A 57,671-nucleotide genomic window follows, 5' to 3' on the forward strand; every position below is an offset into this window, starting at 1 on the left:
CATCCCGAACTCAGCAGTGAAACGATGCATCGCCGATGGTAGTGTGGGGTTTCCCCATGTGAGAGTAGGTCATCGTCAAGATTAAATTCCGAAACCCCAATTGCGAAAGCAGTTGGGGTTTTGTTTTAGTAGAAGTATCTGTTTTTGCTGGCTTGTTACCGTGTTGACGGGCCAGATAAAGAATTTCTTGACGACCATAGAGCGTTGGAACCACCTGATCCCATCCCGAACTCAGTAGTGAAACGATGCATCGCCGATGGTAGTGTGGGGTTTCCCCATGTGAGAGTAGGTCATCGTCAAGATTAAATTCCGAAACCCCTGTCTGCTAACGCAGACAGGGGTTTTGTCATTACAGGGTCTGCACAATCCAGTGATCAAACCGCTTTACGTGCCTTGCTGATACGTCGAGCCTGCCATTTGCGCCACCAGATGTAGACGCCAGTCCCTGACAACCCCGCAATCAAAACACCTAACACCGCGATCATTACTTGCCCCGTCACACCAATGATCCGTCCACCGTGTATCGGTAACTGCAACCGGTAGAATTGTTCCCCTAACGTCCCCTGTCCGGCAATTTCCTGCCCTAACAATCGCCCATCGGTACCGTGCAAGAACAGCCAGGATTTACCATGTGCTTCAGTGTCATGCTGCCCGAATCCTGCGCCGTAGAAGTTGTACTCAAAGCTGTAATACAACTCCCCAATCGCCGCTGTCAGCCCCAACCTTTTTCCCTCCTCTAATGCCCTCTCATACGCCTGTTGATAACTCAATCGAGTCACCCCCAACTCTGAGGAAGGCATTCGTCCTCGCGCCTCGTAGATGCTCGGCTCAATCGGTGAAAACAGCGACACCGCAGGCTTGAACACCTGACTCGGCAAGTTCATGGCTACGCTACTCACCGCGATCGGCAGCAACAACAGCCACAGCCATAATCCACCCGCGCGATGCAGATCGAAGTTAAGCCGATAGGCATGCCCGCCCTTGACCTTCCAGGCCGTCGACCACTTCTTCCAGAACGGCTTGCCACGCGGCAACGTCAGCGACAGCGCCACAAAGCAATCGATGACCCACGCGATTGCCACCAAGCCCATCAACCACAGTCCCCAGTTTTCCGGTAGCGTCAGGTTGTAGTGGAATTCGAGAATGAACGGGACGAAATTCTCCCGTTGAAAACAGCACTCGCCCCAATAACGCTGACCCTTTTGTTCAGCATTCACCGGATCCAGATAGAACACCTGATTGCGCTCATCGAACGGCTTGCCCGTCGCCGGATCGTTACGTGGCACCGCCGCCAATAGCGCGGTATGCCCGGCCTCATGCGGATACTCCATGTACCAGACCTGAAGCTTCGGATGCGCAGACTGCACCGCATCAACCAGCTCGCCCGGCGGCAATCGCGAACCCTCGGCAGACGCCGAATAAAACTGCGGGTTCAACCACTCATCCAGCTCATGGTTGAACGCCAGAATGCTTCCGGTAATCCCGGCCAGCAACAGGAACACTGCTGTGGCCAAACCGATATAGCGATGCAACAAAACCAGAAACGCACGCATGAAAATTTTCCCCACTGAAACGACAAAGCCAGCCCCTGAATTTCAGGGGCTGGCTTTTTTATGCACGAGACAAATGACTTAGAACTGGTAGCTGACCGTCGCCGCGACGTTGCGCTCTTCGCCCATGTAGCAGAAGTTCAGACTGGCGCAGGAAGCGACGTAGGACTCGTTGGTCAGATTGTTCGCGTTCAGGCGTACGTCGACGCCCTTCAAGCCAACCTTGCCCAAGTCATAACCGATCGAGGCGTCGAAGAGTGTGTAGGACGGCACCTTCAAGGTGTTTTCCGCATCCGCCCAGCTGTAACCGACATAACGCACACCACCGCCCAGACGCAGGCCATCGAGCGCTGCGCTGTCGAACTTGTAGTCAGCCCACAACGACGCCATGTGTCGCGGCGCCTGTGTTGGCGAGTTGCCTTTGTTCTCGATCACATCGGTCGGCGTGCTCAAGGTGCTGACCATCGACTTCGAATATTCGATGTCGGTGAAGGTGTAGCTGCCGAGCACTTTAAGGTTATCGGTCAGTTGCATGTGCGCTTCCAACTCCAGACCTTGCGAGCGGACAGCGCCTACAGCGCGGTAGAAGTTTTCCTGCGGCAGTTTGGTCGCCAGGTTCTCCTGGTCGATACGGAACAGCGACGCGGTGAACAGGTTGTCAGTGCCCGACGGTTGGTACTTCAAACCGACTTCCCACTGCGTGCCATCGGTAGGCGCCAACGGATTGCCGGCGCTGTCGGCATAGGAGTTCGGGTTGAACGATTCCGAGTAGCTGACGTAAGGCGCCAGACCGTTATCGAACAGGTACAACGCACCCGCGCGGCCGGTCAGTTTGGTGCGTCGGTCGTTGATCTCTGTACCTTCCGGACGCCCCGCTTCAGCGATGCGGTTCTCATCGGAAGTCTCGACCCAGTCCTGTCGCAGGCCCAGCGAGAAGCGCCATTTATCCATCTCGATCAGGTCTTGCAGATACACACCGGTCTGCTCCAGACGACGCAGATAGCTGGTCTCGCCGTACATATCGATCGCCGAGTTGCCGTACACCGGGTTGAACGCATTGATCGGCGCGAGTCCGCCGCTGGTCCAGTCGACCACGGTTTTTCGTCGCTGGTAATCCGCACCCATCAACACGGTGTGCTTGGTCGCGCCGGTGAAAAATTCGGCCTGAAGCATGTTGTCGACGATGAACGCATGCAGACGCTCATCACCGCCGGTGTAGTAGCGGTTCAGCTCGTTGCTGGTCGGCGTAGTCCAGCCATACGCATAGACCTGATCCATGTTCACTTTGGAATCGAGGTAGCGGAAGTTCTGCCGAGCGGTGAAGACATCATTGAAGCGATGTTCGAACTGATAACCGAACGACTGCTGATCACGCGAGTAACCGTCGATACCCGGCTCGCCCTCGAAGAAGTGCGGGGAAATCCGGTTGCCGTTGCGCTGATGGATCGTGCCGTCCGCCGGCACGCCGCCGTGGTAGCCGCCATCCGGATCGTGTTGCAGATACGCCTGCAAAGTCAGCGACGTATCTTCATTGAAATCGATGCTGACGGTTGGCGACAGCGCAAAGCGTTTTTCCTTGTTGTGGTCGAATTGCGTGTCGGACTGATCCGTTAACCCGATCAGACGATAGGCAATGCGCTTGTCGTCATCGACCGGGCCGCTGAAGTCAAAACCGACCCCGCGCTGACCTTGCGTACCGACGGTGGCTTGCACCTGATGGTAAGCCTCGTAAAGCGGCTTTTTACTGGTCAGTGCCACCAGGCCGCCCGGCGAACTGCGGCCGTACAGAACCGACGACGGCCCCTTGAGAATGTCCACGCGCTCAAGGAAATACGGGTCGACCTGCATGGTGCTGTAAGTGCCGCTGTCGCCCATCGACTTGAGGCCGTCGAGGTAAATGTTATCCACCGAGCCGTCGTTGAAGCCGCGCATCGCCACGTAGTCATAGCGATGGGTCGCGCCATACGGATTGGTCAGCACACCCGGGGTGTAGCGCATGGTTTGCGAGACGGTTTGCGAACCTTGGTCGTCCATTTGCTCGCGAGTGACTACCGACACGCTCTGCGAGGTTTCCAGCAATGCGGTACTGGTTTTGGTGGCGATCTGGCTGTGCGTGGCGTTGTAGCCGTCCATGCTGCCCAGCGCGTTGCCGAGGGCGAAGCCTTTGATGTCGGTGGTCGGCAGGGCCAGCGCTTCGGTTTCGGCGGTCGGGCGCAGGACGTAGCTGCTGCCATCCTGACTGACCGCTTCCAGACCGGATCCGCCAAGCAAATGGCTCAGCGCCTGATCGGTCGAATATTCACCCTGTACACCCGGCGATTGCCGGCCCTGAGTTTGCTGCGGCGTCATCGACAAGGTGATGCCGGCCTGACGTGCGAACTGATTCAGCGCTTCGCCCAGCGGCCCGGCAGCGATGTTGTAGCGCTGGCCGACTTCACTGTTAACGGTGTCGGCCGCCACGCTGACGCTTGGCAGCACAGCGACGCCCAGCGCGGTGGAAAACAGCGCCGCCCGAATGGCGTGGCGCAACAGGCCCGATTCGCAGGTGAAATTCAGAGGGTTCTTACAGGTGGCGCGGACAGTCATTGTAGGTTTCCGTAGGAAGTCGCAAACGCTTGAATTGAAGTGCTTACTGACTAAGCCGGACTTGCCGCAAAAACCCGCCAAAATAATTTCAGACCACACGTTCCAGAGTTACCCACCAGCGTGTGCGATAGCGCAACTGCACCGGCAAGGTCTGCGGCAGGATGGCCAGCAACTTGTCGGTGTCTTCGAGGCGGAACACGCCGGACAGGCGCAAATCGGAAACCTCTGACGCGCAATTCAGAAAACCCTGACGATAGCGGCCGACTTCCTTGAGGAAATCGCCCAGACGCATGTTGCGGGTAACGATCAAGCCGTCGACCCACGCGCCCGCATCCATATCCAGCGCCGGTGCCGGACGCACTTGATAGGGATCGATCAGATAACTCTGTCCGGCCAGCGCTTCGATAACAGTCCCGGCAGAATGAATGGCCACCTGCCCGTGGGTGACGCTCAGCCGCGTGCAATCGCTGTCCTGACGCAGGATGAACCGCGCATTCTGCGGCTCGTAGGATCCGTGACGACTATGCACGCGCAGCGGCCGTTCAAAATCAGCGCCTTCATCGGCGCCACCACAGGTGACGATGATTTCGCCACGCGTCAGTTTGATCAGCCGTTGTTGCGCGGTGTAATCCAGATCCACCGCGCTGGCGGTATTGAGTTCGATCCGCGTGCCGTCCGGTAACTGGAAACCACGCCGCTCGCCGGTGGCCGTGGCGTAATCGGCGCTCCATTGCTGCCACGCGGCCGTGTCTTTGGCCAACCATGCGGCGGAGCCCATCAACACTGCGCCAGACAACAGCTTCAACGCCTGCCGACGATTCAGTCCCTGCGCGCTGTTCTCCAGGGTATTGAATGCCACTTGTGCGCCCGGCACCGCGCGCAGGTTGTTGCTCAACTCGGCGTGCAGCGACTGCACGCGTTGCCAGGCCAATTCATGTTCATGATGCTCGGCGCGCCACTGTTCGCACTGGCGATTCAGGCGCGCATTGCCATGGTTATTACGCAGACGCAGCAGCCAGTGAATGGCTTGCTTCACCGCTTTTTGCGGCGGATCCGCGCGACGGCCGAGGGACAAGTTATCCACAGCCATCAGCTTTCGTACCGCAGCACGTAGCAGTGATACAGCGCATCGGCGACGTAACGTTCCACCGAGCGCAGCGACAAACCCATCTGCTCGGCAATCTGCTTGTGGGTCAAACCTTCGCACTGCGCCAGGAGAAATGCCTGACGCACTTTCGGCTTCAGTCCTTCAAGCATGCGCGCAATGCTTTCGAGCAATTCGATCACCAGCGCACGGGCTTCGGCACTCGGCGTTTCGGCTTCGGGCAAATGGGCGATGGTTTCCAGGTAGGCGCGTTCGATTTCCTCGCGGCGCCAATGGTCGATCACCAGACCACGGGCGATGGTGCGCAAAAAGGCGCGGGGCGCTTTCAGTTCTAGGCGTTCGGTGCGTTGCAGCAGACGCACGAAGGTGTCCTGCGCCAGATCCGCCGCATCCGCTGCGTTGCCCAGCCGTGCGCGCAGCCAAGCGTTGAGCCAGCCGTGATGACTACTGTAAAGCGCCTGAACGGCGAACTCGGGTGAGGACATGAACGCGGCTGCCAAAACGTCACAAATGATAATTAGTCGCATTGTTATCAAGGGTTACAGGTTTTGCAACCGCCGCTCGAACATCCGTCCTAAAAAATTTTGCTGCGCAGGCTCTAGCACGCCGTTCGGCGGGAATCCGAGGCAAAAGCCGTCCATTTCCCACGCAACCCTAAGATTTCTCCTTCACGTGCCGACAGACTGGTGAGACATGCGTGCACCAAAGTAGAGCGACCGGCAGAACGTTGCCTACCCGTCACTGGAAATCAGAGCGGCTGACCCTCAGCGCTACTGAACATCGGAGCTACATGGAATGTTGCATCTGGAACGCATCCCCACCTTCGGCATAAGAAGTCCCATGAAATGAATCTCAAGTTCAGCCATAAAATTTTGTTGGCCGCCTCGGGCGTCGTGGTCCTGGCTTTCGCGTTATTCACCCTCTACAACGATTATCTGCAGCGAAACACCATTCGCCAGAATCTCCAATCCTCCGTACAGCAGGCCGGCGATCTAACCGCCAGCAGCGTGCAGAACTGGATGAGCGGGCGGATTCTGGTGCTGGAAAACCTCGCGCAGAATGTCGCCCATCAAGGCAAAGACGCCGACTTCCCGGGTCTGGTCGACCAACCGGCCTTCACCCAGAACTTCCAGTTCACCTACGTCGGTCAGGCCAACGGTGTCTTCACCCAGCGCCCTGACGCGAAGATGCCGGACGGTTACGATCCGCGTCAGCGCCCTTGGTACAAACAAGCGGTCGCCGCCGATAAAACCATGCTCACCCCGCCGTACATGGCCGCTGTCGGTGGCCTGGTGGTGACCATCGCCATGCCGGTGAAACACAACGGCGAATTGCTCGGTGTGGTCGGCGGTGACTTGAGCCTGGAAACCCTGGTGAAGATCATCAACTCGGTGGACTTCGGTGGCCTCGGCCATGCGTTTCTGGTCAGCGCTGACGGTCAGGTGATCGTCAGCCCGGACAAAGATCAGGTGATGAAAAACCTCAAGGACATCTACCCGAACAGCAACGTGCGCATCGAAAAGGGCAACCAGAATGTGCTGCTCAACGGCGAGGAACGCATTCTGTCGTTCACCCCGGTCAGCGACCTGCCGAATGCGCAGTGGTACATCGGTCTGTCGATCGATCGCGACAAAGCCTACGCCGCACTCAGCCAATTCCGCACCTCGGCGCTGATCGCGATGTTCGTTGCCGTGGGCGCGATTGCCTTGCTGCTGAGCCTGTTGATCAATGTGTTGATGCGTCCGCTGACCACCATGGGTCGCGCGATGCAGGACATTGCGCAGGGCGAGGGTGATTTGACCCGCCGCCTAGTCGTTGAAAGCAAAGACGAATTCGGTGAGTTGGGCAGCGCCTTCAACCAGTTCGTTGAGCGTATCCACGCGTCGATTTCCGAAGTGTCCTCCGCGACCCGCCAAGTGCATGACTTATCGCAACGAGTGATGGCGTCGTCCAACGCCTCGATCGTCGGTTCCGACGAACAAAGTGCGCGCACCAACAGCGTCGCGGCGGCGATCAACGAATTGGGCGCCGCCACTCAGGAAATCGCGCGCAATGCCGCCGATGCTTCGCAGCACGCCAGCGGCGCGAGCGAGCAGGCTGACGATGGTCGTCAGGTGGTGGAACAAACCATTCTGGCGATGACCGAGTTGTCGCAGAAAATCAGCCTGTCGTGCACGCAGATCGAAACCTTGAATGCGAGTACCGACAACATCGGCCACATTCTCGATGTGATCAAAGGCATCTCGCAGCAGACCAACCTGTTGGCGCTGAACGCGGCGATTGAAGCGGCGCGTGCCGGTGAGGCCGGGCGTGGTTTTGCCGTGGTCGCGGATGAGGTGCGCAACCTGGCCCATCGCACACAAGAGTCGGCGGAAGAGATTCACAAGATGATCACGTCCCTGCAAGTCGGTTCGCGTGAGGCGGTGAGTACGATGAACGCCAGTCAGGCATCCAGCGAGCAGAGCGTCGAAGTGGCCAATCAGGCCGGTTTGCGTCTTGTCAGCGTGACCCAGCGCATCGGTGAAATCGACGGCATGAACCAGTCGGTGGCAGCGGCGACGGAAGAGCAGACAGCGGTGGTGGAAACCCTCAATGTCGACGTTAACCAGATCAACATGCTGAACCAGCAGAGCGTGGCCAACCTCAATGAAACGTTGAAGGATTGCGATGCGTTGTCGCAGCAGGCGAATCGGTTGAAGCAGTTGGTCGACAGTTTCAAAATCTGACCGCGTTATCGTTCTTCGCGAGCAAGCCCGCTCCCACAGTTGGAATGCGTTCCCCTGTGGGAGCGGGCTTGCTCGCGAAAGCGGTGGTTCATTCACCACACATCTATAGCCTTAAACAAACAGCCTCAAAACATTCCCCATCGCCTCATCCGCAAATCCCTGCACAAAATCCTTGAACCCCGGCAGCGCCTCTTCGCCACCGCCGGCAGGCTCGGCAATGATCGTCCACGTCGCGCGGGATTTGCCCGTGCCCAGCGCTTCCACATTCATCGCCGCCCACAGATTCGCCACGCCCAGCGTGTTGTAGATCGTCGTCCAGGTCATGCTCAGCGCCTGGTCGTCGCGGGAGTTGAGTTGCTCGACCACCACGTTGCCATCCTTGAAAAATTTCTTGCGCAGCGAGGACACGCCCTCACCGGTCATTTCGATGTGCGACAGCGCCGGAATGAAACGGTCGAAACCGCCGAAATTACCGACCACCGCCCAGACCTGCGCCGCGTCCACCGGCACTTCCACCGATGAAACAACGTGGCAGCCATGCGGGTTTTTGATCAGGGTGTCGGGTTGCAGAGTGCTCATGGTGTTGCTCCTTGTTGTTGGATCAGATGAAGTTGATTTCTTTCAGGTAAGCGCAGCCGCGACGCAGCAGCGCCGGGGATTTCTGCGGGTAGTGCGCACCCATCTGCTGCACGCCGGCTTCAGCGTTGGCGTGGCCGATCAGGGAGATGTCGCCGATGTCTTCTTCAAAGCCGTTGAGGTAGAAACCGAGCACGCCGAACAGCGCGTTATCGGCGTCGACGCGGCCGAGTTGCTGCTGCCAGTCGGCGACGCTGACCAGTGAAAATTCGCTGCCGGTTTCGCGGAAGGAAGCAACGTAGGCATCCCAGCTCAGCGGCTCTGGGTTATGCAGGTTGAACACCGCGTGATCGGGCGAATATCGGCTGGCATGGAAGGCGATAAATCGCGCGAGAAAGTCCACCGGCATCAGATCGAAATTCAACGCGAAGGCCGGCACCTGGCCGAGCTGAATCGAGCCTTTGAGCATCAGCATCAAACGGTTTTTGTGCGGCTGACACACGCCGCTCAGGCTGTTGAAACTGATGTTGCCGGGTCGATACAGATTGACCCGTACGCCGCGTTCCCGCGCGCGTTCGAGGATGCGTTCGCCGACCCACTTCGACAGGTTGTAGCCGTTGCGAATGTAGATCGGTGGCGTCAGTGCTGCGGGCAATTCCAGCACCTGGCCGGCGTCGTCGACGGTGCTGGACGCCGACAGCGTCGAGACAAAATTGAAGACCTTTTTGCTCTGCCCTTCGCACAGGCGCAGCAGGGCGAAAATCGGCTCGACGTTGTCCGCCGCCAGTGACTCGTAGTCGAGCACGTGATTGACGTTGGCGGCGTTGTGCACCAGCGCGCCGAACTCGCGATCGAGACGCTGATAATCGTCGTCGGCCAAGCCCAATTGCGGGCGAGTGATATCTGCCGCGTAAACCCGCACCCGACTCAGATTCAGATGCTCCAGACGGTTTTCGCGCAGTGACTGCGCAAAGCGCTGCGCCGCCGTTTGCCCGCCGCCGTCACGCACCAGACACGCGACCTCGCTGGCGCCCCAGCCGAGCAGCGCTTCGACGATGTGCACACCGACAAAACTGTTGGCGCCGGTAACGATGACCTTGTGCACATCGCCCATGCGGCTGATCGGCAGCGGCTCGATTTCCAGCACACGTTCGGCGTCGGCCATCGCCTGGGCGCTGAGTACCGCGCTGTCATCGGTGCCGCGCACCAGCGTCGCGAGTTTGATGATGGTCGGCAGTTCGATGAAGCGATTGATCGAGATGCTGCGACCGAACTCCTCCCGCAAGCGCAGCAACATCCGCGACAACAGAATCGAATGGCCGCCGAGATTGAAGAAGCTTTCGTCGGTGGAGATATCGCTGACGGGCAGCTCCAACAACTCGGCCCAGATCTCCAGCAACAACGCTTCATCAGCATTCGCCGGCAGGCATTTCGGGCCGTTGTCCTGCACGCTCACCGGCAATTCCAGCAGCGCTTTGCGGTCGACTTTGCCGTTGCTGGCGAACGGCATGCTCGGCAGTTCAGTCCACGCCACCGGTTGCATGTAGTCCGGTAAAAACTGCTGGGCGTGGGCCTTCAGTGCATCGCGGGAATCATTGGATTGTGGCTGCGCGAGGAACGCCAGAATCCGCCGCTGCGGATCAATCACCACGGCTATTTGTCGATACAGCAGGCTTTCGCGCAGGCAGCGTTCGATCTCTTCCGGCTCGACCCGGAAACCACGAATCTTCACCTGATTATCGCGGCGTCCGCACAGTTCGATGCCGTGCTCGCCCCACCTGGCCATGTCGCCGCTGCGGTAAGCGCGCAGGGTTTCGCCATCGGGCAATTGCAGGTTCAGATAACGCTCGGCAGTCTGCTGCGGATTGTTCAGATAGCCGAGGCAAACGCCGGGGCCGACGATGAACAACTCGCCGACGGTGTGCTCGGGCACCGGTTGCAGATCGTCATCGAGAATCAGCACTTGGCTGTTGGCAATCGGCGCGCCGAGGCTGCGGTTGCTGTCGCCGGGTGTGAGTTGTCGCGCAGTGATCAACACCGTGGCTTCGGTCGGGCCGTAGAGGTTGTGCAGCGTGCCTTGGCGGGTCAGTTGTTCAATGACGAACGGCTCGCAGACATCGCCGCCGGTCATCACTTGCACGCCTTCCAATTGTTCCAGCGGCAGGATGCTCAGCAGCGCGGGTGGCAGGAAGGCGTGAGTCAGTTGCCGACGACGGATCAACGCGACCAGTTGCAGCGGATCGCGGCGTTGCGTGTCGTCCGGCACCACCAGTTCGGCGCCTGTGAGCAGGGTCGGGAAGATGTCGATCAGCGACGAATCGAAACTCAGTGAAGAGAACTGCAACACCCGACTCTCGGCGTGCAATTGCACGTAGTCGGCGTACCACGCGGTGAAGTGCGCGAGGTTGGTCTGACTGAGCAATACGCCTTTCGGATGCCCGGTGGTGCCCGAGGTGTAGAGCGCCATGCAGGGCGCATCGAGTGCGGGGCGCTGGCGCATCAACGCTTGGCTGAGATCTGCTTGGGCGCTGTCGATGCGACTGACGTCCAGCCCTGCCATGGTTGCGCTGAGCGGATGCTCGCCGTCATGCAGCAACAGCAGCGCGCCGGCGTTTTGCAGGATGTATTGCTGGCGCTGCAGCGGATGGCTCGGCTCCAGCGGCAGATACACCGCACCGCTGCCGAGGAGCGCCAGAATCGAAGCGAACAGCGCCGGGCTTTTCGGCAGGCAGATACCGACCACCCACGGCTGTGGATGCTGCTCAAGAATCGGCAGCAAACGCTGTTGAATTGCGCGGCTGTGGGCGTGCAATTGGCGGTAGCTGATGGAGCGTTCGCCGAGGTGCAGCGCCGGACGTTCGGCATGCTCGATCAGGCTCTGTTGCAGCCGCTCGATCAGCGGGATTTGCGCCTGTTTCAGCAGCGCCGGTTTCGCCGTGTGGTTGAGGCGATGGACGTAGGCCAGGCTGTCGAGAAACAGCAGGTTTTCCATCCGCTCGAAATCTGGCGCAGTCACCGTATGGGCTTGCTGCAGATAATCCGCATCGCGGGAGAAGCGGCTGACCAGCAACGCCACTTCGTCCACCACATGCGTGAGCACCCGCTGGCGCAATGTCTGGCCGTTGCCGGATGGCTCATCACCAATCGGCACACGGCTGATCAAAGACGAGCCGAGAAAGCACAGCAAATCGAGTGTCGGCAAACCCGCAGCGCTTTGCGCTCCAATACCTAAGCGCAGATGCAAATGCGGAATCGCGCAGAAATCACCAGCGCCGATAAAACCATCGTCAATGATCAAATCCACCGTCGATTGTGCGGCGCCGTTGCGCGTCAATGTGTGACCGTGTTGTTCCAGTTCCTGCGCCAGGTCGGTCATGGCCTGGCTGGCGCCAATCAGCAAAATGTCGAGACGTTTCATGTCGGCCTCCTCAAACCAGGTAGTCGCGCAGGGCGTGCTGCACGCAAGGCGTGTCGAGCAGCGAACTGTTGTGGAAGAACTTGACGATGTTGCCCACCAGCGGATGGTGGCGATTGATCGGGAAGGCCAGCCCGGCGATTTCGTCCTTGAGTGATCGCCTTGTGATCTGGCTGACCGGCAGGGCATCGATCAGGCGCAGATCAAAGGATTTCTGGATGTCGTTGGTCAGGTAATGGCCGATGAACACCGGCAGAATCTGCGCGATGGTTTCGCGATCAGCGTCGCTCGCGGTGTGCCAATAGATGCGCACCATCCGCGCCCAGAAACTTGAGTGGCGGCCCTCGTCGAGCAAGTGGTCGGCCATCAGGCCCTTGATCGACGGCTTGACCGTGTCGTCCCGGGCGAAGGCGGCAACGTCGCCGGTCACGGTGTTTTCGGCGATGGCCACGCAGATCAATTCCACAGCGCTGCGCAGGTGTTCCGGGGCCAATGCGACGGCGGCGGGAATCGCTCGGCTGAGTTCGATTTCATCGGGCAACTGGATCGGTTCGATGCCGGTCATCGCCACCGTTTGCTGCATGAAATCCATCGCTACCAACGCGTGGTAATCCTCGTCGACCACCACGGTCATCGCGTCATACCGACAAGCAAACGGAAAGGCCACGGCGAAGCGATTTTTGGCGATGCTGCGCGCGGTCTTGTCGACGATTTCCGTCTCGAAAATCACAACGTCGTTGATGAATTTGTACAAGGTCTGCACCAACGCAAAATCGCGTTGCTGCGGGCACTCACGCAGGAAGGTTTCGCTGAGCACCAGCGGCTGGCGACTGAGCGGATAGATCAGACGCTCATCATTTTCCAGCACGCGGCGCGGGCGGGTGCGGATGGTCGCGCGGCTTTCCCAAGTGTCGGCGAACGATTGATAGTCGGCGGCATTCATTGCGCGACCTCCGCCAACGGTTCGCGCATGCTCAGGCGCAGGCCGTCCCACAGGGCGATGCGGCTTTCGACAGCGGCGACGGCGCTGGCGTAGACCTCGACTTCGCGCTGCGGATCGCCATCGACCAGACGCTCGAGCAGTTGTTCTGCGGCGGGGCCGTGGTCTTCGGAGTCGACTTCGATGTGCCGTTCCAGGTAGTAGCGGAAGGTCGGTGCTTGCTCGATGCCGATGCCCCAGTCGTCGAGGATGCGCTGGAACATGGTCGGGATCACGCTTTCGCGACCGTGCAGAAACGCCGCTGCAACGCTGTGCCCCGGCGCATGGAGGGCGGTGCGCAGGGTGTCGCGGACAAACTGCGCGGCGGCCGGATCGACGTCGATGCTTTGCAGCGCAACGTCGTAGCTCACGCCTTCCTGTTGCAGCGCGACGAAGCGCTCCACTGCCGTGGTACTCGCGCCGATTTCGCGCATTGCATCCAGGTACAACTCGAAATGGCTGTAGTGACCGTGGGCCAGACGATCGTCGGATTCTTCGCCAAGGACGATTTCATTGATCAGCCGTGCCGCACGAGGATCACGCGGCGGTAGCCACGGCAAACACGTGCAGGTCAGTTCCTGCTGCAGGCGTTTGGTCAGCGACATGAAATCCCACACGGCAAACACGTGGGTTTCCATAAAGCGGCGCAAGACCGATAACGAGTTGATCTCGGAAAAGATCGGGTGAATGCTAAGTTCGGCTTTCTTCAGGGCGAGTTGGTGCTTAGTGGGCATCATGATGTCCTTTATCATTGATTATGGAATGGCACTTTTGTTTCAACTGCGCAATCAGTGGAGCGAAGGCTTGCTTGTAACTTGTCGACGGGCGACAAAGACTTCCAGACGGAAGTTGTTGTACTGAATGTACTGGCGATTAAAGCCTGCGGGCTGCTGGAGGGCCGCTGTCGTCATGGGTGTGGCATATAGCTTGTGCCGAAGTTTGCAGCGAATTTCAAACTCGGCGAGAGAAAAGTAATACACGGCAAAAGCATTTAACAAGTGTAATTTTAATTATTTTAAGTTGGGTGTTTTTCAAATATGAGTGCCCCCGATAAAACTTACGGGTTAAGTTTTATTTGGGCGTAGTTACTCCTTTCAGCCAATAACAGCCAAAATTGGTCGACAAGAGTGAATGCCTCACTCGAAGCAACTTTCTAATGAAAAAGATTGGTGTGGTTTGAGGGATGAAAGTTGGCCGGGAACGGCGCCATGACTTTCCTTTTCCCGTGACAAGGCTCCTTCCGTAGGTTCCTGTTGCGGGGGCTGCACCACCAGGCGGTGCGCCCCCGTTCTTTATTGGGGTTGGCCGTTCAAGAGTGCGGGTAAATGACCGCGACGGCTATTACCGATTAGTCATTGCCACCGTGGCAATTTCGGACTGGCAGGCGCGAGGAGGTTAGAGCGAAGGGGCCGATCCGCCACTGTGTTCACGCAAGATCGGCAAAGAGGATTTGTAAGCGGGTTATTCACCGGACGGACGTGAAGCCCGCCCAGCGTGCAAAAGGTCAGTAAGCGGCTTTGCGATTTTGCGCGGCAGGACTGGCGAGATAGCGGGTGATCACCTCGACACCACGGTTGAGGTGCTGCTCAAGCAGCATCACCGAGCGTTCAACGTCGCGCTCGATCGCGGCTTGCAACAGGTCGCGGTGATCGTCCTGAGACGTTTTACCCAGGCCCATGGCTTCAAGGTTGAAACGCAGAAAGCGTTCTTCTTCATTGAGACCGTCCTCGACCAGACGCAGCAGGCGCTTGTTCGGCGCCTTGGCGTACAGCGCCATGTGGAACAGGCGATTGAGCCGACCGATTTCGGTGTAGTCGTGTTGGGTTTCGAGTTCGCGGATGTAGCCGGCGGCGAGCTCGTGATCGGCTGCTGTCAGCAACGGGATCGACTGCCGCAGCGCCTCGCCCTCAAGCAGAATGCGCAATTCGTAGGTTTCCGTGGCGTCGCCCTGAATCAGCGCGGCGACCACCGCGCCTTTGTGCGTGGTCACGCTCAGCAGTTCTTGCGCTTCGAGCTGGCGCAACGCTTCGCGCACCGGCATGCGGCTGACCCCGAACAAATCGGCCAAATCCTGCTGGCGCAGGGCGGTGCCGCACGGCAGGCGACCATCGAGAATGGCTGCGCGCAGGGTTTCTTCGATGATCGAGCGGGCCAGGTGTGCAGGAATCGGCCCATCGACTTTAATGCTGTGTAGCGGCTTGGGCTTCTGTGTCACGACTACGCACCCTGTAGGTCGGCTGAATTTGGATCCAAATGACACTAGTGATTGCCCTACAAGTTGTCAAACTGTGTAGAGGAATACTTGGCAAACAGTTTAGCGCGATGCCGATGATCTCATCGTGCCATTGTCTTTTAACGGGCTAAGCTTCACCATCAAACGCTTTCCTTCCTGCCCCCCGGAAACCTGCTGTGGCGGTACGTTTCGCGATCCCTCGGACTCTGCGCTGGCTAGGCTGCGCACTGCTGCTGGCCAGTCTTATGCTGGGCGGTCTGCATGCCGATTGGGATTTTTCCGCGATCAGCCGCAAAGCCACCACCCTGTACGGGCCGCTCGGTGCCGGGCAGCAGCGCATCGATGCCTGGCAGAATCTGTTGGCGACGCAGCAACAGGCCAGCGAAACGGAGAAGCTGAAAGTGGTGAACCTGTTTTTCAACAAACAGGTGCGCTACGTCGAAGACATCGACCTGTGGCACGAGGTCGATTACTGGGAAACGCCGATCGAGGCGCTGTGGAAGGGCGCTGGCGACTGCGAAGACTATGCGATCGCCAAGTATTTCAGCCTGCGCCATCTCGGCGTCTCCAGTGACAAGCTGCGCATCACTTACGTCAAGGCACTGCGCCAGAATCGCGCGCACATGGTGCTGACGTACTATTCCACCCCCGATGCCATGCCGCTGGTGCTCGACAGTCTGATCGATCAGATTCAACCGGCGTCGCAGCGAACCGATTTGCTGCCGGTCTACTCTTTCAATGCTGAAGGGTTGTATTTGCCGGGCGCCAAGGGCAACAAGAAGGTCGGTGATACCAAACGCCTGTCACGCTGGCAGGATGTGTTGAAGAAAATGCAGGCCGAAGGTTTTCCGGTCGAGACGACTAACTAGGAGCACGCGCTCAGATGTCTTTGTTCAAACAGCTGTTGATCGCTATCTGTCTGTTCCTGGTGGTCGCCTTCACCGGCAGCTTCATGGTCAGTCTGGAAAGCTCGCGTACCCAGTACGTCAACCAGTTGCGCTCGCACGCCCAAGACGCCGCGACGGCGCTGGCCTTGTCGCTGACGCCGAACATCGACGACCCGGCGATGGTCGAGTTGCTGGTCAGTTCGATTTTCGACAGCGGCTATTACGCGAGCATTCGTGTGGTTGATGTGAAGACCGACAAAACCATGGTCGAGCGCAGCGGCAGCCCGGCGGTCACCAACGTGCCGGACTGGTTCGTCAAACTGATCGGCCTCGAACCCGCCGGTGGCGATGCGCTGGTCAGCCGTGGCTGGGAGCAGGCGGCGCGGGTCGAGGTGGTCAGCCACCCGATGTTCGCTGTGGCCAAGCTGTGGCAGAGCGCGTTGGGCAGCCTTGGCTGGCTGCTGGTCTGTGGCGCGGTGAGTGCGGTGCTTGGCGCGCTGCTGTTGCGCCGGCAATTGAAACCGCTGGATTACATGGTCAAGCAATCCCACGCCATTGCCCGCCGCGAATTTCTCAGCCTGCCGGACTTGCCGCGCACACCGGAATTGCGCCGCGTGGTACTGGCCATGAACCAGATGGTCGAGAAACTCAAAGCGCTGTTCCAGGAGCAGGCCGAGCGCAGTGAAAAGCTGCGTGCCGAGTCGTATCAGGACAACCTCACCGGGCTGGCCAACCGACGTTATTTCGAGATGCAGCTGAACAACCGCGTGAGTAATGCCGAACAGGCCAGCTCCGGTTATCTGCTGCTGTTGCGGGTCAAGGATCTGGCCGGGCTTAACCAGCGTCTGGGCGGTCAGCGTACTGATGAATTGTTGAAAGCGGTGGGCGAGCAATTGTCCCGCGAGTGCGCCAAATACCCGGAAACCCAGAACCTCGTCACGCGTATTCGTGGTGGTGAATTCGCGGTGTTGGCGCCGGGGCTGGTGCGGGAGGAAGCGCTGCAACTGGCGCAGAATCTCGACACTGCGCTGAGCAGTTTGCACGCCACCGGCGCTACCGATGTTGAGGCCGTGGCATCGATTGGTCTGGCGCCGTTCGCTCACGGTGACTCGCCGCAATCGGTGTTGAGCCTTGGCGATCAGGCGTTGGCGCAAGCCGAAGGGCAGGGCGAGCAGAACTGGGCGTGCCTCGATCAGAGCCTGACCGCCGACGTTGGCGACGATCACCATGCCTGGCACCGCTTGCTCGATCAGGCGCTGACTCAGCAGCGTTTCGAGCTGTATTTCCAACCGGTGGTGGCGGCGCAGGACACGCAACTGGTGCTGCATTACAAAGTACTCTCGCGCTTGCTCGATGAGCACGGCCAGACCATTCCTGCCGGGCGTTTCCTGCCATGGCTGGAGCGCTTCGGCTGGACGGCGCGACTGGATCGCCTGATGCTTGAGCGCGTACTGGAGCAGATGAAAGGGCATGAAGATTCGCTGGCGCTGAACTTGTCGTCAGCGACGCTGGCGGATCCGCAGGCGCTGAATAAAGTCTTTGAGATTCTGCGTACGCATTTCAATCTTGGCCCGCGTTTGACCCTGGAAATCGGCGAGGAACAGTTGCCGGATCAGGCTGTGCTGGAGCAGTTGACCCGTCGTCTGCGTGAGTTGGGCTTCTCGCTGAGCCTGCAGCGCTTTGGTGGGCGCTTCAGCATGATCGGCAACCTGGCGCGGCTTGGGTTGGCGTATCTGAAGATCGATGGCAGCTACATTCGGGCGATCGATCAGGAGAGCGACAAGCGTCTGTTTATCGAGGCGATTCAGCGCGCGGCGCACAGTATTGATTTGCCGCTGATTGCCGAGCGCGTCGAGACCGAAGGGGAATTGTCGGTGATTCGCGAGATGGGTTTGTATGGGGTTCAGGGGCAGTTGCTGGGTGAGCCGAAGCCTTGGCAGTAATCCCTTAACTGATGGCGTCAGTGATGACGCTTTCGCGAGCAAGCCCGCTCCCACAGTGGAATGCATTTTAAATGTGGGACTGGAAAGACAAAAAGATCGCAGCCTTCGGCAGCTCCTACAGGGGAGTGCATTTCATGTAGGAGCTGCCGAAGGCTGCGATCTTTTGCTTTAAATCAGCCCGCTCTCATCTTCATCAATCAGTTGGCTTAACCCGCCCAACGCCTCACGTGCCTGGTTACGATCCAGCAGTTTGGCCTGTGCCGCTGGCGGCAGGTCGGTGACGCGGATCACGCCTTTGCTGGTCAGCACTTGAATCAGGTCGTCGAGTACCCGAATCATTTCAAAGTCGCTCTGCTTGAGCTGTTTGAGGCTGTTTTCCACCGCAGCGTTGGCGAACCACGCCTGGATTTCATGGTTGTCGGCCGGCAGCGTTTCCGTGGCTTCGGCGTAAGCCGCCGCTTCCACGCGCGTCAACACACCTTGCGCATCGCGTTGCACGTAAAACATTGAGCATCCCTCAGAAATGAACCAGCGTCATGCTGTCAGCAGCATAGCCAACTGCGCGCGAGTATGCGGTGCGGCGACGCAATCGTCACCGTGACGATTGGCGTAAACGTGACGGCCGCCCCATCAGGGCGGCCGTTTTGTTCATGCATCAGCTGTTGTTGTGGTCGACCTTGATGGTCGGGTCGCTACCAGCAATCAGGTTATGAATGTTGGCACTCGACCAGTTGTTGCCTTCCAGTTTGATCGTCACGTCCGGCGTGGCCGCAGCCGCATCGCCCGAGTTGAACTTGCCTGCCGAGCTGACTTGCAGCGACGACGTGCCATCGACCGTGGTGATCTTCAGGAAGTTGTCGATGGTGCTCCCGGTTTCGCCCTGCAGCAAATCGCGCAGGTCGATGCGGTCACCGTCGGCGGCCTTGAAGTCCTTGATCACGTCGTTGCCGGTGTCGCCCGATTTCCAGACGAAGGTGTCGGCACCCGAACCACCGATAAGGATGTCGTTGCCCGAGCCGCCGATCAGCGTGTCGTTGCCAGTACCACCGAGCAGGATGTCATTGCCTTTGCCGCCATCGAGCGTGTCGTTACCGCCCGAGCCGAACAGGATGTCATTGCCCGCGCCACCCAACAGCGTGTCGTTGCCGTCATGCGCGCCGGACACATCGAACGCCTGATAGTGCTCGGTGATGTACTGGTGCACGTTGCTGGTGGTGACTTTGCTGACGTCGACCCCGGTTTCCTTGGCCACGAACGCCTGCATCGCCTGATAACCCTCGCCGGCAATGCCGTTGAAGCTCACCAGATCGCCGAACAGGATGTCGTTGCCGTCGCCACCGCTGAGCGCGTCGTTGCCCGGCAGGGTCGCTTCGGTGTGACCGATGATCGAGTTGGCGAGATCCTTCGGATCGATGTTGGTTTGTGGCGTTTTGTCCGAGTCGTAAGGTTTCAGGTCATTAAGGCTGACACCGCTGTTGAGGCCGATGGCTTCAACGTTGGACAGACCGCTGAGCAGCGCGAAACTGCTGGTCGAGTTATCGGTGGTGGTTGTGCTGGTGCTGCTGCCGCTGCCCGCCAGGTTCGACAACTCATAGGTGCCGTCGCCCTGAGCGTGAACGGTGCCCAGGCTGCTCCAGTTCCAGCTGCCGTTTTTGTACGTTTGCAGAACAGCAGCACCGGCGGCACTGATGCTCAGATAGTGCGTGCTGTCGATGTACGTGGCGAAGCTATCGCCCAGCTTGTAATTGCTGGTCGTCACCACGCTGTCGAACTTCACGCTGTTGTACAGCGTCGGGTTGGTCTGCTCTCCGCTCTGGTAGTAGGTCGGCTGCCCGTCGGTGATGAAGTACGTGAGGTTCTTCGCCCCGGTGTTGGCCACAGCGTCAGCGCTCTGGAACCAGTTGGCCGTGGTTTTGAACACGTCCTCGTAGTTGGTACCGCCGCCGGACGCCATCGAGTCGAGTACGGCTTTGAGCTGCGTCAGCGCGTTCGGGTCGTTGAGGTTCACCGACACCGACTTGTTCACCTGGGTGTCGAAGTCAGCGAGGAAAATGTTCACCGTGCCCGAGTTGTTGCCGCCGAGGCTCTGCTTGAGGGTGTTGAACACCGACGTCAGCGAGTCCTTGGCCGCGTTGATCGACGACGTGCTCATGCTGCCCGAGCTGTCGACCATGAACGCGATGTTGTAGTTGGTGCCCGGCACCACGGTCAGACCGCCGATGTCAGCGACCATGATGTCGTTGCCGTCGGTGCCGCTGAAGGTGTCATCGCCCGAAGTGCCGACGATGGCGTTATAGACCGCCGGCACCACGGTGACCGGAATGGTCGCGGTGGTGCTGGCCGAACCGCCCAGCGCTTCGGTCGAGGTCGACGTCACGGTCAGGTTGAACTGGCCGTTGTAGTAGGTCGGCGGGGTCACGGTCAGGGTGCCGAGGCTCCAGCCAGTGACGTTGGCGTCGCCACTGGTCGCGGTGACGGTGAAGCTGTGGCCCGCGCCGTCGGTGAGTACCGAGCCGACCGGTGCGCCGCTGATCTTCACGCTCAGGGTTTCCGAGCCGTCGGTGTCGGTCAGGCCCGTGGTCACGGCCGACAACTTGACGCTGGTGCCTTCGGCGCCGGTGTTGAGCTTGTAGCCGTCGTAATAGCCTTCGCCGTTGCTGCCATGCAGATCGGAAACGGTCACGCCGGAGTTCACCAGATCCTGCACGCCGGTGTAGATCGGCACGCCAGCGCTGCTCAGGTCGATCGCCGTGCCGCCGTTGACCGACAGGTTGACGTCATAGCTGCCCGGGCCGCTCTGGTTGTGGTGGTAGATGTCGAGGGTGTAGTAGCCGCTGGTGGTCGGGGTGAACGAGCCGTTGAGGTTGCCGCCCACGCCCCACGTGGTCGAGGCCACGGTTTTTCCGCCAATGGTCACCAACAGGCTGTCATCACCGATACCGGTGAAGGTGTAGCTCTTGCCGGCTTCCAGATAGATCAGGCCGGAAGTTTTCGATGCGGTACCGGCGGTCACGCTGCCGTCGGACTGCACGTTGGTCACGTTGGTGCTGGAGTTCGGTTTGCCGGCGGCGTCGATGACGTTTTTCAACGTCGTCGCATCGGCGCCGTTGCCGTTGGTGCCGAGGCCCGACAGGCCCGTCCAGACTTCCTTGATCAGCCCGGTGGACTTCACGCTGTTGTCGGCCACGCCCAGGGTCGGTGCATCAGCCACTGGCGTGATGTCGATCTTGATCGTGCCGGTGCTGCCTAGTAGTTGGCCGTCGGTTGGCTGGAATTGCAGTTGTGCGTAGTCAGCCTTCTGATCGCCGATGCCCGCAGCATTGCCGTTCGCGCCGGACTCGTTGGCATCCGGCATGAAGCGCAGTTTGCCCGCGTCGATATCGGCCTTGCTGAAGGTCTGGTTGTTGGCGACGTCTTTCCACGTCGAACCGTCCAGATACTGCAGTTTGCCTTCGCCCGGCAGCTGGGTGATTTTCACCCCGAGGCTGCTCGCCGGGCTGTCGACATCCGTCACACCGAAGGTCGACCAGCCGAGGATCAGCGGCGTGTCTTCCGTGCCGGTGACGTTGCTCGGTGCGGCGATCGGCGCATCGTTGACCGCCACCACGTTGACCGTGGTGGTCGCGGTGTTGGAGTAGTTACCGCCATCGGTCACGGTGACGGTGATGATGCGCGGCACGGTGCTCGGGTCTTCACTGTTGTTGGTGAAGCTGATGTTCTTGATGGCCTGCATGTAGTCAGCCAGCGTCGCGTTACCCGACAAGGTCAGGGTCACGGTGCCGTTGGTGCTGTTGGCATTGATGGTGATGCCGTTGACGCTGTTGCCCAGGTTCAGCGCATCGCCGTCCTGACGGTTGGTCAGTACCACGGTCGCGCCGGTGAGCATGGTGCTGTCCGGGTCGGTGATCTTGATATCGGTGTCGGCAATCGACACACCCGCGCCCGGGGTGTTTTCGGTGAACGTCACCTTGTAGTCGGCACCGATGGCGCCGCTGGAGTTGTTGGCATCCAGATCGATGACCGGCGGTGCATCGTTGTCGATGATCGAGGTGCTGACGCTGCCGTTGGTGGCGCTGATCGCGAGGTTCTCGAAGTTGCCGCCCGTGGCCGAGTCGATCTTGACCACGAAGTTCTCGGTGCCTTCGGTGATCTTGTCATCGATGGTGGCGACGTTGAACTGCGCGCTGCTCGCACCTGCCGGGATCTTCACGGTGTACACACCGGTGAAGTCCGAACCGTCGGCGGCGGTACCGCTGTAGACGATTTTCAGGGTCACATCGGTTTGCGCCGGGTGGTTCAGGCTGACGGTGTAGCTGGCGGTCTGGCCTTCGGTTACCGAGCTGCTGCCGGTGATGCTGACAGTAGTGGTGTCGATGGTATCGGTGACGCTGGTCACGGCTGGCGTGTTGCTGGTTACCAGGTTTTCGAAGCTGCCACCGGTGGCGTTGCTGATCGTTGCCTGCACGGTACCGGCGTCTTTGTAGACGTCGTCAGCCGGTGCAGGAACGGTCACGGTGCCGGTGGTTTTGCCGGCTTCGATGGTGATCACCGAGCCGTTGCTCAGGGTTACGGTCACTGGCGAGCCAGCGGCGTTGGTCAGGGTTGCGGTGTAGGTGATCTGGCCACCCTCGGCCACGGTGCCGGTCGCCGACAGCGACAGGTTGGTGGTGTCGATGGTGTCGGTCACGGTGGTGCTGACCGGCGTCTTGTCGGCGACCAGATTTTCGTAGTTGCCGCCGCTGACGTTGGTGATCGCGTTGGTCAGTGGGGTGTGGCCAGTCAGCGCATCGTTCGGTGCGATGGTGGTCACGGTGCCGGTGGTTTTGCCGATGTCGATGGTGATGGTCTGACCGTTGGCCAGGGTGACCACGACAGGCGCGTTGGTTACCGCCGCACCGACTGTCGCGGTGTAGACGACGTTGCCGCCTTCTGCCGCTGTCGCCGTTGCCGTCAGCTTCACCGTGGTGGTGTCGATAGTGTCAGTGACGCTGGTCACGGCTGGCGTGGTGCTGGTCACCAGATTTTCGAAGCTGCCACCGGTGGCGGTTTTGATGGTTGCCTGCACGTTGCCGGCGTCTTTGTAGACGTCGTCGGCTGGAGCTGCAACGGTGACGGTGCCGGAGGTTTTGCCTGCATCGATGGTGATCACCGAGCCGTTGCTCAGGGTAACGGTCACTGGCGAGCCAGCGGCGTTGGTCAGGGTTGCGGTGTAGGTGATCTGGCCACCTTCGGCCACGGTGCCGGTCGCCGACAGCGACAGGTTGGTGGTGTCGATGGTGTCGGTTACGGTGGTGCTGACCGGGGTTTTGTCGGCTACGAGGTTTTCGTAGTTGCCGCCGGTTACGTTGGTGATCGCGTTGGTCAGTGGAGCGTGGCCAGTCAAGGCATCGTTCGGTGCGGTGGTGGTCACGGTGCCGGTGGTTTTGCCGATGTCGATGGTGATGGTCTGACCGTTGGCCAAAGTCACTACTACTGGTGAATTGGTAACCGGAGCACCGACAGTCGCGGTGTATACGACGTTGCCGCCTTCTGCCGCTATCGCCGTTGCGGTCAACTTCACGGTGGTGGTGTCGATGGTATCGGTCACGCTGGTCACGGCTGGCGTCGTGCTTGGTACCAGACTTTCGAAGTTGCCACCGGTGGCGTTGCTGATGGTTGCCTGCACGGTGCCGGCGTCTTTGTAGACGTCGTCCGCCGGAGCAGCGACGGTCACGGTGCCGGTGGTTTTCCCGGCTTCGATGTTGATCACAGCGCCGTTCGACAAGGTCACCGTCACTGGCGAGCCAGCGGCGTTGGTCAATGTCGCGGTGTAAACGATCGAGCCACCTTCGGCGACCGAGTTGGTAGCGCTTAGTGACAGGTTCGTCGTATCGACAGTGTCGGTCACGGTGGTGCTGACCGGAGTTTTGTCGGCTACGAGGTTTTCGTAGTTGCCGCCAGTTACGTTGGTGATCGAGTTGGTCAGTGGCGCATGGCCGGTCAACACATCGTTAGGTGCGGCGGTGGTTGCGGTGCCAGTGGTTTGACCTACAGCGATGGTGATCGTCTGACCGTTGGCGAGGGTCACGGTGACTGGCGAACCGGTTACCGGAGCACCGACGGTTGCCGTGTAAACGACGTTGCCACCTTCGGCCGCTGTCGCAGTGGCCGTCAGTTTCACGGTCGTGGTGTCGATGGTGTCGGTGACGCTGGTCACGGCTGGCGCGGTGCTGGTCACCAGATTTTCGAAACTGCCACCGGTGGCGGTTTTGATGGTTGCCTGCACGTTGCCGGCGTCTTTGTAGACGTCGTCGGCTGGAGCAGCGACGGTGACGGAGCCAGTGGTTTTGCCTGCGTCGATGGTGATCACCGAGCCGTTGCTCAGGGTAACGGTGACTGGCGAGCCAGCGGCGTTGGTCAAGGTTGCGGTGTAGGTGATCTGGCCACCTTCAGCCACGGTGCCGGTCGCGGACAGCGACAGGTTCGTCGTATCGACAGTGTCGGTCACGGTGGTGCTGACCGGAGTTTTGTCGGCCACGAGGTTTTCGTAGTTGCCGCCGGTTACGTTGGTGATCGAGTTGGTCAGTGGTGCATGGCCGGTCAACACGTCGTTTGGTGCGGTGGTGGTTGCGGTGCCAGTGGTTTGACCCACAGCGATGGCGATCGTCTGACCGTTGGCCAGGGTCACGGTGACTGGCGAGCCGGTTACCGGAGCACCAACGGTTGCCGTGTAAACGACGTTGCCACCCTCGGCTGCGGTTGTAGTCGCAGTGAGTTTCACGGTCGTGGTGTCGATGGTATCGGTCACGCTGGTGATCGCTGGAGCAGTGCTTGGTACCAGGTTCTCGAAGCTGCCACCGGTGGCGCTGCTGATGGTTGCTTGCACGGTGCCGGCGTCTTTGTAGACGTCATCGGCTGGCGCTGGAACCGTCGCAGTGCCGGTGGTTTTACCGGCGTCGATGGTGATTACCGCACCGTTCGACAGCGTCACGGTGACAGGCGAGCCAGCGGCGTTAGTCAGGGTTGCGGTGTAAACGATCGAACCACCTTCAGCGACCGAGTTGGTAGCGCTCAGCGTCAGGTTTGTCGTGTCGACGGTGTCGGTCACGGTGGTGCTGACTGGCGTCTTGTCGGCGACGAGGTTCTCGAAGTTGCCGCCGCTGACGTTGGTGATCGAGTTGGTCAGTGGAGCATGGCCAGTCAGTGCGTCGTTTGGCGCCGTGGTGGTGGCAGTGCCCGTGGTCTGGCCCACGCCGATGGTGATGGTCTGACCGTTAGCCAGCGTTACGACCACAGGCGAATTGGTTACCGGAGCACCAACAGTGGCGGTGTAGACGACGTTGCCACCTTCGGCTGTGCTAGCGGTGGCCGTCAGTTTCACGGTCGTGGTGTCGATGGTGTCAGTGACACTTGTCACGGCTGGCGCAGTGCTGGTAACCAGATTTTCGAAGTTGCCACCGGTGGCGGTTTTGATGGTTGCCTGCACGTTGCCGGCGTCTTTGTAAACGTCGTCAGCTGGAGCCGCGACGGTGACGGTGCCGGTGGTTTTACCCGCTTCGATATTGATGACTGCGCCGTTCGACAGCGTCACGGTGACTGGCGAGCCAGCGGCGTTGGTCAATGTCGCGGTGTAAACAATCGAGCCACCCTCGGCGACAGAGCCGGTCGCGGACAGCGACAGATTGGTGGTATCGACAGTGTCAGTCACATTGGTCGTAACCGGAGTTTTGTCGGCCACGAGATTTTCGTAGTTGCCGCCGGTTACGCCAGTGATCGCGTTGGTCAGCGGAGCATGGCCAGTCAGCGCATCGTTCGGTGCGGTGAAGATCACAGTTCCGGTGGTTTTGCCGACTTCGATGGTGATGCTCTGGCCGTTGGACAGGTTTACAGTGACCGGCGAACCAGTAACCGGAGCGCCGACGGTGGCGGTATAGGTGACGTTGCCGCCTTCAGCGACCGAAGTATCGGCCGTCAGTTTGACGGTCGAAGTGTCGATGGTGTCGGTGACGCTGGTCACGGCTGGCGCGGTGCTGGTTACCAGGTTTTCGAAATTGCCACCGGTGGCGGTTTTGATGGTGGCCTGGACGTTGCCGGCGTCTTTGTAAACGTCGTCAGCAGGAGCCGCGACGGTGACGGTGCCAGTGGTTTTACCAGCTTCGATGTTGATCACGGCACCGTTCGACAGGGTCACGGTTACTGGCGAGCCAGCAGCGTTGGTCAGAGTTGCGGTGTAAACGATCGAGCCACCCTCGGCGACAGAGCCGGTCGCCGACAGCGACAAATTGGTGGTGTCGACAGTGTCAGTCACATTGGTCGAAACCGGAGTTTTGTCGGCCACGAGATTTTCGTAGTTGCCGCCGGTTACGCCAGTGATCGCGTTGGTCAGCGGAGCATGGCCAGTCAGCGCATCGTTCGGTGCGGTGAAGATCACAGTTCCGGTGGTTTTGCCGACTTCGATGGTGATGCTCTGGCCGTTGGACAGGTTTACAGTGACCGGCGAACCAGTAACCGGAGCGCCGACGGTGGCGGTATAGGTGACGTTGCCGCCTTCAGCGACCGAAGTATCGGCCGTCAGTTTGACGGTCGAAGTGTCGATGGTGTCGGTGACGCTGGTCACGGCTGGCGCGGTGCTGGTTACCAGGTTTTCGAAATTGCCACCGGTGGCGGTTTTGATGGTGGCCTGGACGTTGCCGGCGTCTTTGTAAACGTCGTCAGCAGGAGCCGCGACGGTGACGTTGCCCGAAGTTTTGCCGGCTTCGATGGTAATCACAGCGCCGTTCGACAGAGTCACGGTGACTGGCGAGCCAGCAGCGTTAGTCAGGGTTGCGGTGTAAACAATCGATCCGCCTTCAGCCACGGAACCGGTCGCGGACAGCGACAGATTGGTGGTGTCGACGGTATCGGTGACGTTGGTCGAAACCGGCGTCTTATCAGCCACCAGGTTCTCGTAGTTACCGCCAGTCACGCCGGTAATCGAGTTGGTGATCGGCGCATGACCGGTCAGCGCGTCGTTCGGTGCGGTGAAGGTCACGGTGCCAGTGGTTTTACCCACTTCAATCGTGATGTTCTGACCGTTGGCCAGTGTGACGACGACAGGCGAGCCGGTCACTGGCGCACCAACGGTCGCGGTGTAGGTGACGGTGCCACCCTCGGCCGCTGTTTCGGAAGCGCTGAGTTTGACGGTCGAGGTATCGATCGTGTCGGTTACTTCGGTAATGGCTGGAACAGTGCTCGGTACCAGTTTTTCGAAGTCACCACCGGTTGCGGCAGAAATGGTTGCTTCAACTTTGCCGGCGTCTTTGTAGACGTCATCGGCTGGCGCAGCGACGGTGACGTTGCCCGACGTTTTACCGGCTTCGATGGTGATCACGGCGCCGTTCGACAGGGTCACGGTGACTGGCGAGCCAGCAGCGTTAGTCAGTGTCGCGGTGTAAACAATCGAGCCACCTTCAGCCACGGAGCCAGTCGCGGACAGCGACAGGTTAGTGGTGTCGACGGTATCAGTAACATTGGTCGAAACCGGTGTCTTGTCAGCCACCAGATTTTCGTAGTTGCCGCCAGAAACGTCGGTGATCGCATTGGTCAGCGCAGCATGGCCAGTCAGTGCGTCATTCGGCGCAGTAGTGGTCACGGTGCCGGTGGTTTTACCCACTTCAATCGTAATGTTCTGGCCGTTGGCCAAGGTCACCACAACCGGCGAACCGGTCACTGGCGCACCAACAGTCGCGGTGTAGGTGACGGTGCCACCCTCGGCCGCTGTTTCGGAAGCGCTGAGTTTGACGGTCGAGGTGTCGATGGTGTCGGTTACTTCGGTAATGGCTGGAGCAGTGCTCGGTACCAGATTTTCGAAGTTGCCACCGGTAGCAGTCGAAATCGTCGCTTCAACTTTACCGGCGTCCTTGTAGACGTCATCGGCTGGCGCTGGAACAGACACGGTGCCGGAAGTTTTGCCCGCTTCGATGGTGATCACAGCACCGTTCGACAGAGTCACGGTGACTGGCGAGCCAGCAGCGTTAGTCAGGGTCGCGGTGTAAACGATCGAGCCACCTTCAGCCACGGAACCGGTCGCGGACAGCGACAGATTGGTAGTGTCGACGGTATCGGTGACGTTGGTCGAAACCGGAGTTTTGTCGGCTACGAGATTTTCGTAGTTGCCGCCAGTCACACCGGTAATTGCGTTGGTGATTGGAGCATGACCAGTCAGCGCATCATTCGGCGCAGTGAAGGTCACGGTGCCAGTGGTTTTGCCCACTTCAATCGTGATGTTCTGGCCGTTGGCCAAGGTCACTACAACTGGCGAACCAGTCACAGGCGCGCCAACAGTAGCGGTGTAAACAACCGCACCACCTTCAGCAGCGGACTCGGTCGCGGTCAGTTTCACGGTCGAGGTGTCGATGGTGTCAGTCACTTCGGTAACGGCTGGAACAGTGCTCGGTACCAGTTTTTCGAAGTCGCCACCGGTTGCGGCAGAAATGGTCGCTTCGACTTTGCCAGCATCTTTGTAGACGTCATCGGCAGGCGCCGCGACGGTCACGTTGCCGCTGGTTTTGCCAGCTTCGATAGTGATCACGGCACCGTTCGACAGTGTCACGGTCACTGGCGAGCCAGCAGCGTTGGTCAGAGTTGCGGTGTAAACGATCGAACCACCCTCAGCCACGGAACCGGTCGCTGACAGCGACAGGTTAGTGGTGTCGACAGTATCAGTAACGTTGGTCGACACCGGCGTCTTATCGGCCACCAGATTTTCGTAGTTGCCGCCAGAAACGTCGGTAATTGCATTGGTCAGCGCAGCATGACCGGTCAACGCATCGTTCGGCGCAGTGGTGGTCACGGTACCAGTGGTTTTGCCCACTTCAATCGTGATGTTCTGACCATTGGCCAAGGTCACCACAACCGGCGAACCCGTCACAGGCGCACCCACAGTCGCGGTGTAAGTGACGGTGCCACCCTCAGCCGCCGACTCGGTCGCGGTCAGTTTGACGGTGGTGGTGTCGATGGTGTCGGTGATGTTGGTCACGGCCGGAACGGTGCTCGGCACCAGGTTCTCGAAGTTGCCGCCAGTCGCCGTCGAAATGGTTGCTTCGACTTTGCCAGCGTCCTTGTAAACGTCATCCGCCGGAGCCGCAACGGTCACGGTGCCGCTGGTTTTGCCCGCTTCGATGGTGATCACTGCGCCGTTCGACAGGGTCACGGTCACCGGAGTACCGGCGGCGTTGGTCAGGGTCGCGGTGTAAACGATCGAACCACCTTCAGCCACCGAGTCGGTCGCGGTCAGGTTCAGGTTGGTGGTGTCGTTGGTGTCCGACACCGCGGTGTCGGCGGACTTGCCGTCGACCGCGAGTTTTTCGTAGTTGCCGCCAGTGGCGCCATCGATGGTCACGCTCAGCGAGCTGCCGCCGGCCAATGGGCTGTTCGGTGCAACGTAGTTCACCGTGCCGGTGGTTTCACCGACGGCGATGGTGATGGTCTGGCCGTTGGACAGGTTGACGACAACCGGCGAGCCAGTGACTGGCGCGGTCACGGTCGCGGTGTAGACCACGGTTTCGCCTTCGGCGACGTTGGCGGTGGCGGTCAGCGACACGGTGGAGGTGTCGATGGTGTCGTTGACGGTGGTGACGGCCGGGGCGGTGCTGGTGACGAGGTTTTCGAAATCGCCACCGGTTGCGCCTTTGATGGTCGCTTCAACAGTGCCGGCGTCTTTGTAGACGTCATCTTTCGGTGCGTCGACGGTCACGGTGCCCGTGGTTTTGCCAGCGTCGATGGTGATCACCGAGCCGTTGCTCAAGGTCACGGTTACCGGGCTGCCAGCAGCGTTGGTCAGGGTTGCGGTGTAGGTGATCTGGCCGCCTTCATCCACAGAACCGGTGGCGCTGAGCGACAGGTTGGTGGTGTCGGTGGTGTCGGTCACGGTGGTGCTGACCGGGGTTTTGTCGGCCACGAGATTTTCGTAGTTGCCGCCGGAAACGTTGGTGATCGAGTTGGTCAGCGGAGCATGACCGGTCAACGCATCGTTCGGCGCGGTAGTGCTCACGGTGCCGGTGGTTTTACCCACTTCGATGGTGATGTTCTGACCATTAGCCAAGGTCACGACAACCGGCGAACCGGTGACTGGCGCGCCGACGGTCGCGGTGTAGGTTACGGTGCCACCTTCAGCAGCAGACTCGGTAGCGGTAAGTTTGACCGTCGAGGTGTCGATGGTGTCGGTGACTTCGGTCACGGCTGGCGCGGTGCTCGGAACGAGGTTCTCGAAGTTACCGCCCGTGGCGTCCTTGATGGTCACTTCGACTTTACCGGCGTCTTTGTAGACGTCATCGGCTGGCGCTGCAACGGTCACGGTGCCGGTGGTTTTGCCCGCTTCGATGGTGATTGTCGAACCGTTCGAGAGGTTCACGGTTACCGGCGTGCCGGCCGGATTGGTCAGGGTCGCGGTGTAAACAATCGAACCGCCCTCGGCGACGGTGCCGGTCGCGCTCAGCGTCAGATCGGTGGTGTCGACGGTGTCGGTGACGGTGGTCGAAACCGGGGTTTTGTCGGCGACCAGATTTTCGTAGTTACCGCCGGTCACGTCGGTGATCGCGTTGGTCAGCGGCGTGTGGCCGTTCAGCGCGTCGTTCGGCGCGGTAGTGCTCACGGTGCCGGTGGTTTTGCCGACTTCGATAGTGATGTTCTGGCCGTTAGCCAGGGTCACGACGACAGGCGAACCGGTCACTGGTGCGCCGACGGTCGCGGTGTAGGTGACGGTACCGCCTTCAGCAGCAGACTCGGTGGCGGTCAGTTTGACCGTCGAGGTGTCGATGGTGTCGGTGACTTCGGTCACGGCTGGCGTGGTGCTCGGCACCAGGTTTTCAAAGTTGCCGCCGGTGGCGTCCTTGATAGTCACTTCGACTTTGCCGGCGTCTTTGTAGACGTCATCGGCTGGCGCTGCAACGGTCACGGTGCCGGTGGTTTTACCGGCCTCGATGGTGATCACCGAACCGTTCGACAAGGTCACGGTGACTGGCGAGCCTGCCGCATTGGTCAGGGTCGCGGTGTAGATGATCGAACCACCCTCGGCCACGGAACCGGTGGCGCTGAGCGACAGGTTGGTGGTGTCGGTGGTGTCGGTCACGGTGGTGGTGATCGGGGTTTTGTCGGCGACCAGATTTTCGTAGTTGCCGCCGGTCACGCCGGTGATCGAGTTGGTCAGCGAAGCCTGACCGGTCAGCGCATCGTTCGGTGCGGTGAAGGTCACGGTGCCGGTGGTTTTGCCCACTTCAATCGTGATGTTTTGACCATTGGCCAAGGTCACCACGACGGGCGAACCGGTGACCGGCGCGCCGACAGTCGCGGTGTAAGTGACGGTGCCGCTTTCAGTCACGGTGGTGTCGGCCGTCAGTTTCACGGTCGAGGTGTCGATGGTGTCAGTGACGTCGGTCACCGCTGGCGTGGTGCTTGGAACGAGGTTCTCGAAGTTACCGCCGGTGGCGTCCTTGATAGTCACTTCGACTTTGCCGGCGTCTTTGTAGACGTCATCGGCTGGCGCGGCAACGGTCACGGAACCGGTGGTTTTGCCCGCTTCGATGGTGATAGTCGAACCGTTCGACAAGTTCACGGTGACTGGCGTGCCAGCCGGGTTGGTCAGGGTTGCGGTGTAAACAATCGAACCACCCTCAGCCACGGTGCCGGTCGCGCTCAGCGACAGGTTGGTGGTGTCGACGGTGTCGGTCACCGACGTTACGGCCGGGGTTTTATCTGCGACGAGATTTTCGTAGTTGCCGCCGCTGGTGCCGTCGATTTTCACGCTCAGCGTGTTGCCGCCGGCTAGTGCATCGTTCGGTGCGGTGAAGTTGACGCTGCCGCTGCTGGCGCCGACCGGAATGGTGATGGTCTGGCCGTTGGACAGGGTCACGACAACCGGCGCGCCGGTAACCGGAGCGGTCACGGACGCGGTGTAAACCACCACGCCGCCTTCAACGGTGGCGGCGGTGGCGGTCAGCGAAACGGTGCTGTTGTCGATGGTGTCGGTGACGTCGGTGACCGCTGGAGTCTTGTCGACCACCAGGTTCTCGAAGTTGCCGCCCGTGGTTTTGGTGATGCTCGCGTCGACTTTGCCGGCGTCCTTGTAGACGTCATCGCCCGGTGCGGCGACGGTGGCAGTGCCAGAGGTCGCGCCTTTGGCGATGTTGATCACCGCGCCGTTGCTCAGGGTCACGGTCATGGCCGTGCCGGCCGCGTTGGTCAGGCTTGCGGTGTAGACGATCGAGCCGCCCTCGGCGACCGAACCGGTGGCGCTCAGGCTGATATTGGTGGTGTCGACGGTGTCGGTGACGGTGGTGACCACCGCCGAACGGTTGGCATCGACCTGCTCGAAGTTGCCGCCGCTGTGGCTGGCAATCGCGGTCTGTACTTTGCCGCCGTCAATGTACGGGGTGTTGGCAGGCGCGGCGAAATTCACCGAACCGCTGGTCGCACCGGCAGCAATGTTGATCACTGCGCCGTTGGCCAGGGTCACGGTCATGGCGGTGCCGGCCGGATTGCTCAGGGTCGCGGTGTAGGTGATCTGGCCACCTTCGCTGACGGTGTCGTTGGCGCTGAGGGTCAGCGTGGTTTTGTCGACGGTGTCATTGACGGTGGTGCTGACCGGGGTCTTGCTGACGTCGAGTTTTTCGAAGTTACCGCCGGTGGCATCGGTCATGGTCACGGTGAGCTTGCTGACGTCTTTGTAAACGTCATCGCTCGGCGCCGCGATGGTCACCGAACCGCTGGTTTTGCCGGCTTCGATGGTGATGGTCTGGCCGTTGCTCAGGTTGACGGTCACCGGCGTTTGCGCGGCGTTGGTCAGGGTCGCGGTGTAAGTGATCGACGTGCCTTCGAGCACATAGCTTTCAGCGCTGAGGGTCAGGTGCGTGGTGTTGATGGTGTCGGCGACGTTGGTCACCGCTGGCGTCGGATTGGCCACCAGGTTTTCGAAATTGCCGCCGTCGGTGCCCTTGATGGTCACTTCGACTTTGCCGGCGTCTTTGTAGGCGTCATCGGCAGGCGCAGGAACGGTCACGGTGCCGGTGGTCTTGCCGGCGTCGATGGTGATGGTCGAACCGTTGCTCAGGGTCACGGTCACCGGGGTGCCGGCCGGGTTGGTCAGGGTCGCGGTGTAGACGATCTGCCCGCCTTCGTTGACGTTGCCGGTGGCGGTCAGCGAAACGGTGGTGGTGTCGACGGTGTCGGTCACGGTGGTGCTGACCGGGGTTTTGTCGGCGACCAGATTTTCGTAGTTGCCGCCGCTGACGTTGGTGATCGAGTTGGTCAGCGGCGCGTGGCCGGCCAGCACGTCGTTCGGTGCGGTGGTCGACACGGTGCCGGTGGTTTGGCCGACAGCGATAGTGATGCTCTGACCGTTAGCCAGGGTCACGACGACAGGCGAGCCGGTCACTGGCGCACCAACAGTCGCGGTGTAAGTGACGGTGCCGCCTTCAGCAGCGGTTTCGGTGGCGGTCAGTTTCACCGTCGAGGTGTCGATGGTGTCAGTGACGTCGGTCACGGCTGCAACGGTGCTTGGCACCAGGTTCTCGAAGTCGCCGCCAGTGGCTTCCTTGATGGTTACTTCGACTTTTCCGGCGTCTTTATAGACGTCATCGGCAGGCGCAGCGACGGTCACGGTGCCGGTGGTTTTGCCAGCGTCGATGGTGATTACCGAGCCGTTGCTCAGGGTCACGGTGACTGGCGAGCCTGCTGCGTTGGTCAGGGTCGCGGTGTAAACGATCGAACCGCCTTCAGCCACGGTACCGGTGGCGCTGAGCGTCAGGTTGGTGGTGTCAGTGGTGTCGGTCACGGTGGTGCTGACCGGGGTTTTGTCAGCCACCAGATTTTCGTAGTTGCCGCCGCTGACTTCGGTGATCGAGTTGGTCAGAGGCGCGTGACCGGTCAACGCATCGTTCGGTGCGATGGCGGTCGCGGTGCCGGTGGTCTGGCCGACGGCGATGGTGATGGTCTGACCGTTGGCCAGGGTCACGATGACCGGCGAACCGGTGACTGGTGCGCCGACGGTCGCGGTGTAAGTGACGGTGCCACCTTCAGCAGCGGTCTCGGTCGCGGTCAATTTCACGGTCGAGGTGTCGAGGGTGTCGAGGGTGTCGGTCACGTCGGTGACGGCTGGCGTGGTGCTCGGTACAAGGTTCTCGAAGTCGCCGCCGGTGGCGTCCTTGATGCTCACTTCGACTTTGCCGGCGTCTTTGTAGACGTCATCGGCAGGTGCGGCGACGGTCACGGTGCCGGTGGTTTTACCGGCCTCGATGGTGATCACGGCGCCGTTCGACAAGGTTACGGTGACGGGCGAGCCGGCAGCATTGGTCAGGGTCGCGGTGTAAACGATCGAACCGCCTTCAGCCACAGTGCCGGTGGCGCTGAGGGACAGATTGGTGGTGTCGGTGGTGTCGGTGACGGTGGTGCTGACCGGAGTTTTGTCAGCCACCAGATTTTCGTAGTTACCGCCGGAAACCTCAGTGATCGACGTGGTCAGCGGCGCATGGCCGGTCAACGCATCGTTCGGTGCAGTGGCGGTTACGGTGCCGGTGGTCTGGCCGACCGCGATGGTGATGGTTTGGCCATTGGCCAAGGTCACGACGACAGGCGAACCGGTGACCGGCGCGCCAACGGTTGCGGTGTAAGTGACGGTTCCGCCTTCAGCCACGGTGGTGTCAGCGGTCAGTTTGACGGTCGACGTGTCGAGGGTGTCGGTCACTTCGGTGACAGCCGGAACGGTGCTTGGCACCAGGTTCTCGAAGTTGCCGCCAGTGGCGTTGTCGATGCTGACTTCGACTTTGCCGGCGTCTTTATAGACGTCATCGGCAGGCGCAGCGACGGTCACGGTGCCGGTGGTTTTGCCCGCTTCGATGGTGATCACCGAGCCGTTCGACAGGGTCACGGTCACCGGTGTGCCGGCCGGGTTGGTCAGGGTTGCGGTGTAGACGATCGAACCGCCTTCAGCCACAGAACCGGTGGCGCTGAGCGACAGGTTGGTGGTGTCGGCAACATCGGTGACGTTAGTGGAGACCGGAGTTTTGTCGGCGACCAGATTTTCGTAATTGCCACCGCTGACGTTGGTGATCGAGTTGCTCAGCGGCGCGTTGCCGGCCAGCGCGTCGTTCGGCGCGGTGGTGGTCACGGTGCCGGTGGTTTGGCCGACCGCGATGGTGATGTTTTGGCCGTTGGCCAAGGTCACGACAACCGGCGAGCCGGTGACTGGCGCGCCAACGGTTGCGGTGTAAGTGACGGTGCCGCCTTCAGCCACCGAGGTGTCAGCCGTCAATTTCACGGTCGAGGTGTCGACGGTGTCGGTCACTTCGGTGACGGCCGGAACGGTGCTCGGCACCAGGTTCTCGAAATTGCCGCCAGTGACGTTATTGATGCTGACTTCGACTTGGCCGGCGTCTTTATAAACGTCATCCGCCGGTGCCGCGACGGTCACGGTGCCGGTGGTCTTGCCGGCGTCGATGGTGATCACCGAGCCGTTGCTCAGGGTCACGGTGACCGGCGTGCCGGCCGGATTGGTCAGGGTTGCGGTGTAAACGATCGAGCCGCCTTCAGCAACGGTGCCGGTCGCGGACAGCGACAGATTGGTGGTGTCGATCGAATCGGTAATCGTGGTGGTCGCTGGCGTGGTGTTCGGCACCAGGTTTTCGAAGTTGCCACCGGTAGCGCCGGTAATCGTGGTGCTGACCGTGCTGCCATTGTTGTAGACGTCGTTGGCCGCTGTCGGCACGTTGACGCTGCCGGTGGTTTTGCCGGCTTCAATGGTGATGGTCGAACCGTTCGACAGGGTGATCGTCACCGGCGTTTGCGCGGCGTTGGTCAGGGTCGCGGTGTAAGTGATCTGGCCACCTTCAACGACGGTGCCGGTGGCGGTGAGGCTGACGTTGGTGGTGTCGACCGAATCAGTGATAGTGGTTACTGCTGGCGTCGGATTTGGCACCAGGTTTTCGAAGTTGCCACCGGTGGTGCCGGTAATCGTGGTGCTGACGGTGCTGCCATTGTTGTAGACGTCGTTGGCCGGGGTCGGCACGTTGACGACGCCAGTGGTCTGGCCGGCTTCGATGGTGATTGTCGAGCCGTTCGACAGAGTGACGGTCACCGGCGTCTGCGCCGGGTTGGTCAGGGTCGCGGTGTAAGTGATCTGGCCGCCTTCAGTGACGCTCGAACCAGCGGTCAGGGTGACCGTGGTGGTGTCCACCGAATCGGTAATGGTGGTGGTCGCTGGCGTCGGGTTTGGCACCAGATTTTCGAAGTTGCCGCCGGTGGTGCCGGTAATCGTGGTGCTGACAGTGCTGCCGTTGTTGTAGACGTCATTGGCCGGGGTCGGCACGTTGACGACGCCAGTGGTCTGGCCGGCTTCGATGGTAATGGTCGAGCCGTTCGACAGAGTGACGGTCACCGGGGTCTGCGCCGGGTTGGTCAGGGTCGCGGTGTAAGTGATCTGACCGCCTTCAGTGACGGTCGAGCCAGCGGTCAGGGTGACCGTGGTGGTGTCCACCGAATCGGTAATGGTGGTCACTGCTGGCGTCGGGTTCGGCACCAGATTTTCGAAGTTGCCACCGGTGGTGCCGGTAATCGTGGTGCTGACAGTGCTGCCGTTGTTGTAGACGTCATTGGCCGGGGTCGGCACGTTGACGACGCCCGTGGTCTGGCCGGCTTCGATGGTAATGGTCGAGCCGTTCGACAGAGTGACGGTCACCGGCGTCTGCGCCGGGTTGGTCAGGGTCGCGGTGTAAGTGATCTGACCGCCTTCGGTGACGGTCGAGCCAGCGGTCAGGGTGACCGTGGTGGTGTCCACCGAATCGGTAATGGTGGTGATCGCTGGCGTCGGGTTCGGCACCAGATTTTCGAAGTTGCCACCGGTGGTGCCGGTAATCGTGGTGCTGACAGTGCTGCCATTGTTGTAGACGTCGTTGGCCGGGGTCGGCACGTTGGCTACGCCCGTGGTCTGGCCGGCTTCGATGGTAATGGTCGAGCCGTTCGACAGAGTGACGGTCACCGGCGTCTGCGCCGGGTTGGTCAGGGTCGCGGTGTAGGTGATCTGACCGCCTTCAGTGACGGTCGAGCCAGCGGTCAGCGTGACCGTGGTGGTGTCCACCGAATCGGTAATGGTGGTGGTCGCTGGCGTCGGGTTTGGCACCAGATTTTCGAAGTTGCCACCGGTGGCACCAGTGATGGTGGTGGTGACGGTGCTGCCGTTGTTATAGACGTCGTTCGGCGGCGTTGGCACGTTGACGGTGCCGGTGGTCTGGCCCGCGCCAATGGTGATGGTCGAGCCGTTCGACAGGGTGACGGTCACCGGCGTTTGCGCCGGGTTGGTCAGGGTCGCGGTGTAAGTGATCTGGCCGCCTTCGGTGACACTCGTGCCCGCCGTCAAAGTGACGGTGGTGGTGTCGATGGTGTCGGTGACCTGGGTCGTGGCCGGGACGGTTGGCGGGGTCACGTTGATGCCGTTGCCGCCGGTGGTGCCGGTGACGGTCACGTCGATCTGGGTCGAGTCGTTATAAACAGTGTCGCTCGGCGCCAGCGGTACGTTGACGGTGCCCGTGGTCGAACCGGCCGGAACCACAATCACCGCGCCGTTGGACAGGGTGATGGTCAGGTCCGTCAGCGGCGCCTGGGTCAGGGTCGCGGTGTACACCAGCACGCCACCGGCTTCGGTGATGGTCGGTGTGGCGCTGACGCTCAGGGTCGAATCGCGCAGGGCATTCGTGGTGGTGTCGGTGGTCTGCCCGCCGGTGATGTCTTGCGTGGTCTGACCGGCAGCGTTGATGCCTGCGGTCGGGAAGCCAATCGTCGGGTCAACGCGGCCAGCGGTGGCGTCGAGCATCACGAAACTGTGGCCACCACCGGCAGCACCGCCAGTGCCTGCAGCGCTTGGGCCGGCAGCGGTGGCGTCGAGGGCGGTCGTCGGGTCGACACCGGCGGCGATGGCTTGCTGCAATTCTTCTACCGACGGCGCTGCCTGCGCGGTGGCTTCGGCCAGGTCAGTGCTGGAGTCGGGCGCGTTGGCGCTCCACTGCGTTTCGCGACCGAGGTCGAGGGTGCGGCCATCTGCCAATTCAAGCGACACGGCGCCGGAGAGGCCGGTGTCGATCTGGTCGCCGACAAACAGGCGATCGCCTTCAACGAGTACGCGACGCACGCCCTCTGGTGACACCACGAATACCTGACCAACAATGCTTTTGACGATGGCAACAACACTGCTCATTGAAGACTCTCCGGGTGTCACGTTCAGTTGACTTCCATGGACCTGATGGCATGGGCGCCGATTCAGTCTGGACGTACTTTTAAATTTTGCGTAGCAAGTTTGACGCGTCTAATCGTCAATAATTTGGCTAGATTCTTTCGCTATTAACTTTATGCCAAACTATTGACCTTCTGGGTGCCATCCTAAACAATCGCCCCAGTAATGTCACATTGATATTTCCGCGGCGACCCGTCCTTCAGCGTGTGATCCAGTTCCTGTTTTGAACTTTCCGACATACGGTCAATCTGGTTGCCATCATCCGACGCAGCGCCCCGTTTTTGCTGTGATTCAAGACAAGAAGTTCTGGGAAATTCCTACCATGCGTTCGCCCCTGCTTTTCGCCGTACCCTTCGCTCTCGCCGCCTCTTTTGTACAAGCACAATCCTTACCAGAAGCCATGCAGCAGGCATTGGATGTCCATCCGGAGATCCAGGCAGGGGTCAACAGTCGTTTGGCGGCGGATTATCAATTAAGAGCAGCGAAAGGTGGATACCTGCCGAAGGTCGATCTGCTGGGTGGTTATGGCCGTGAAGGCACCGACAGCGTGACCACGCGCGCCGATTCCGGTAACCACTACGAAACTCTGAACCGCAGCGAGTCAAGTTTACGTCTCTCGCAAATGGTTTTTGACGGTTTTGCCACTTCCAGCGAAGTCGGGCGTCAACAAGCCACCGTTAACTCCCGCGCTTACTCGTTGCTCGGCACTTCCGAGCGCACCGCGTTGACCGTCGCCCAGGTTTATCTGGACGTGCTGACCCGTCGCGAGTTCGTGCGTCTGGCCGAAGAAAACCTCAAGAGCCACCAGCGTATCTACGACCAGATCCAGTTGCGCACCCAGCGCGGCGTCGGCAGCGGCGCCGACCTTGATCAGGCTGAAGCGCGTATGGCTCAGGCCCGCAACAACCTGATCACCGAGCAGACCAACCTCGCCGACTCGGAAACCAACTTCCTCAGCGCCGTCGGCCAGATGCCGGATCAGCTGGAGCGCCCGGCGCCGTTCATCGCGATGATGCCGGCCAACCTCAATGAAGCGCGCACGCAGATGGTCGAAAACAGCCCGATCCTGCGTTCGGCCGAGTCCGATATCGCCGCTGCCGAGAAGCAGTACGAGACCGCCAAGTCGACCTTCTACCCGCGTTTCGACGCTGAACTGGGCCGCACCGCCGACAACGATATCGATGGCCAGAACGGTCACAACAACGAGTGGCAAGCCATGCTGCGCATGCGCTTCAACCTCTATTCCGGTGGCAGCAACAAGGCTGATCTGGAATCGAAGTCGTACCTGTCGAACCAGGCGTTGGACATCCGCAACAACGCCCTGCGTCAGTTGAACGAAGAGCTGGGCCTGGCCTGGAACGCCTTGAACAACGCCAATGCGCAGGTGCCGATCGCGCAGCAATACGTCGATCACAGCACCGCCGTGCGCACTGCTTACCAGCGTCAATTCAGCCTCGGCGAACGCACCCTGCTCGATTTGCTCGACAGCGAAAACGAGCTGTTCACCGCATCGCGGCGTCTGGCTGAAATCAAAAACATTCAGTTATTTACTCAGTACCGAATCAAGGCGACCATGGGCGAGTTGCTCAGAAGCCAGGGAGTGGTCGCGCCGTTGGCATCCGTTGTGCAGAACGACGTGAAGCCCAAGGTTCAGCTGCCTGGGATGAATTGAGTTATCCCTTTCAACTGTTAAAGAGTGTCGAGCGTGGAATCAGAAGTCAGTCGAGTTCATCTCAGTCATGATCCACGCGCGTTGCACGACGATCCGTTACTGGACGGTCTGCTCGCCCTTTGCATGCTCCATCAGAAGCCTGCCAGCGCGGCGATGCTGACCACCGGCCTGCCGCTGCCCAAACAACGTTTGAGTGTCGAGTTGCTGCCCCGCGCGGCGGCTCGCGCCGGCCTGCAAGGGCGGGTGTTGCAGCGCAAGCTGGAAGAAATTCCGGCGATCGCCATGCCCGCGCTGTTGCTGCTCAAGGATGGCCGCAGCGCCGTCCTGTTGGGCTGGCAAGGTGACGACGAAGCGCGGGTGCTGCTCAGCGAAAGCGACGGTGGCGAGTCCGTGGTCAGCCGCGAACTGCTCGCCGACGATTACACCGGTAAAGTCTTCTTCGCCCAGCCGCAACACAAATTCGACGTTAACCACGGCACGCTGATTCCGCGCGCTCGCTCGTGGTTCCGCGACACCCTCAAGCGTTCGCGCTGGCTGTATGCCGATGCGATTGCCGCAAGTTTCCTGATCAACATCATTGCGATGGCCGCGCCGCTGTTTGTGATGAACGTCTACGACCGCGTGGTGCCGAACCAGGCCGAAGCGACCCTGTGGGTCTTGGCCCTCGGGATCACCGGCGCTTATCTGTTCGACCTGATCCTCAAAAGCCTGCGCAGTTTGTGCCTGGATCTGGCCGGCAAGAAGACCGACCTGATCATCTCGGCGACGCTGTTCGAGCGCATCGTCGGCATGTCGATGAAGTATCGCCCGGCGCGAGTCGGCAGCTTTGCGCAGAACATTCACGAGTTTCAGAGCCTGCGCGATTTCCTCGCTTCGCTGACCCTGACCAGCCTGATCGACCTGCCGTTCACCATCCTGATCTTTATCGTCATCGCCATTCTTGGCGGGCATCTGGTGTGGATTCCGGTGCTGGCGTTCCCGATTGCTTTACTGATCGGCTACGCCTTGCAGAAGCCGCTGGTGGCCACCATGGAACGCACCATGGCCCTCGGCGCCGAGCGTCAGTCGAGCCTGATCGAAACCCTCGCCGGTCTCGACGCGGTCAAGGTCAACAACGCCGAAAGCGAACGCCAATACCAGTGGGAACAGACCATCGGCACCCTCAGCCGCCTCGAACTGCGGGTGAAAATGCTTTCCGGTCTGGCGATGAACATCACCCTGCTGATCCAGCAGCTGGCCGGGGTGATCATGATCGTCTTCGGCGTGTACCAGATCATCGACGGGCACCTGAGCATGGGCGGTCTGATCGCTTGCTACATGCTCAGCGGTCGCGCGCTGAGCCCGCTGGCCTCGCTGTCCGGTCTGCTGACCCGCTATCAACAGGCGCGGGTAACCATGACCTCGGTCGATCAAATGATGGAGCTGCCGCAAGAGCGCAACTTCGAAGAGCGCCCGCTGAGCCGCAAGGTTTTGCAAGGCGCGATCGAGTGCCGCCAGCTCAACTTCACCTACCCGGAACAACAGAACCCGGCGCTGAAGAACATCAACCTGGTGGTTCGTCCCGGCGAAAAAATCGGCATCATCGGTCGCAGTGGCTCGGGCAAAAGCTCCCTGGCCAAACTGCTGGTCGGCCTCTATCAGCCGGACGATGGCGCCTTGCTGGTCGACGGTGTGGACATTCGCCAGATCGACGTCAGCGAGCTGCGCTACAACATCGGCTACGTGCCGCAAGACATACAACTGCTGGCCGGCACCCTGCGTGACAACCTCGTTTCCGGTGCGCGTTATGTAGAAGACGAACTGGTGCTGCAAGCCGCCGAACTGGCCGGCGTCCACGAATTCGCGCGTCTGCACCCGCAAGGCTACGAGCTGCAAGTCGGCGAGCGTGGGCAGAACCTCTCCGGTGGCCAACGGCAGAACGTCGCGCTGGCCCGCGCGCTGTTGCTCAATCCGCCGATTCTGCTGATGGATGAACCCACCAGCGCGATGGACAACACCGGCGAAGAACGCCTCAAGCAACGCCTCGCGGCAGTGATTGAAAACAAGACCGTGATACTGGTCACGCACCGGGCTTCACTTTTGTCGCTGGTCGATCGCCTGTTGGTGGTCGACCGTGGTCAGATTCTTGCCGATGGCCCGAAAGCCGCCGTGATGGAAGCGTTGAAGAAGGGGCAGATCAGTGTTGCTTAAGTCGGGTTTCAAGGATTCGATCCGTCGCTACTTCAAGGGCTCGGCATCGTTGCAGGGCCAGCCGCTGCCAGAGGTCAACAAGGCGCTGATCGAGGACGCCCCGCGCGTCGTGCGCCTGACCATTTGGGCGATCATCGGCTTCTTCGTTTTTCTTATGCTCTGGGCCAATTTCGCCGTGATCGACGAAGTGACCAAGGGCGACGGCAAGGCGATTCCGTCGTCGAAGATCCAGAAAATCCAGAACCTTGAGGGCGGGATCGTCTCCGAACTGTTCGTCAAGGAAGGCCAGATCGTTGAGGCCGGCGCACCGCTGATTCGTCTCGACGACACGCGATTTGCCTCCAACGTCGGCGAAACCGAGGCCGATCGTCTGTCGATGTTGCTGCGCGTTGAGCGGCTGAGCGCCGAAGTCGATGACCGTCCGCTGAATTTCCCCGAGGACGTGCTGAAAGCCGTGCCGGGTCAGGCGAAGAGCGAAGAGTCGCTGTACATCAGCCGCCGCCAGCAACTGCACGACGAGATCGGCGGTTTGCAGGAGCAGTTGATTCAGCGTCAGCAAGAGCTTCGCGAATTCGGCTCCAAGCAGGGCCAATACCGTCAGCAACTCGGCTTGCAGCGTCAGGAAATCAACATGTCCGAGCCGCTGGTGGCGCAGGGCGCAGTGTCCCCGGTTGAAGTCTTGCGACTGAAGCGCGCCGAAGTGGAAACCCGTGGTCAGCTCGATGCTACAACTTTGGCGATTCCGCGTGCCGAATCGGCGATCAAGGAAGTGCAGCGCAAGATCGACGAGACGCGCGGCAAATTCCGCAGTGAAGCGCTGACCCAACTCAACGAAGCGCGCACCGACCTGAACAAGGCCAGCGCTACCGGCAAGGCGCTGGAAGATCGCGTCAGCCGTACGTTGGTTACCTCGCCGGTGCGGGGCATCGTCAACAAGTTGCTGGTCAACACCATCGGCGGCGTGATCCAGCCGGGCAGCGATTTGGTGGAGATTGTGCCGCTGGACGACACCTTGCTGGTCGAAGCAAAAATCCGCCCGCAGGACATCGCGTTCCTGCATCCGGGCCAGGAAGCCACGGTGAAATTCACCGCGTACGACTACACCATTTATGGTGGCCTGAAAGCCAAGCTTGAGCAGATCGGTGCCGACACCATTACCGATGAAGACAAGAAGACCACGTATTACGTGATCAAGGTGCGTACGGAGCGCAGTCATCTGGGTACGGATGACAAGCCGTTGCTGATCATTCCGGGGATGGTCGCGTCGGTGGATATCATTACCGGCAAGAAATCGGTGTTGAGCTACCTGCTCAAACCGATCATCCGCGCGCGGGCTGAGGCGTTGCACGAGCGCTAGATTTGCAGAGCGGCTTGTGGCCCCTTCGCGAGCAAGCCCGCTCCCACAGTTGATCTTCAGTGAACACAATTTCTGTGTTCAACAGAGATCCAAATGTGGGAGCGGGCTTGCTCGCGAAGGCGTCAGTCGGAACAGCACTTCTCTGTCAGCAAGTGACAAAAACCGTCACTCACCACCCAGTCCATTCCTCACCATTCGCCATATCGTTATTCATTAACGGTATTTAATTTCCGATTCTTATAGCTATAAAGTCACTCCCCTGCGTACCTGCCGACCAATCGGCGCGCCGCACGACCTGAACCGACACGCAATCCAGCGTGAGTGTCTGATCGACGAGCGCGCCCATGAGCGCGCCGTGCGTGGGAGATTGAAAGATGTCCGCAGCTACTGCTACCCCAAGCGCCGCGAGCGCCGCGCCGCAAACCTTCGAAATTCGCCCGTTCAGCGGTGCCGTTGGCGCCGAGATCATTGGCCTCGACCTCACCCGGCCGATCAATGATCAAGACTTTACGCGCATCCATCGCGCGCACCTCGACCACCACGTCGTGGTATTCCGCGATCAGCAAATCACCCCGCAACAGCAGATCGACTTCAGCCGCCGCTTCGGTGTGTTGCAGATCCACGTGCTCAAGCAGTTCCTGCTGGCCAATCACCCGGAAATTCTCATCGTTTCCAACATCGTCGAAAACGGCCAAAACATCGGCCTCGGCGACGCCGGCAAATTCTGGCACTCCGACCTTTCTTATAAAGAGCTGCCGAGCCTTGGCTCGATGCTGCATGCGCAAGAGCTGCCTTCCGAGGGCGGCGACACCTTGTTCGCCGACATGCACAAAGCCTGGGACAACCTGCCCGCTGAGCTGCGTAAAGCAGTCGAAGGGCGCAGCGCCGCGCATTCCTACACCGCGCGTTACAGCGAAACCAAATTCGAAGGCAACTGGCGCCCGACGCTGACCCCGGAGCAACTCGCTCAGGTCGCAGAGGTGGTGCACCCGGTGGTGCGCACGCACCCGGAAAACGGCCGCAAGGCGCTGTTCGTCAGCGAAGGTTTCACCACGCGCATCGTTGGTCTGCCGGACGACGAGAGCCAGCAACTGCTGAGCGAGCTCTACGCCCACAGCGTGTTGCCGCAAAACATCTACCGCCATCAGTGGCAGCCCCACGACCTGGTGTTCTGGGACAACCGTTCGCTGATCCACCTCGCCGCCGGCTGCCCCGCGCACCTGCGCCGCAAGCTGTATCGCACGACCATTCAGGGCGACGCGCCTTTCTGATTTGCCGGAGATTCGATCATGTCCAAACGACTTCCATTTGCCCCGCTGGCCGCCGCCATCGGCCTCGGTTTCAGCCTGATTGCCGGCAGCCTGGTCGCACCGACCGTGGCCCACGCCGAAGGTGAAATCCGCATCGCCGAACAGTTCGGCATTGTCTATTTATTGCTCAACGTGGTGCGCGATCAGGGCCTGATCGAGAAGTACGGCAAGCAGGAAGGCATCGACATCAAGGTCGACTGGACGCAGCTCTCGGGCGGCGCTGCGGTCAACGATGCGCTGTTGTCCGGTTCCATCGACATTGCCGGTGCCGGCGTCGGGCCGCTGCTGACCATTTGGGATCGCACCCACGGCAAGCAAAACGTCAAAGCCGTCGCCTCGCTGGGCAACTTCCCTTACTACTTGGTCAGCAACAATCCGAAGGTCAAAACCATCGCCGATTTCACCGAGAAGGATCGCATCGCAGTGCCGGCGGTTGGCGTATCGGTACAGTCGCGCTTCCTGCAATACGCGGCGGCCAAGCAGTGGGGCGACAAGGAATTCAATCGCCTCGACAAATACACCATCGCCGTTCCGCACCCGGACGCCACGGCTGCGTTGATCGCCGGCGGCACTGAGCTGACCGGGCATTTCTCCAACCCGCCGTTCCAGGATCAGGCGCTGGAAAATCCTAACGTTCACGTCGTGCTCAACTCGTATGACGTGCTCGGCCCGAACTCGCCGACGGTGCTGTTCGCCACCGAGAAATTCCGCGAGGAAAACCCGAAAACCTACAAAGCCTTCGTTGAAGCACTGACCGAAGCGGCGCAATTTGCGCAGAACGATAAGGGCGCGGCGGCCGACACCTACATCCGCGTGACCAAAGCGAAAATCGACCGCGCCGCGTTGCTGAAAATCATCGACAACCCGCAGTTCGAATTCAGCGTGACGCCGAAAAATACTTATCCACTGGCCGAATTCCTCTACCGCGTCGGCGCGATCAAAAACAAACCTGAATCGTGGAAGGACTATTTCTTCCAGGACGCCAAACCGCTGCAAGGGAGCTGACCGACATGAATGCCCCTTTGCAAGGCCACGCGGCCAGCAACCTGATCGTCAACCGCGAAGCGCTGTTGGCGGTCGATCATGTCAGCCTCGAATACCGCACGCCGCAACGTGTGGTGCGCGCCACGCACCAGGTCAGTTTTGAAATCGACCCGGCCGATCGTTACGTGCTGCTCGGCCCGTCCGGTTGCGGCAAATCCACTTTGCTTAAAGCGGTCGCCGGGTTCATTCAACCGTGCGAAGGCGAAATCCGTCTGCAAGGCCAGCGCGTCGACGCGCCGGGGCCAGACCGGATTGTGGTGTTTCAGGAATTCGATCAACTGCCGCCGTGGAAAACCGTCAAACAGAACGTGATGTTTCCGCTGCTGGCGTCGCGCACGCTGAAGAAAAAAGAAGCCGAAGAACGCGCGCTGCACTACCTGGAAAAGGTCGGGTTGGCGGCGTTTGCCGATGCCTATCCGCACACCTTGTCCGGCGGCATGAAAGCGCGGGTGGCGATTGCTCGGGCGTTGGCGATGCAGCCGAAAATCCTCTTGATGGACGAACCGTTCGCCGCGCTGGATGCGCTGACCCGCCGCAAGATGCAGGAAGAGTTGCTGCTGCTCTGGGAAGAAGTGCGCTTCACCCTGTTGTTCGTCACGCACTCGATTGAAGAGGCGCTGGTGGTCGGCAATCGCATTTTGTTGCTGTCGCCACATCCGGGGCGGGTGCGCGCCGAAGTGCACAGCCATCAATACGATCTGCACAGCCTCGGTGGCGTGGCGTTTCAGGAATCGGCGCGGCGCATTCATCGTCTGCTGTTCGACGAAGGCCAGTCGCCGGAAACCGAGCGTGACCACGACTTCAACGACATTCGCATCGCCTATTGAGCGGCCAGGAGGATCAACCCGATGAGCCATTCATCATCTGTGCGTGAAGAATTCGAAATTGTATTAGAGCCACTGACGGAAGTGCCGGTTGAACGTGAACTGTCCCTTGGCACGCGGCTGTGGCAACAGGGTTGGCTGCGCAAAAGCCTGATCCTGATATTGCTCGCGGTGCTTTGGGAAATCGTCGCGCGTGTGCAAAACAACGATCTGTTGCTGCCGAGTTTTCTGCAGACCAGCCATGCGTTGTACGACGGCCTGCTCAGCGGCGAGTTGCTGAGCAAGGTGTGGATATCCTTGGTGGTGCTGCTCAAGGGTTATCTGATCGGCATCGTTCTGGCGTTTGCCCTGACGACACTGGCGGTGTCGACCCAGTTTGGGCGCGATCTGCTGAGTACGCTGACCTCGATGTTTAACCCGTTGCCGGCGATTGCCCTGCTGCCATTGGCGTTGCTGTGGTTTGGGTTGGGGCAGAACAGTTTGATTTTTGTGCTGGTGCATTCGGTGTTGTGGGCGTTGGCGCTGAACACCTATGCGGGGTTTCTTGGGGTGTCCGAGACGCTGCGCATGGCCGGGCGTAATTACGGTTTGAAGGGTTTGCGGCTGGTGCTGTTCATCCTTATTCCGGCGGCGCTGCCGTCGATTCTGGCCGGGCTGAAGATTGGCTGGGCGTTTGCCTGGCGCACGTTGATCGCGGCGGAATTGGTGTTCGGTGCGACCAGTGGCAAGGGTGGCTTGGGCTGGTACATCTTTCAGAATCGTAATGAGCTGTACACCGACAAGGTGTTTGCCGGGTTGGCGGTGGTGATTCTGATTGGCTTGCTGGTGGAGAATCTGGTGTTTGACACGCTGGAGCGGGTGACTGTGAAGCGCTGGGGTATGCAGCGCTGACCTGAAAAGATCGCAGCCTTCGGCAGCTCCTACATGGAATGGGATCCCCGTAGGAGCTGCCGAAGGCTGCGATCTTTTGATCTGCTAGGATTGCACGCAGATCAATCCTGATCCGCCACGAGTGCTCGCCATGCAGCTTCCGGACATGAACCTTCTGGTCGCCCTCGACGCTTTGCTCGACGAGGGCAGTGTGGTCGGCGCCGCGCGGCGGATGAACCTCAGCCCCGCCGCGATGAGCCGCACCCTCACGCGTATCCGCGAAGCCATCGGCGATCCGATCCTCGTGCGCGCCGGCCGTGGCCTGGTGCCAACCCCCAAAGCACTGGAATTACGTGAGCAGGTGCGCGACGTCGTCGAACAAGCCGCGCTGCTGTTCCGCTCCGCTGACACGGTGGAATTGGGCACGCTGCGCCGGCGCTTCAGCATTCGCGCCAATGACTTTTTCATCGGCGTCTACGGCGGCAAGCTGTTCGACACCCTCGACCAACAAGCACCGCACTGCGAGCTGCGTTTTGTCCCCGAGGGCGATGGCGATGATGAAGCGTTGCGCGAAGGACGGATCGACCTCAGCGTCAGCAACACCCGGCCGGTCAGCCCTGAAGTGAAAGTGCAGAATCTGTTTTCCACGCATTTCGTTGGGCTGGTTCGTGAAGATCATCCGCTGCTTGACGGTGAGATAACCGCTGAACGCTACGCCGGGTTTTCCCATATCAGCATGTCGCGCCGGGGTATCGCTCGGGGCCCGATTGATACGGCGTTGAACGCGTTGGGGCTTGAGCGGCGGGTGGCGGTGATTGCGCCGAGTTTCCATGCGGCGATGTTTGCCTTGCCGGACTCGGATTTGATCCTGCCGGTGCCCAAGGAAGCGCTGCTCAGCGTGCGGCGATTGGGTTTGAAACTGCGCTCGTTCGACCTGCCGATTCCGTTGCCAACACTGATGCTGACACAAGCCTGGCATCCGCGTTTCGACAAGGATCCGGCGCACCGCTGGCTGCGTGAAACCCTGAAAACCTGCTGCGACGAAACCTGGCTGGCTGCTCAACCTTAACAACAGATCAAAAGATCGCAGCCTTCGGCAGCTCCTACATTGGAATGCAATCCCTGTAGGAGCTGCCGAAGGCTGCGATCTTTTGCGTTTAATCATTGTGTCTGGCGCACTTATAACCTGCCAATAAGTCAATTTTCGTCAGCGATAAGCCCCGCTAAAATGCTCCGGTATTTCTCACCCCCGGAGTTTTCATTCATGACATCCCTGACGGTCTCGGCGCCCCTCGCTGCGGCCAGCCCGGCGACGGCGGCCGCGCCTCCGGTGTTCGGGGCGCGGATCATCACCGGTCTGGTCGGCGTGCTGCTGGCGGTGCTGGTGTCGGGCCTCAACGAGATGGTCACCAAAGTGGCCCTCGCCGACATCCGTGGCGCGCTGCACATCGGTTACGACGAAGGCACCTGGCTGGTCGCCAGTTACACCGCCACTTCAGTCGCGGCCATGGCGTTTGCGCCGTGGTGCTCGGTGACCTTCTCGCTACGCCGTTTCACCCTCTGCGCAATCGCCCTGTTCACCGTGCTCGGCGTGCTGTGCCCGTTCGCGCCGAATTACGAAAGTCTGCTGCTGATGCGCATTCTGCAAGGCCTGGCCGGCGGTGCGCTGCCGCCGATGCTGATGACCGTGGCCCTGCGCTTCTTGCCGGCGAACATCAAACTCTACGGTCTGGCCGGTTACGCGCTGACCGCCACTTTCGGCCCCGGCCTCGGTACGCCGCTCGCCGGTTTGTGGACGGAATACGTCGGCTGGCAATGGACGTTCTGGCAAATCATCGTGCCGTGCCTGATCGCCATGGCGATGGTGGCTTACGGCATTCCGCAGGATCCGCTGCGGCTGGAGCGCCTCAAGACATTCAATTGGAAAGGCCTGCTGCTGGGCTTCCCGGCGATCTGCATGTTGGTGATCGGTTTGCTGCAGGGCAATCGACTGGACTGGTTCGAATCGAGCCTGATCTGCGGCTTGCTCGGCGCTGGTTCGCTGCTGCTGGTAGCGTTTTTGATCAATGAATGGTCGCAGCCGATTCCGTTTTTCAAATTGCAGATGCTCGGTATTCGCAACCTGTCATTCGCGCTGATGACCCTGGCCGGCGTGTTGGTGATTTTGCTGGCGGTGGTGTTGATTCCGTCGAGTTATCTGGCACAGGTGCAGGGTTATCGCCCGGTGCAGACCGCGCCGATCATGCTGCTCGCCGCGTTGCCGCAGTTGAGCGCGCTGCCGCTGGTGGCGGCGCTGTGCAATCTGCGTTGGGTTGATTGTCGCTGGGTGCTCGGGATCGGTTTGAGCATGTTGGCGCTGTCGTGCCTCGGTGGTTCGCAACTGACGTCGGCGTGGATTCGTGACGACTTTTATGTCCTGCAATGGCTGCAGATTTTCGGTCAGCCGATGGCGGTGTTGCCGTTGTTGATGCTCTCGACCGGGAGCATTTCGCCGCTGGAAGGGCCGTTCGCTTCGGCGTGGTTCAACACGGTGAAAGGCCTGTCGGCCGTGGTCGCCACCGGGGTGATCGAAGCGCTGACCACGTCGCGTCTGCATTTCCATTCGAACATGTTGATCGACAGTCTCGGCAATTCGCCGCTGGCCGATCGCAGCGATCCGGGCCTCGCCCATCGTCTGCACGAACAGGCCGTGGTGCTGACTTCTTCCGATCTCTATGTGTGCATGGCTGGCGTCTCGGTGATGCTGATCCTGCTGATTTTCTGGCTGCCGACGCGGATCTTTCCACCGCGCGCGCCGACCTGATTGCTGCACTGAACAATGAAGGTTTTTATGACGACTCAAGCAAAGCAAAAACTCGCCGTGGCCGTGGCCGCCGCGCTGGCCGTGGGCGTGTTGGTGTATCTGGCGATGCCGGGCCTGTTTGGTAAACGCACCCAGCAAAATACCAACGACGCGTTCGTCTCCGCCGACTACACCCTGGTGGTGCCGCGCGTGGCCGGGTTTATCAAAGAAGTCCTGGTCGAAGACAACCAGCGCGTCAAGGCCGGGCAGTTGCTGGCGCTGATTGATGATCGCGATTTGCGTGCATCTGCCGAAGCGGCGGACGCGCAGACACTGGTGGCGCGTGCGCAGTTGCAGAACGCCAAAGCGACGCTGGAACGGCAGACCTCGGTGATCGCTCAGGCGCAGGCGTCGGTGGTGTCGGCCAAGGCAGAAATGGCCTTTGCCCAGCAGGAATTGAATCGCTACAACCACCTGGCGGGCGTCGGTGCCGGCACTGTGCAGAACGCGCAACAGGCGCGTACGCGTATCGATCAAGCGACGGCGCACCTCGACACCGCCACCGCGAAACTGGCGGCGGAACGCAAGCAAGTCGACATTCTGACCGCCCAGCGTGATGCCGCCGAAGGCAGTCTGAAACACGCACAAGCGGCGCTGGAAATCGCCAGTTTCGAGCTTTCCTATACGCGCATTACCGCGCCGCAGGACGGCATGATCGGCGAGCGTGCCGTACGCGTCGGCGCCTATGTAACGCCGGGCAGCAAGTTGCTAGCGGTGGTGCCGTTGCAGCAGGCGTATGTGGTGGCGAATTTTCAGGAAACTCAACTGACGGATGTGCAGCCGGGGCAGGAGGTGCAGGTGCGTGTCGACAGTCTGGGCGGTGAAGCCTTGAGCGGTCGCGTCGAAAGCATTGCGCCGGCCACGGGTGTGACGTTTGCAGCAGTGAAGCCGGACAACGCCACGGGTAACTTCACCAAGGTCGTGCAGCGGATTCCGGTGAAGATCATGCTCGAACCGGGTCAGCCGTTGGCTGAGCGGTTGCGGGTGGGCATGTCAGTGGAGGCGCGGATTGATACCGCGAGTTCGGCGAAGTCTGTGCGTGAGGTGACTCAGCGATGAACAGTGTTGACCGCACCGACGCCTTCGCGAGCAGGCTCGCTCCCACAGGGAAAACGCAATCCAAAATGTGGGAGCGAGCCTGCTCGCGAAGAGGCCAGTTGCAGCAACTCACTCTAAGTGCCTTGCTTATGGCCAGTCTCACCGCCTGCACCGTAGGCCCAGACTTCCAAAAACCCCAAGCCACACAAATCAGCGACTGGGCCAAACCCGCCAAGTCCGCCCCGAGCCAAGCCGTCAGCGAACCCCTCAACGAACGCTGGTGGGAAGTCTTCCACGACCCGCAACTTTCCGCGCTGACCCAACGTGCGGTGAAGAGCAACCTCGACCTGCAACTGGCCAGCAGCCGCCTGCAACAAAGCCGTGCCGCCCGCCAGGTCATCAGCGCCGACCGCTACCCGAACACCGCCGCCACCGGCAGTTACGGACGCGAACGCAACAGCGGCAAAGGCCTGAGCGATCCATCCGGACTCGACGGTGATTCCGCCTTCAACCTGTGGGACGCCGGTTTCTCCGCCTCCTGGGAGCTGGATTTCTGGGGGCGCGTGCGCCGCGAAACCGAAGCCGCCGACGCCAATCTCGAAGTCGCCGAAAACGACCGTCGCGGTGTGCTGCTGGCCGTGCTCGCCGACACCGCGCAAAACTACATTCAGTTGCGCGGCGTACAAAACACCCGCGCCGTCACCGAGCAAAACCTCGACGTCGCCCGACACAGCCTGAACCTCTCGCAGCTGCGTCTGGCCGACGGCGTCGCGACTGATCTGGACGTCGCCGAAGCCGCCGCGCAAGTGGCTGCCATCGAATCGCGCTTACCGGCGCTGGAGCAACGCCAATCGCAACTGATCAACGCGATCAGCCTGCTGATGGGCGAACCACCGCAAGCCTTGGCCAAAGAGTTATCCACAGATGCTGCCGTGCCACAGTCGCCGCTGCAAGTCGCCATCGGCCTGCCGTCGCAACTGGCCGAACGTCGTCCGGATATCCGTCAGGCCGAATCACGCCTGCACGCGGCCACCGCCAATATCGGCGTCGCCAAAGGCGATTTCTACCCGCGCATCACCTTGTCCGGCAACCTCAGCTCGCAAGCCATGCAGCTCAGTGATTTCGGCTCGTGGGGCTCGCGCGCGTTCGGCATCGGCCCGCAATTCAGCCTGCCGCTGTTCGACGGCGGCCGCCTGCGCGGCGTGCTGCAATTGCGTGAAGCCCAGCAACAGGAAGCGGCCATCGCCTACCAGCAAACCGTGCTGCGCGCCTGGCACGAAATCGACGATCAACTGACTGCTTACAACGCCAGCCAACGCCGCCGCGACAGCCTCGCCGAAGCCGTACGCCAGAACCAGATCGCCCTGCGCACTGCGCAACAGCAATACGTCGAAGGCGTGGTCGATTTCGTCAACGTTCTTACTGTGCAAGGCGCGTTGCTGGCGACGCAGGAACAGTGGGTGGAGAGTTCGACCGGTGTTTCGCTGGCGATGGTCGGGTTGTACAAGGCATTGGGCGGGGGATGGGAGTCGGTGTATCCGGCGCAAGTAACTACCAATAATCCGGTTTGATCGCTGGTTTTTTGTGAGTGGCTACTTGTTTTGGAAACTGATGAAGTCTCAGCTCTTCAGTCGAAATAACGCGTCTCAACCAGTTTGAGTTGTCTTTCAATGAGCCTGGGGGCGGGCGGATAGATCCGGTCCGATGAGGAAGGATCACTCCAATGATCAGGGCAGGAAAATCTGTTCGGAGCGCCTTCAGAGCAGGTGTCATGTCGGTATCACTGGAAACCAGAATGATTTGATCAATGCGCCCTGCACCTTCGGACATTGTTTGCCGGCTTGCAGTGCGATACATGCTGATTGCTATATGCACATCGGTTTCTTTTTCTTCCAGTTTCCAGATATCGACTTTGTCTTGACGTGACGCATGGGTGTTCCTATCTATAAACCTTGGTGCTTTGGCTGGCTCTAATTGATGCCGTCCGAAATGCACGGTGACTTTGCTCGCTCGCAATGCCCTTATGTAGGCATCTTGTGCTTCCTTGGAAACGCGGCCGCGAGTTGCCAACTGGGGTTTGATTGGAGAAGTGAAGTAGTCAATCGAGACTATTGAGCTCTGAGGGTTTTCGATGAGGGCAATATGCGTCAGCAGGCTGTGCAAGTTCAGCCATTTATAGGGTGTGCCAGCGAGCAAGCCGTAAAACAGGTTGTAGCCATCAACAAAAAATGCGGTGCGCACAAAAAATCCTCAGAAACGAAAAAACCGGCCTAAGCCGGTTTTTTCATCCCCAACTGCCAGCGAACTGAATCGCTACGTACGGGGTTGAGTAAGGCAATCCTAGATTGAGTGCGTCATGCAGGTCAATCACCAAATAATTGCGGGCTCACTCCACTGGTTTATTTTCAGCACCGGCTTGCCAGTTTTGGCTACCAGTGCCGACTAGGGTCAAGCCATTTAAGGGCGCCAATATTAGAAGTTGTTGCAGAAAGAGGTACATTCGGCCCGTGTTTACTTCCATAGGTAGCCTGTCTATCGCCTTATTCGCAATGCGCTATCGGTAGCATTCCTAACTCGTGTAGGAAAGCGGAGCCTGCCTACATCTCTTAAACGGTCATTGAGCGGCTTTCTCTTTTGAAACATTACATTTCCGAAGAGTGATGGCCTTTCGCTTGACGCTAACCCCCGCTGTCGTAGACTCCGCACATCCGTCAGGGAGTAGCGGTTATGCAGCGTTTTCGTGGTTGGGTTGTCGGATTGACGTTAGTTACGTGTGCAGTTCAGGCGCAAACGCCCGGGCCAGACGATCCGCTGCTGGATAATCCGGGGACGGCGGCGGCCACCGTGAGCAGTGAGGCGCGCGGGGTGTTGCGGGCGCGTGATCAGGCGACGCTGGCCAGTGAGCTTTCCGGGCGGATTGTCGAGTTGCCCTTCAGCGAGGGCGAGTCGTTCAAGAAGGGCGATACGCTGGCGAAGTTCGATTGCTCGGCCTATCAGGCGCAACTCAATGCCGCACAGGCGGCCAGTCGTGGTGCTGGTGAAGAGCTGGCGCACAACAAACAGTTGGCCGCCCTCAATTCTGTCGGCCGATTCGAAGTGGCGCGGGCCGAGGCCAAGGTCAGCGAAACCCAGGCGCAATCCCAGGTTTATCAAGTGCAGGTCAAGCGCTGCAGCGTGGTCGCGCCGTTCGACGGGCAAGTGGTCGAACGTAAAGTGCAGCGCTATGAAAGCGTGCCGGCCGGCGCACCGCTGCTTGATGTCGTCGATAACCGTACCCTCGAAATTCATTTGCTGGTGCCGTCACGGTGGATGGCACGGCTCAAGCCTGGCCAGACCTTCAGCTTCGTTCCCGATGAAACCGGCCAGCCGATCGATGCCACCGTCAAACGCCTGGGCGCGCGAATCGATGAGGGCAGTCAGACCCTGTTGCTGGTCGCCACACTCCCCGAAGCCAAAGGCTTGCTGGCCGGCATGAGCGGCACGGCACGTTTCCCGGAGCTTAAGTGAACGCCCCGGTGAGCGGCGGCGCCGAGCAGGTATTCGCCAGGTTTCTTGACCTGGAACGCCAGACCCGCGCTGCCCGCGACGCCTCGCAACTGGCCTACAGCCTGGTCAACGATGGCCAGGCGCTGTTTGGCTTTCGTCATGCGGCGTTGTTGATTGCCGGCAAGGTGCAGGCGGTCACCGGGGTCAGTGCGGTGGAGCCCAACGCGCCGTTCGTGGCGTTCGTCGAGCAGGCCGTGGCGCAGTTGTTCAAACAGGGTGTGCTGCAGCAGGCGCGGGTAATTGCCCCGGAATTGCTGAATGACAGCATCCAGGCTGACTGGCGCACGCTGTCGGCGGCGCAGGTGTTCTGGCTGCCGCTGATCGACCGCGACGCTCAGGTGTTTGGCGGTTTGTGGCTGGCGCGCGACGTGCCGTGGAACCCTTCCGAGCAAGTTCTGCTGTCGCAATTGGGCGACACCTACAGTCATGCCTGGCTGGCGCTGCAACCGCGCAAACCGTGGCGGTTGCGCTGGACCCGTAAACGCCAAGTGGCGCTGGTCGCGGTGCTGTTGCTCGGGCTGTTGATCCCGGTGCGCCAATCGGTGCTGGCCCCGGCTGAAGTGGTGCCGCTGGGCGGCCGCGTGGTGGCGGCGCCGCTGGACGGGGTGATCGCCGAGTTTCTGGTCAAACCCAATCAAACAGTGAAAACCGGTGATGTGCTGGTGCGTTTTGAAAGCACCACGCTGAAGGCGCAGGCTGATGTCGCCGAGCGTGCGCTGGGCGTGGCCGAGGCGGAATTGAAATCCAACTCGCAGCGCTCGTTTGCCGACGCGGAATCCAGCGCCAAGGTCGATTTGCTCGCCGCCCGCGCCGAACAGAAACGCGCCGAACGCGACTACGCCCGCGAGCTGCTCAACCGCAGCGAAGTGCGCGCCGAACGCGACGGCATTGCGGTGTTCGCCGACGCCGAACGCTTGACCGGCAGACCGGTACAGACCGGCGAGCGCCTGATGGAAGTCGCCGATCCGAGCCAGGCCGAGCTGCGCATCGAACTGGCCGTGGGCGATGCGATTGCCCTTGAGCCCGGTGCCGAGGTGGCGCTGTTTCTCGACAGCGATCCGTTGAAGCGCCATCTCGCCACGCTGGAACGCTCGGCTTACGAAGCGCAACCGACGGCGGGCGGGCAACTCGCTTACCGGCTCGACGCCAACTTCGCCGAGGCGCCGCCGCGTATCGGCCTGCGCGGTACGGCGAAGATTTTCGGTGATCGCGCGCCCTTGGCGCTGTATCTGCTGCGTCGGCCATTGGCAGGCCTGCGTCAGAGCGTGGGCCTGTAAATGAACCTGCCGAGCCTGCGTGCCGACCTGCAATTGTCGTCCGCGGCGCCGGCCCTGGACGGTTCGCCGCGCTGGACCCTGGCCGATCCGGTGCGCGGACGTTATTTCAAACTCGGCACGGCGGCGATGCGCCTGTTGCGCCACTGGTCGTTGGGCGATGCCGAACAGGTCTTGCGCGCGGCCAATCGCGAACCCGGCCTGCCGCTGGATGGCAGCGAGCTTGAGCAGTTGCTGGAGTTTCTTCGCGGTCACGATTTGATCAGCGCGCTCGATGACCAGCAGCGCGCCAGCTACCGGCTCAAGGCGTTGGCGCAGCAGCAAAGTCTGTGGCAAATCCTTCTGCATCAATATTTGTTTTTCCGCATTCCGCTGTGGCGCCCTGACGCTTTTCTCAATCGTGCCTGGCCATGGCTGCAGCGCTTCGGTCCGCGTCTGCTGCGTTACGGCTTGCCGGCAACGCTGGCGTTGGGCGTATTTCTGGTGTCGCGGGACTGGCAACGCTTTGTCGGGACGTTTCCCCACCTGTTCAGCCTCGGCGGCGCCATGGCGTTCGGTGTGGCGCTGTTTTTCGCCAAGCTCTGCCACGAATTCGGTCATGCGTTCATGGCCAAGCGTGCGGGCTGTCGGGTGCAGAGCATGGGCGTGGCATTCATGGTTTTGCTGCCGATGTTCTATACCGATGTCAGCGACGCCTGGCGGGTCAATGACCGCCGCGCGCGGTTGCTGATCGGTGCCGGCGGTGTGCTCGCGGAATTGCTGTTGGCGTGTATCGCATTGCTCGCGTGGTCGTTGTTGCCTGACGGTCCCGCCCGCACGGCGGCGTTCATGCTCGCCAGCGCGACATGGATCACCACGCTGGTGGTCAACCTCAATCCGTTCATGCGCTTTGACGGGTATTTTCTGATCAGTGATTTTTGGCAAGTCGACAACTTGCAGGGTCGCGCGTTTGCCCTGTGTCGCTGGCGACTGCGGGAGTTTTTGTTTGGCTATGGCGCACCCGCGCCGGAGCCTTGGTCGCCGAAGATGCAACGGCGTTTGCTGATCTGGGGGTATGGCTCGTGGTTGTGGCGTGCGGCGTTGTTTTTCGGGATCGCGCTGGCGGTCTATCACCTGTTCTTCAAGGTGTTGGGGATCTTCCTGATGCTGGTGGAACTGGTGTGGTTCATCTTTCTGCCGATCATGCGTGAGTGGCGCCAGTGGTGGAGCCGTCGCGAGCAGGCGCACGCTCCGCGCGTGTTGCTCAGTGCATTGGCGCTGCTCGGGCTGTTGCTGCTGCTGATTGTGCCGTGGCGCAGTTCGGTGGAGCTGCCGACGATGCTTGAGGCCGGACGCGCCAGTGCCTTGCATGCGCCGACGGCGGCGCGGGTCAAAGCGGTGAAGGTGACGGATGGGCAGCAGGTTGCGCAGGGCGATGTGCTGATCGAGCTGGAGTCGCCGGATCTCGAATCGCGTCTGGCGATTGTCCGCC

At 60.4% G+C, this 57,671-nt stretch carries 29 protein-coding genes, 1 rRNA gene and 1 pseudogene (1 of these 31 running past the window's edge); 19 read left to right on the plus strand and 12 right to left on the minus strand.

The features are described 5' to 3' along the window. Nucleotides 1–186: 186 nt before the first annotated feature. Nucleotides 187–302, plus strand: a 5S ribosomal RNA gene (gene rrf, locus GVL50_RS18800). A gap of 72 nt (nt 303–374) precedes the next feature. Here the strand turns inward: rrf and GVL50_RS18805 are convergent. The 4 genes from GVL50_RS18805 to GVL50_RS18820 all read right to left on the minus strand — a co-directional run bounded on the left by GVL50_RS18805 (nt 375) and on the right by GVL50_RS18820 (nt 5,726). Next, nucleotides 375–1,553: a PepSY domain-containing protein gene (locus tag GVL50_RS18805; RefSeq protein WP_159814710.1), complete on the minus strand. Its 1,179-nt coding sequence runs from the start codon at nt 1,551–1,553 to the stop codon at nt 375–377. A gap of 78 nt (nt 1,554–1,631) precedes the next feature. Further along, complete coding sequence (locus GVL50_RS18810; protein WP_159814711.1) at nt 1,632–4,136, minus strand: TonB-dependent siderophore receptor; 2,505 nt, start codon at nt 4,134–4,136, stop codon at nt 1,632–1,634. Nucleotides 4,137–4,224: 88 nt separating this feature from the next. Continuing rightward, nucleotides 4,225–5,226, minus strand: a complete 1,002-nt coding sequence (locus tag GVL50_RS18815; protein ID WP_159814712.1) for a FecR domain-containing protein — start codon at nt 5,224–5,226, stop codon at nt 4,225–4,227. After that, nucleotides 5,226–5,726, minus strand: a complete 501-nt coding sequence (locus tag GVL50_RS18820; protein ID WP_026000801.1) for a sigma-70 family RNA polymerase sigma factor — start codon at nt 5,724–5,726, stop codon at nt 5,226–5,228. Before GVL50_RS18820 ends, GVL50_RS18815 begins: the two co-directional genes overlap by 1 nt. A 360-nt stretch (nt 5,727–6,086) precedes the next feature. On the opposite strand from GVL50_RS18820, the pseudogene GVL50_RS29460 reads away from it, so the two are divergent. Both GVL50_RS29460 and GVL50_RS29465 read left to right on the plus strand, forming a co-directional pair. After that, nucleotides 6,087–7,112 (plus strand): annotated as a pseudogene (locus tag GVL50_RS29460) (cache domain-containing protein); the annotation flags it as partial. A 69-nt stretch (nt 7,113–7,181) separates the two neighbouring features. Then, complete coding sequence (locus GVL50_RS29465) at nt 7,182–7,967, plus strand: methyl-accepting chemotaxis protein (protein WP_371262348.1); 786 nt, start codon at nt 7,182–7,184, stop codon at nt 7,965–7,967. A gap of 111 nt (nt 7,968–8,078) precedes the next feature. Here GVL50_RS29465 and GVL50_RS18830 read toward each other — a convergent pair whose 3' ends face one another. The 5 genes from GVL50_RS18830 to GVL50_RS18850 all read right to left on the minus strand — a co-directional run bounded on the left by GVL50_RS18830 (nt 8,079) and on the right by GVL50_RS18850 (nt 15,152). Further along, nucleotides 8,079–8,546: an SRPBCC family protein gene (locus tag GVL50_RS18830; protein WP_159814714.1), complete on the minus strand. Its 468-nt coding sequence runs from the start codon at nt 8,544–8,546 to the stop codon at nt 8,079–8,081. 22 nt (nt 8,547–8,568) lie between these two features. After that, a complete protein-coding gene (locus GVL50_RS18835; protein WP_159814715.1) occupies nt 8,569–11,961 on the minus strand; it encodes a non-ribosomal peptide synthetase in 3,393 nt (1,130 codons plus the stop codon). Between the two features lie 10 nt (nt 11,962–11,971). Continuing rightward, nucleotides 11,972–12,901 carry a diiron oxygenase gene (locus GVL50_RS18840; protein WP_159814716.1) on the minus strand — a complete coding sequence of 310 codons (930 nt, stop codon included), beginning with the start codon at nt 12,899–12,901 and terminating at the stop codon, nt 11,972–11,974. Further along, complete coding sequence (locus GVL50_RS18845) at nt 12,898–13,674, minus strand: DUF3050 domain-containing protein (protein WP_159814717.1); 777 nt, start codon at nt 13,672–13,674, stop codon at nt 12,898–12,900. The genes GVL50_RS18840 and GVL50_RS18845 overlap by 4 nt, the downstream gene beginning before the upstream one ends. A gap of 767 nt (nt 13,675–14,441) precedes the next feature. Further along, on the minus strand, nt 14,442–15,152 hold the full coding sequence (locus tag GVL50_RS18850; protein ID WP_159814718.1) for a GntR family transcriptional regulator: 711 nt from the start codon (nt 15,150–15,152) through the stop codon (nt 14,442–14,444). Nucleotides 15,153–15,346: 194 nt separating this feature from the next. Here GVL50_RS18850 and lapG point away from each other — a divergent pair, with 194 nt between their 5' ends. Next, nucleotides 15,347–16,039 (plus strand): cysteine protease LapG, encoded by a 693-nt coding sequence (gene lapG / locus GVL50_RS18855; RefSeq protein ID WP_159814719.1) that lies wholly within the window; start codon nt 15,347–15,349, stop codon nt 16,037–16,039. A 14-nt stretch (nt 16,040–16,053) separates the two neighbouring features. Then, nucleotides 16,054–18,000 carry a cyclic di-GMP receptor LapD gene (gene lapD / locus GVL50_RS18860; protein ID WP_159814720.1) on the plus strand — a complete coding sequence of 649 codons (1,947 nt, stop codon included), beginning with the start codon at nt 16,054–16,056 and terminating at the stop codon, nt 17,998–18,000. Nucleotides 18,001–18,168: 168 nt separating this feature from the next. On the opposite strand, the gene GVL50_RS18865 is transcribed toward lapD, so the two are convergent. Together GVL50_RS18865 and GVL50_RS18870 are read right to left on the minus strand one after the other, a co-directional pair. Continuing rightward, complete coding sequence (locus GVL50_RS18865) at nt 18,169–18,507, minus strand: hypothetical protein (protein ID WP_053116431.1); 339 nt, start codon at nt 18,505–18,507, stop codon at nt 18,169–18,171. A gap of 148 nt (nt 18,508–18,655) precedes the next feature. Next, on the minus strand, nt 18,656–38,197 hold the full coding sequence (locus GVL50_RS18870) for an immunoglobulin-like domain-containing protein (protein WP_159814721.1): 19,542 nt from the start codon (nt 38,195–38,197) through the stop codon (nt 18,656–18,658). 358 nt (nt 38,198–38,555) lie between these two features. Between GVL50_RS18870 and GVL50_RS18875 the strand changes: the two genes are divergently transcribed. From GVL50_RS18875 to GVL50_RS18925, 11 genes are all read left to right on the plus strand, one after another. After that, nucleotides 38,556–39,905, plus strand: a complete 1,350-nt coding sequence (locus GVL50_RS18875; protein WP_053116433.1) for a TolC family outer membrane protein — start codon at nt 38,556–38,558, stop codon at nt 39,903–39,905. A gap of 33 nt (nt 39,906–39,938) precedes the next feature. Beyond that, nucleotides 39,939–42,095, plus strand: coding sequence for a type I secretion system permease/ATPase (locus GVL50_RS18880; RefSeq protein WP_159814722.1), 2,157 nt, complete (start codon nt 39,939–39,941; stop codon nt 42,093–42,095). Next, on the plus strand, nt 42,085–43,452 hold the full coding sequence (locus GVL50_RS18885) for an HlyD family type I secretion periplasmic adaptor subunit (protein WP_053116435.1): 1,368 nt from the start codon (nt 42,085–42,087) through the stop codon (nt 43,450–43,452). The genes GVL50_RS18880 and GVL50_RS18885 overlap by 11 nt, the downstream gene beginning before the upstream one ends. Nucleotides 43,453–43,826: 374 nt before the next feature. After that, on the plus strand, nt 43,827–44,723 hold the full coding sequence (locus GVL50_RS18890) for a TauD/TfdA family dioxygenase (protein WP_053116436.1): 897 nt from the start codon (nt 43,827–43,829) through the stop codon (nt 44,721–44,723). An 18-nt stretch (nt 44,724–44,741) separates the two neighbouring features. After that, nucleotides 44,742–45,767, plus strand: a complete 1,026-nt coding sequence (locus tag GVL50_RS18895) for an ABC transporter substrate-binding protein (RefSeq protein WP_053116437.1) — start codon at nt 44,742–44,744, stop codon at nt 45,765–45,767. Between the two features lie 5 nt (nt 45,768–45,772). Next, on the plus strand, nt 45,773–46,633 hold the full coding sequence (locus GVL50_RS18900) for an ABC transporter ATP-binding protein (RefSeq protein ID WP_053116438.1): 861 nt from the start codon (nt 45,773–45,775) through the stop codon (nt 46,631–46,633). A 21-nt stretch (nt 46,634–46,654) separates the two neighbouring features. After that, a complete protein-coding gene (locus GVL50_RS18905) occupies nt 46,655–47,521 on the plus strand; it encodes an ABC transporter permease (RefSeq protein WP_053116439.1) in 867 nt (288 codons plus the stop codon). 130 nt (nt 47,522–47,651) lie between these two features. After that, nucleotides 47,652–48,569: a LysR family transcriptional regulator gene (locus GVL50_RS18910; protein WP_053116440.1), complete on the plus strand. Its 918-nt coding sequence runs from the start codon at nt 47,652–47,654 to the stop codon at nt 48,567–48,569. A 195-nt stretch (nt 48,570–48,764) separates the two neighbouring features. Then, entirely contained in the window at nt 48,765–50,303 is a 1,539-nt protein-coding gene (locus GVL50_RS18915; protein ID WP_159814723.1) for an MFS transporter, read from the plus strand. Nucleotides 50,304–50,330: 27 nt separating this feature from the next. Next, nucleotides 50,331–51,401, plus strand: coding sequence for an HlyD family secretion protein (locus GVL50_RS18920; RefSeq protein WP_159814724.1), 1,071 nt, complete (start codon nt 50,331–50,333; stop codon nt 51,399–51,401). Continuing rightward, a complete protein-coding gene (locus GVL50_RS18925) occupies nt 51,398–52,951 on the plus strand; it encodes an efflux transporter outer membrane subunit (RefSeq protein ID WP_178124206.1) in 1,554 nt (517 codons plus the stop codon). The genes GVL50_RS18920 and GVL50_RS18925 overlap by 4 nt, the downstream gene beginning before the upstream one ends. On the opposite strand, the gene GVL50_RS18930 is transcribed toward GVL50_RS18925, so the two are convergent. After that, on the minus strand, nt 52,932–53,621 hold the full coding sequence (locus tag GVL50_RS18930) for an NYN domain-containing protein (RefSeq protein ID WP_159814726.1): 690 nt from the start codon (nt 53,619–53,621) through the stop codon (nt 52,932–52,934). The genes GVL50_RS18925 and GVL50_RS18930 overlap by 20 nt on opposite strands. Nucleotides 53,622–54,107: 486 nt before the next feature. On the opposite strand from GVL50_RS18930, the gene GVL50_RS18935 reads away from it, so the two are divergent. The 3 genes in view from GVL50_RS18935 to GVL50_RS18945 are tightly spaced (each overlapping or abutting the next) and all read left to right on the plus strand, a layout consistent with a single transcriptional unit that may run on beyond the window. Beyond that, the gene (locus tag GVL50_RS18935) at nt 54,108–54,887 is read left to right on the plus strand and encodes an efflux RND transporter periplasmic adaptor subunit (protein ID WP_038367377.1); all 780 of its coding nucleotides are present in this window, start codon (nt 54,108–54,110) and stop codon (nt 54,885–54,887) included. Next, the gene (locus GVL50_RS18940; protein ID WP_008080331.1) at nt 54,884–56,203 is read left to right on the plus strand and encodes an efflux RND transporter periplasmic adaptor subunit; all 1,320 of its coding nucleotides are present in this window, start codon (nt 54,884–54,886) and stop codon (nt 56,201–56,203) included. Before GVL50_RS18935 ends, GVL50_RS18940 begins: the two co-directional genes overlap by 4 nt. Continuing rightward, on the plus strand, nt 56,204–57,671 hold the 5' portion of the coding sequence (locus GVL50_RS18945) for a biotin/lipoyl-binding protein (RefSeq protein ID WP_159814727.1). Its footprint extends 629 nt past the window's final position; 1,468 of the gene's 2,097 nt are visible here — the first part of the coding sequence; its start codon is at nt 56,204–56,206; its stop codon lies beyond the right edge, outside the window.

This window comes from Pseudomonas sp. 18058, from assembly GCF_902706155.1.
GTDB classification, from domain to species: Bacteria; Pseudomonadota; Gammaproteobacteria; order Pseudomonadales; family Pseudomonadaceae; genus Aquipseudomonas; species Aquipseudomonas rustica.

What these genes read in the sequence shown, in the direction of transcription:
- GVL50_RS18805 (WP_159814710.1), bottom strand. Translation starts at nt 1,553, where the DNA reads ATGCGTGCGTTTCTGGTTTTGTTGCATCGCTATATCGGTTTGGCCACA.
- GVL50_RS18810 (WP_159814711.1), bottom strand. Translation starts at nt 4,136, where the DNA reads ATGACTGTCCGCGCCACCTGTAAGAACCCTCTGAATTTCACCTGCGAA.
- GVL50_RS18815 (WP_159814712.1), bottom strand. Translation starts at nt 5,226, where the DNA reads ATGGCTGTGGATAACTTGTCCCTCGGCCGTCGCGCGGATCCGCCGCAA.
- GVL50_RS18820 (WP_026000801.1), bottom strand. Translation starts at nt 5,726, where the DNA reads ATGTCCTCACCCGAGTTCGCCGTTCAGGCGCTTTACAGTAGTCATCAC.
- GVL50_RS29465 (WP_371262348.1), top strand. Translation starts at nt 7,182, where the DNA reads ATGGCGTCGTCCAACGCCTCGATCGTCGGTTCCGACGAACAAAGTGCG.
- GVL50_RS18830 (WP_159814714.1), bottom strand. Translation starts at nt 8,546, where the DNA reads ATGAGCACTCTGCAACCCGACACCCTGATCAAAAACCCGCATGGCTGC.
- GVL50_RS18835 (WP_159814715.1), bottom strand. Translation starts at nt 11,961, where the DNA reads ATGAAACGTCTCGACATTTTGCTGATTGGCGCCAGCCAGGCCATGACC.
- GVL50_RS18840 (WP_159814716.1), bottom strand. Translation starts at nt 12,901, where the DNA reads ATGAATGCCGCCGACTATCAATCGTTCGCCGACACTTGGGAAAGCCGC.
- GVL50_RS18845 (WP_159814717.1), bottom strand. Translation starts at nt 13,674, where the DNA reads ATGATGCCCACTAAGCACCAACTCGCCCTGAAGAAAGCCGAACTTAGC.
- lapD (WP_159814720.1), top strand. Translation starts at nt 16,054, where the DNA reads ATGTCTTTGTTCAAACAGCTGTTGATCGCTATCTGTCTGTTCCTGGTG.
- GVL50_RS18865 (WP_053116431.1), bottom strand. Translation starts at nt 18,507, where the DNA reads ATGTTTTACGTGCAACGCGATGCGCAAGGTGTGTTGACGCGCGTGGAA.
- GVL50_RS18870 (WP_159814721.1), bottom strand. Translation starts at nt 38,197, where the DNA reads ATGAGCAGTGTTGTTGCCATCGTCAAAAGCATTGTTGGTCAGGTATTC.
- GVL50_RS18875 (WP_053116433.1), top strand. Translation starts at nt 38,556, where the DNA reads ATGCGTTCGCCCCTGCTTTTCGCCGTACCCTTCGCTCTCGCCGCCTCT.
- GVL50_RS18890 (WP_053116436.1), top strand. Translation starts at nt 43,827, where the DNA reads ATGTCCGCAGCTACTGCTACCCCAAGCGCCGCGAGCGCCGCGCCGCAA.
- GVL50_RS18895 (WP_053116437.1), top strand. Translation starts at nt 44,742, where the DNA reads ATGTCCAAACGACTTCCATTTGCCCCGCTGGCCGCCGCCATCGGCCTC.
- GVL50_RS18900 (WP_053116438.1), top strand. Translation starts at nt 45,773, where the DNA reads ATGAATGCCCCTTTGCAAGGCCACGCGGCCAGCAACCTGATCGTCAAC.
- GVL50_RS18905 (WP_053116439.1), top strand. Translation starts at nt 46,655, where the DNA reads ATGAGCCATTCATCATCTGTGCGTGAAGAATTCGAAATTGTATTAGAG.
- GVL50_RS18910 (WP_053116440.1), top strand. Translation starts at nt 47,652, where the DNA reads ATGCAGCTTCCGGACATGAACCTTCTGGTCGCCCTCGACGCTTTGCTC.
- GVL50_RS18915 (WP_159814723.1), top strand. Translation starts at nt 48,765, where the DNA reads ATGACATCCCTGACGGTCTCGGCGCCCCTCGCTGCGGCCAGCCCGGCG.
- GVL50_RS18920 (WP_159814724.1), top strand. Translation starts at nt 50,331, where the DNA reads ATGACGACTCAAGCAAAGCAAAAACTCGCCGTGGCCGTGGCCGCCGCG.
- GVL50_RS18925 (WP_178124206.1), top strand. Translation starts at nt 51,398, where the DNA reads ATGAACAGTGTTGACCGCACCGACGCCTTCGCGAGCAGGCTCGCTCCC.
- GVL50_RS18935 (WP_038367377.1), top strand. Translation starts at nt 54,108, where the DNA reads ATGCAGCGTTTTCGTGGTTGGGTTGTCGGATTGACGTTAGTTACGTGT.